At 67.0% G+C, this 57,671-nt stretch carries 43 protein-coding genes, 4 tRNA genes and 4 pseudogenes (1 of these 51 running past the window's edge); 25 read left to right on the forward strand and 26 right to left on the reverse strand.

Annotation, left to right across the window (positions count from 1 at the left end; all coding sequences use genetic code 11):
• Positions 1 to 774 precede the first annotated feature (774 nt).
• Positions 775 to 1,146: an integrase gene (locus AB0I91_RS34705; RefSeq protein WP_499610676.1), complete on the forward strand. Its 372-nt coding sequence runs from the start codon at positions 775 to 777 to the stop codon at positions 1,144 to 1,146.
• Here the strand turns inward: AB0I91_RS34705 and AB0I91_RS34710 are convergent.
• Together AB0I91_RS34710 and AB0I91_RS34715 are read right to left on the reverse strand one after the other, a co-directional pair.
• Positions 1,112 to 1,882 carry an ISAs1 family transposase gene (locus AB0I91_RS34710; RefSeq protein ID WP_499640687.1) on the reverse strand — a complete coding sequence of 257 codons (771 nt, stop codon included), beginning with the start codon at positions 1,880 to 1,882 and terminating at the stop codon, positions 1,112 to 1,114. The genes AB0I91_RS34705 and AB0I91_RS34710 overlap by 35 nt on opposite strands.
• Before the next feature lie 49 nt (positions 1,883 to 1,931).
• Positions 1,932 to 2,291: pseudogene (locus AB0I91_RS34715) on the reverse strand (transposase family protein); the annotation flags it as partial.
• A 701-nt stretch (positions 2,292 to 2,992) separates the two neighbouring features.
• Here AB0I91_RS34715 and AB0I91_RS34720 point away from each other — a divergent pair.
• The 4 genes from AB0I91_RS34720 (at position 2,993) to AB0I91_RS34735 (ending at position 8,544) form a co-directional block, all read left to right on the forward strand.
• On the forward strand, positions 2,993 to 3,283 hold the full coding sequence (locus AB0I91_RS34720; protein ID WP_499640689.1) for a hypothetical protein: 291 nt from the start codon (positions 2,993 to 2,995) through the stop codon (positions 3,281 to 3,283).
• A 546-nt stretch (positions 3,284 to 3,829) separates the two neighbouring features.
• On the forward strand, positions 3,830 to 5,800 hold the full coding sequence (locus AB0I91_RS34725) for an FAD/NAD(P)-binding protein (RefSeq protein ID WP_499640691.1): 1,971 nt from the start codon (positions 3,830 to 3,832) through the stop codon (positions 5,798 to 5,800).
• A gap of 11 nt (positions 5,801 to 5,811) precedes the next feature.
• The gene (gene pcaB, locus AB0I91_RS34730) at positions 5,812 to 7,245 is read left to right on the forward strand and encodes a 3-carboxy-cis,cis-muconate cycloisomerase (protein WP_499640692.1); all 1,434 of its coding nucleotides are present in this window, start codon (positions 5,812 to 5,814) and stop codon (positions 7,243 to 7,245) included.
• 1,134 nt (positions 7,246 to 8,379) lie between these two features.
• Positions 8,380 to 8,544 (forward strand): hypothetical protein, encoded by a 165-nt coding sequence (locus AB0I91_RS34735; RefSeq protein WP_499640762.1) that lies wholly within the window; start codon positions 8,380 to 8,382, stop codon positions 8,542 to 8,544.
• Between the two features lie 224 nt (positions 8,545 to 8,768).
• On the opposite strand, the gene AB0I91_RS34740 is transcribed toward AB0I91_RS34735, so the two are convergent.
• The 3 genes from AB0I91_RS34740 to AB0I91_RS34750 all read right to left on the reverse strand — a co-directional run bounded on the left by AB0I91_RS34740 (position 8,769) and on the right by AB0I91_RS34750 (position 11,268).
• The gene (locus AB0I91_RS34740) at positions 8,769 to 10,043 is read right to left on the reverse strand and encodes an IS256 family transposase (RefSeq protein WP_499640694.1); all 1,275 of its coding nucleotides are present in this window, start codon (positions 10,041 to 10,043) and stop codon (positions 8,769 to 8,771) included.
• 4 nt (positions 10,044 to 10,047) lie between these two features.
• On the reverse strand, positions 10,048 to 10,938 hold the full coding sequence (locus AB0I91_RS34745) for an IS5 family transposase (protein WP_499640695.1): 891 nt from the start codon (positions 10,936 to 10,938) through the stop codon (positions 10,048 to 10,050).
• 66 nt (positions 10,939 to 11,004) lie between these two features.
• Positions 11,005 to 11,268: a hypothetical protein gene (locus tag AB0I91_RS34750; protein WP_499640697.1), complete on the reverse strand. Its 264-nt coding sequence runs from the start codon at positions 11,266 to 11,268 to the stop codon at positions 11,005 to 11,007.
• A 307-nt stretch (positions 11,269 to 11,575) separates the two neighbouring features.
• Between AB0I91_RS34750 and AB0I91_RS34755 the strand changes: the two genes are divergently transcribed.
• The gene (locus AB0I91_RS34755; protein ID WP_309112678.1) at positions 11,576 to 11,800 is read left to right on the forward strand and encodes a hypothetical protein; all 225 of its coding nucleotides are present in this window, start codon (positions 11,576 to 11,578) and stop codon (positions 11,798 to 11,800) included.
• Between the two features lie 180 nt (positions 11,801 to 11,980).
• Positions 11,981 to 13,330 (forward strand): hemolysin family protein, encoded by a 1,350-nt coding sequence (locus AB0I91_RS34760; protein ID WP_499610659.1) that lies wholly within the window; start codon positions 11,981 to 11,983, stop codon positions 13,328 to 13,330.
• Positions 13,331 to 13,635: 305 nt separating this feature from the next.
• On the opposite strand, the gene AB0I91_RS34765 is transcribed toward AB0I91_RS34760, so the two are convergent.
• The 3 genes from AB0I91_RS34765 to AB0I91_RS34775 are packed head-to-tail and all read right to left on the reverse strand — an operon-like array spanning position 13,636 to position 24,615.
• Positions 13,636 to 14,043 carry a hypothetical protein gene (locus AB0I91_RS34765; RefSeq protein WP_499640699.1) on the reverse strand — a complete coding sequence of 136 codons (408 nt, stop codon included), beginning with the start codon at positions 14,041 to 14,043 and terminating at the stop codon, positions 13,636 to 13,638.
• A 5-nt stretch (positions 14,044 to 14,048) separates the two neighbouring features.
• The gene (locus tag AB0I91_RS34770; RefSeq protein ID WP_499640701.1) at positions 14,049 to 20,921 is read right to left on the reverse strand and encodes a polymorphic toxin type 43 domain-containing protein; all 6,873 of its coding nucleotides are present in this window, start codon (positions 20,919 to 20,921) and stop codon (positions 14,049 to 14,051) included.
• A gap of 40 nt (positions 20,922 to 20,961) precedes the next feature.
• Positions 20,962 to 24,615: a LamG domain-containing protein gene (locus AB0I91_RS34775; RefSeq protein ID WP_499640703.1), complete on the reverse strand. Its 3,654-nt coding sequence runs from the start codon at positions 24,613 to 24,615 to the stop codon at positions 20,962 to 20,964.
• A 395-nt stretch (positions 24,616 to 25,010) separates the two neighbouring features.
• On the opposite strand from AB0I91_RS34775, the pseudogene AB0I91_RS34780 reads away from it, so the two are divergent.
• Positions 25,011 to 25,590, forward strand: a pseudogene (locus AB0I91_RS34780) (IS701 family transposase); the annotation flags it as partial.
• Between the two features lie 228 nt (positions 25,591 to 25,818).
• Here AB0I91_RS34780 and AB0I91_RS34785 read toward each other — a convergent pair.
• Both AB0I91_RS34785 and AB0I91_RS34790 read right to left on the reverse strand, forming a co-directional pair.
• On the reverse strand, positions 25,819 to 27,543 hold the full coding sequence (locus AB0I91_RS34785; RefSeq protein ID WP_499640764.1) for an IS4 family transposase: 1,725 nt from the start codon (positions 27,541 to 27,543) through the stop codon (positions 25,819 to 25,821).
• A 278-nt stretch (positions 27,544 to 27,821) separates the two neighbouring features.
• The gene (locus tag AB0I91_RS34790) at positions 27,822 to 27,989 is read right to left on the reverse strand and encodes a hypothetical protein (protein ID WP_499640705.1); all 168 of its coding nucleotides are present in this window, start codon (positions 27,987 to 27,989) and stop codon (positions 27,822 to 27,824) included.
• Between the two features lie 1,083 nt (positions 27,990 to 29,072).
• Between AB0I91_RS34790 and AB0I91_RS34795 the strand changes: the two genes are divergently transcribed.
• On the forward strand, positions 29,073 to 29,615 hold the full coding sequence (locus tag AB0I91_RS34795; RefSeq protein WP_499640707.1) for a hypothetical protein: 543 nt from the start codon (positions 29,073 to 29,075) through the stop codon (positions 29,613 to 29,615).
• A 557-nt stretch (positions 29,616 to 30,172) separates the two neighbouring features.
• Here AB0I91_RS34795 and AB0I91_RS34800 read toward each other — a convergent pair.
• Positions 30,173 to 30,453 (reverse strand): annotated as a pseudogene (locus AB0I91_RS34800) (helix-turn-helix domain-containing protein); the annotation flags it as partial.
• A gap of 379 nt (positions 30,454 to 30,832) precedes the next feature.
• On the opposite strand from AB0I91_RS34800, the gene AB0I91_RS34805 reads away from it, so the two are divergent.
• Positions 30,833 to 30,955: a hypothetical protein gene (locus tag AB0I91_RS34805; protein WP_499640709.1), complete on the forward strand. Its 123-nt coding sequence runs from the start codon at positions 30,833 to 30,835 to the stop codon at positions 30,953 to 30,955.
• The gene (locus AB0I91_RS34810; RefSeq protein WP_499640711.1) at positions 30,942 to 31,334 is read left to right on the forward strand and encodes an integrase core domain-containing protein; all 393 of its coding nucleotides are present in this window, start codon (positions 30,942 to 30,944) and stop codon (positions 31,332 to 31,334) included. Before AB0I91_RS34805 ends, AB0I91_RS34810 begins: the two co-directional genes overlap by 14 nt.
• Positions 31,335 to 31,341: 7 nt before the next feature.
• On the opposite strand, the gene AB0I91_RS34815 is transcribed toward AB0I91_RS34810, so the two are convergent.
• The 3 genes and pseudogenes from AB0I91_RS34815 to AB0I91_RS34825 form a co-directional block, all read right to left on the reverse strand.
• Entirely contained in the window at positions 31,342 to 32,820 is a 1,479-nt protein-coding gene (locus AB0I91_RS34815; RefSeq protein WP_499640713.1) for a sensor histidine kinase, read from the reverse strand.
• Complete coding sequence (locus AB0I91_RS34820) at positions 32,817 to 33,503, reverse strand: response regulator transcription factor (protein ID WP_499640765.1); 687 nt, start codon at positions 33,501 to 33,503, stop codon at positions 32,817 to 32,819. The genes AB0I91_RS34815 and AB0I91_RS34820 overlap by 4 nt, the downstream gene beginning before the upstream one ends.
• A 63-nt stretch (positions 33,504 to 33,566) precedes the next feature.
• Positions 33,567 to 33,950, reverse strand: a pseudogene (locus tag AB0I91_RS34825) (response regulator transcription factor); the annotation flags it as partial.
• Between the two features lie 208 nt (positions 33,951 to 34,158).
• Between AB0I91_RS34825 and AB0I91_RS34830 the strand changes: the two are divergent.
• The 3 genes from AB0I91_RS34830 to AB0I91_RS34840 all read left to right on the forward strand — a co-directional run bounded on the left by AB0I91_RS34830 (position 34,159) and on the right by AB0I91_RS34840 (position 36,283).
• The gene (locus AB0I91_RS34830) at positions 34,159 to 34,455 is read left to right on the forward strand and encodes a hypothetical protein (protein ID WP_499640715.1); all 297 of its coding nucleotides are present in this window, start codon (positions 34,159 to 34,161) and stop codon (positions 34,453 to 34,455) included.
• Between the two features lie 321 nt (positions 34,456 to 34,776).
• Positions 34,777 to 34,959: a transposase family protein gene (locus tag AB0I91_RS34835; protein WP_499640767.1), complete on the forward strand. Its 183-nt coding sequence runs from the start codon at positions 34,777 to 34,779 to the stop codon at positions 34,957 to 34,959.
• Between the two features lie 37 nt (positions 34,960 to 34,996).
• Positions 34,997 to 36,283: an ISL3 family transposase gene (locus tag AB0I91_RS34840; protein WP_499640717.1), complete on the forward strand. Its 1,287-nt coding sequence runs from the start codon at positions 34,997 to 34,999 to the stop codon at positions 36,281 to 36,283.
• 84 nt (positions 36,284 to 36,367) lie between these two features.
• Here the strand turns inward: AB0I91_RS34840 and AB0I91_RS34845 are convergent, their stop codons facing one another.
• Positions 36,368 to 37,591 carry a hypothetical protein gene (locus AB0I91_RS34845; protein WP_499640719.1) on the reverse strand — a complete coding sequence of 408 codons (1,224 nt, stop codon included), beginning with the start codon at positions 37,589 to 37,591 and terminating at the stop codon, positions 36,368 to 36,370.
• Between the two features lie 687 nt (positions 37,592 to 38,278).
• On the opposite strand from AB0I91_RS34845, the gene AB0I91_RS34850 reads away from it, so the two are divergent.
• Positions 38,279 to 38,530: a hypothetical protein gene (locus AB0I91_RS34850; RefSeq protein WP_499640721.1), complete on the forward strand. Its 252-nt coding sequence runs from the start codon at positions 38,279 to 38,281 to the stop codon at positions 38,528 to 38,530.
• 189 nt (positions 38,531 to 38,719) lie between these two features.
• On the forward strand, positions 38,720 to 38,929 hold the full coding sequence (locus tag AB0I91_RS34855) for a hypothetical protein (protein ID WP_499640723.1): 210 nt from the start codon (positions 38,720 to 38,722) through the stop codon (positions 38,927 to 38,929).
• 503 nt (positions 38,930 to 39,432) lie between these two features.
• On the opposite strand, the gene AB0I91_RS34860 is transcribed toward AB0I91_RS34855, so the two are convergent.
• Positions 39,433 to 40,470 (reverse strand): PLL family lectin, encoded by a 1,038-nt coding sequence (locus AB0I91_RS34860; protein ID WP_499640724.1) that lies wholly within the window; start codon positions 40,468 to 40,470, stop codon positions 39,433 to 39,435.
• Between the two features lie 417 nt (positions 40,471 to 40,887).
• Here AB0I91_RS34860 and AB0I91_RS34865 point away from each other — a divergent pair, with 417 nt between their 5' ends.
• Complete coding sequence (locus AB0I91_RS34865) at positions 40,888 to 41,592, forward strand: transposase family protein (protein ID WP_499640726.1); 705 nt, start codon at positions 40,888 to 40,890, stop codon at positions 41,590 to 41,592.
• The gene (locus tag AB0I91_RS34870; RefSeq protein WP_499640728.1) at positions 41,481 to 41,873 is read left to right on the forward strand and encodes an integrase core domain-containing protein; all 393 of its coding nucleotides are present in this window, start codon (positions 41,481 to 41,483) and stop codon (positions 41,871 to 41,873) included. The genes AB0I91_RS34865 and AB0I91_RS34870 overlap by 112 nt, the downstream gene beginning before the upstream one ends.
• 271 nt (positions 41,874 to 42,144) lie before the next feature.
• On the opposite strand, the gene AB0I91_RS34875 is transcribed toward AB0I91_RS34870, so the two are convergent.
• The 4 genes from AB0I91_RS34875 to AB0I91_RS34890 all read right to left on the reverse strand — a co-directional run bounded on the left by AB0I91_RS34875 (position 42,145) and on the right by AB0I91_RS34890 (position 49,753).
• A complete protein-coding gene (locus AB0I91_RS34875) occupies positions 42,145 to 44,271 on the reverse strand; it encodes a hypothetical protein (protein WP_499640730.1) in 2,127 nt (708 codons plus the stop codon).
• A gap of 268 nt (positions 44,272 to 44,539) precedes the next feature.
• Positions 44,540 to 46,714, reverse strand: a complete 2,175-nt coding sequence (locus tag AB0I91_RS34880) for a hypothetical protein (RefSeq protein WP_499640732.1) — start codon at positions 46,712 to 46,714, stop codon at positions 44,540 to 44,542.
• 48 nt (positions 46,715 to 46,762) lie between these two features.
• Complete coding sequence (locus AB0I91_RS34885) at positions 46,763 to 48,601, reverse strand: P-loop NTPase family protein (RefSeq protein WP_499640734.1); 1,839 nt, start codon at positions 48,599 to 48,601, stop codon at positions 46,763 to 46,765.
• Between the two features lie 957 nt (positions 48,602 to 49,558).
• Positions 49,559 to 49,753, reverse strand: a complete 195-nt coding sequence (locus tag AB0I91_RS34890) for a hypothetical protein (protein ID WP_499640736.1) — start codon at positions 49,751 to 49,753, stop codon at positions 49,559 to 49,561.
• Between the two features lie 186 nt (positions 49,754 to 49,939).
• Between AB0I91_RS34890 and AB0I91_RS34895 the strand changes: the two genes are divergently transcribed.
• From AB0I91_RS34895 to AB0I91_RS34905, 3 genes are all read left to right on the forward strand, one after another.
• Positions 49,940 to 50,845 carry a hypothetical protein gene (locus tag AB0I91_RS34895; protein ID WP_499640738.1) on the forward strand — a complete coding sequence of 302 codons (906 nt, stop codon included), beginning with the start codon at positions 49,940 to 49,942 and terminating at the stop codon, positions 50,843 to 50,845.
• Positions 50,846 to 50,950: 105 nt separating this feature from the next.
• Positions 50,951 to 52,021, forward strand: a complete 1,071-nt coding sequence (locus AB0I91_RS34900; RefSeq protein ID WP_499640740.1) for an integrase core domain-containing protein — start codon at positions 50,951 to 50,953, stop codon at positions 52,019 to 52,021.
• A gap of 27 nt (positions 52,022 to 52,048) precedes the next feature.
• Entirely contained in the window at positions 52,049 to 52,927 is an 879-nt protein-coding gene (locus tag AB0I91_RS34905) for a tyrosine-type recombinase/integrase (protein WP_499640742.1), read from the forward strand.
• Positions 52,928 to 53,044: 117 nt separating this feature from the next.
• Here the strand turns inward: AB0I91_RS34905 and AB0I91_RS34910 are convergent.
• From AB0I91_RS34910 to AB0I91_RS34925, 4 genes are all read right to left on the reverse strand, one after another.
• Positions 53,045 to 53,116, reverse strand: a tRNA-Val gene (locus tag AB0I91_RS34910).
• Between the two features lie 49 nt (positions 53,117 to 53,165).
• Positions 53,166 to 53,594: a TIGR02611 family protein gene (locus AB0I91_RS34915; protein ID WP_499610547.1), complete on the reverse strand. Its 429-nt coding sequence runs from the start codon at positions 53,592 to 53,594 to the stop codon at positions 53,166 to 53,168.
• A gap of 25 nt (positions 53,595 to 53,619) precedes the next feature.
• Positions 53,620 to 54,456: an anti-sigma factor gene (locus tag AB0I91_RS34920; protein ID WP_499640744.1), complete on the reverse strand. Its 837-nt coding sequence runs from the start codon at positions 54,454 to 54,456 to the stop codon at positions 53,620 to 53,622.
• Positions 54,399 to 55,046, reverse strand: coding sequence for an RNA polymerase sigma factor (locus AB0I91_RS34925; RefSeq protein WP_498781450.1), 648 nt, complete (start codon positions 55,044 to 55,046; stop codon positions 54,399 to 54,401). Before AB0I91_RS34925 ends, AB0I91_RS34920 begins: the two co-directional genes overlap by 58 nt.
• A 242-nt stretch (positions 55,047 to 55,288) precedes the next feature.
• Here AB0I91_RS34925 and AB0I91_RS34930 point away from each other — a divergent pair, with 242 nt between their 5' ends.
• From AB0I91_RS34930 to AB0I91_RS34945, 4 genes are all read left to right on the forward strand, one after another.
• Positions 55,289 to 55,714, forward strand: coding sequence for an SsgA family sporulation/cell division regulator (locus AB0I91_RS34930; protein WP_073893954.1), 426 nt, complete (start codon positions 55,289 to 55,291; stop codon positions 55,712 to 55,714).
• 145 nt (positions 55,715 to 55,859) lie between these two features.
• Positions 55,860 to 55,932: transfer RNA gene (locus tag AB0I91_RS34935), tRNA-Gly, on the forward strand.
• Positions 55,933 to 55,990: 58 nt separating this feature from the next.
• Positions 55,991 to 56,062, forward strand: a tRNA-Cys gene (locus AB0I91_RS34940).
• A 1-nt stretch (position 56,063) separates the two neighbouring features.
• Positions 56,064 to 56,138 (forward strand) — tRNA-Val (locus AB0I91_RS34945).
• An 893-nt stretch (positions 56,139 to 57,031) separates the two neighbouring features.
• Here the strand turns inward: AB0I91_RS34945 and AB0I91_RS34950 are convergent.
• Both AB0I91_RS34950 and AB0I91_RS34955 read right to left on the reverse strand, forming a co-directional pair.
• Positions 57,032 to 57,265 carry a DUF1918 domain-containing protein gene (locus AB0I91_RS34950; RefSeq protein WP_498781093.1) on the reverse strand — a complete coding sequence of 78 codons (234 nt, stop codon included), beginning with the start codon at positions 57,263 to 57,265 and terminating at the stop codon, positions 57,032 to 57,034.
• Positions 57,262 to 57,671 carry the 3' portion of a universal stress protein gene (locus AB0I91_RS34955; protein WP_498781094.1) on the reverse strand. 55 nt of this gene lie beyond the right edge of the window, so the window shows 410 of its 465 coding nt (coding positions 56–465); the start codon falls outside the window, past its right edge — the gene reads right to left on this strand; it ends in the stop codon at positions 57,262 to 57,264. Before AB0I91_RS34955 ends, AB0I91_RS34950 begins: the two co-directional genes overlap by 4 nt.

Here is a 57,671-nt window from a genome sequence, read left to right on the forward strand (position 1 = left end):
CTCCCTCTGTGGTCGCCGGTCGCCCCCCCCCCCCCCGGCCACGTCACCCTGTGCCTGGCGAAAACCTATCCACGCAGGTTGATGGCGTGCCCGGCACAAGTGCTCGAGAGGATGATCGATGTGGTCGTGGTCTGCGGCGACATCGATCGGCACGGCATGATGGACGGTCGTGCTGCTACGACTGGCATATCTGGGCGTGACCAACGCGTTCGCGCTACTGCGCCTGCTGCCCATGAGTGACCGGGACAAGGACGTGGAAATCCTGGCACTGCGGCACAAGATCACCGTCCTGGAACGGCAACTGGGCAGCGTCCGTCCACGGTTCTCCCCAGGTGACCGGGCCTTCCTTGCAGCACTGCTGCACAGAGTCCCGATCGACGCCCTCCGTGGATTCCGACCGCTGGTGCGCCCGGAGACGGTCCTGCGCTGGCACCGGAACCTTCCTCGCCCACCGCCAGGCAGTCGAGTCCCGCCCCAAGCGGCGGGGCCGTCCGCAGACCGTCCGCTCGATCCGGCTTTTGGTGCTGCGCATGGCGTGGGAGAATTTCACCTTGGGCTACCGCCGCATCCACGGCGAACTCCTCGTGCTCGGCATCAAGGTCGCCGCATCCACGGTGTGGCAGATCCTCCAGGACGCCGGAATCGACCCAGCACCTGAGCGGGCCTCGACCACCTGGTCGACCTTCCTCCGCTCCCAGGCTAACGCTCTGCTGGCCTGCGACTTTCTTCGAGACCTCCACTTTGAACGGCACCCGTCTCTATGTACTCGCGGTCATGGAGCACACCAGCCGCCGGATCCGCGTCCTCGGCGCGACCGTGCATCCGACCGCATCCTGGGTCACCCAGGCCGCGAAGAACCTCGTCATGGACCTCGAAGATGTAGGCAGCACCGCACGGTTCCTGATCCGCGACCGCGACGGGAAGTACCCCGCCCTGTTCGACGCGGTTCTGGCCGACACCGACGTCCAGGTCCTCCTTAGCTGTGTTCGAATCCTGCGGATGAACGCGACCACGGAACGCTGGATCCGGACCTGCCGCCGTGAACTCCTCGACCGCACCCTCATCTGGAACCAACAGCACCTACTCCACAGGGCAACGTCAAAGTCGTGTTTCAGCATGTCAGGAGCAGTTCGACGGGTCGGTTGAAGTCGTGGGCGTGATGTCGCAAGGCGGTGGCGATGTTGGTGTGACCGGCCAGCCGGAGCAGGCCGATGGCGGTGTTGCGCAGGGTGGCCATGAGTTGCGGGCCCGAGCCGGTGCGGATCTGGCTGCGGTCTTCGTCGAAGTCGACGTCGCGGACCCAGTGCAGCCGGTTCTCGATCACCCAGTGTCCGCGTAACCACGCGGCGATCTGCTCGGGTCCGGCGTCGATGACGGTCAGGCTGGTGATCGCGTACACGGTCTCCCGCGTGCGCTTGCCGGTCTTGCGGATCGTGCGGGTACGAGTGAGCCGCAACACCTGCACAGCGCCGGGAAACCCGATCCCGCTGGACAGTTCGGTCGCCTTCAACGTACGGGTGTCCTGACGGCCGTGACCGTGTTCCCGGGAGACCGTCAAGGAGGGAATGTCCTTCCACGGCAACGATTTCACCCGCTTGCGCAGGTTCGGCTGATTGCCCTTCACCGTGAGGATGTAGTGACCGCCGCGGTCGCGGACGGTCTGGGCGGCCTCGCGCTGGCAGTGCATCGCGTCGGCGGTGACGACGGCATCCTCGATGTCCAGGATCTTGAGCAGGCCTGACAGCATCGGGATCTCGTTCGTCCTCACGCCGACCGCGACCTGGCCGACAACGACACCGGTGCGCTGACACAACCCGGCCAGCAGATGCACCGGGTTCCCCGTCGCGTCGCGCCCCGCGCAGGGTCTTGCCGTCAAAAGCAATCACCCGGCGCCCGCCGATCGTGCTGGTGCGCAACCACATCCATGCCCCGACCACCGCGTCGAACGTGTCGGCCGGGAGCCTGGTCAGCAGCCGACGGATGGTCGCCTCCGACGGCGGTCGGCGTCGCACCCCCACACGCGTCAGTGTCTCGGTCGGGGCATCGGTGGCCCACTCGGCGATCGCCGCGAACGACCGCGCGCCGGCCAGGGTCGCGGCCAGCGCGACCGCGACCACCGAGGTCACCGTATGCCGGACACCGCGCCGTTTGCGCGGGTCAGCCACCTGCGCCAGCAGGCTGAGCAACCCGGCGGGAACCAGCGATCGCTCGTCACGATCACCGATGGCCGCTCGGGACGAGGCCGATTGGTCGTGGACGGATACGACAGGAGATGATGACAACGCGGGCACGGTACCGGCTTTCGGGACGATCAGGTGTGGTAACCAAGATCATCACCGTGGGATCGCGCCCGCCCACAACGACGCACCGAAACCGCAGGTCACACCGTCATATCACGACTTTGACGACGCCCTGACCTACTCCACGCCCTGCACGAGTACGAGGACTTGGCGGCGGATATCGAGCCGGGTGACAGCTGCTTGATCGGTGGTCGGCTGTGGAAGTGGGTGTAGTGGTCGGACGTTGGCGGGGCCGGCGGGTGTTGTAGACGGCAACGGTTGGGCGGCATCCTCAGTGAGTACCACCACGACGACATTTGATCAAACTTCATGATCAACCTTCCGGCGGACACGCCCTAGTTGAGGACAGTTCGATGCAGGCGGAACCCGTTGCAGCACAACGAGTTCTCGCCCGCCCGCTCCTCCTCGCCCGCTCCCTGACACGAATCAAGTGGCGAAGTTTCGTTGGAGCTATACAGCCGTAGTCACAGGGTGGACACCCGTCGCGTGGAGTTCGACTTCGGCATCGAGGGTTACCGGCCGTGTTGGCCGCGTGGACGACTGCCCTGCGCGGGGCGGTCGGACTCGTAGTCGATTGACGTTGGAATATTCCGCATTGTCACCGGGAACAGCCCGCTCTCGATAGAATCGATCGCTCATTCACGGGGCATGTGCGACGTCACCGTACTTCAGCGGAGAATCGGAGGGGCCACGTGACAAATACGACTCGTGCGCGATTAGCGCTGTTGCCCGGTGCGCTGCTCTGCGTCCTCGCGGCGGGGTGCGTCTCGGGCGCCGCGATGGACCAGCTCGGATCCCGCGTCGAAGAATCGGGCTACACCCAGGTCGGGGTCGGACACGCCGTCAGCACGTTCAGGTACGACACGGTGCAGATCACGGCGTACAACCCCTCGACCACCGACGACGACACCGACATCGCCCGCCTCGTCTGGCACACCTACCCGGAAGAAGTGGACGAGGTCCTGGTAACCTCAACGGCATAACGGGGTCCGCCACGAGGGACCAGATGCTGGAGGCGTTCGGCCCCGCCAACTCGACCCGAACCCCGACGAGGACACCGACCTGGGCGACGTGCTGGGGTGGGTGTTCGGCGTCATCGCGGTCCTCATCGTCCTGATCAAGGTGCTGGGTTCAATCGGACGTCTCGGCCGCCGGTCGGGGCCTGGGATGCTGTGAGTGATGCCTCCGAGACTGAAGTCGACGGCGGTCCGTCGACCAGCGGGCCGGGCTGGTTCCGTCATGTGAAGCGCTGATCACCCGGATGCCTCTCATGCCCGCACAATTGCGGTTCCTCCACCTCGGAGGTGTGATCTCCTGAGCCGCCGAAGTCGGGTACCCGCGCTCGCCTGCGGGCGGTGAGGTCCAGAACCAGGCCCGCGCCGCCGCCGAGGGACTGGAGTTACGCGACCACCGCGCCGCCGGGGCGTTCGAGTTCCGCCGACCGGCAGACGGACCCGACGCGGCAGGCGTCGGCTGTCGCTTCGTGATTCCGTGCTCCGCGGTCCACGACCGCCCAGGACACTTCTGCGATGAGCGGTCACCTCACCGTCACGCGTCCGAGCGAACCCGGCGATCCCCGGGACGCTCGGGACATCTGCCTCGTGGGAGTCGGCCCGCGCGGTTTGTCAGTGCTCGAACGGCTCTGCGCCAACGCCCGCGAGATCCCGCACCGCACCGCGCGCGTGCGCTTGGTCGACCCCCGGTTGGGCGTCGGTGGCCAGGTGTGGCGATCCGACCAGTCCCGGCACCTGCTGATGAACACCGTGGCGTCCCAGGTCACCGTGTTCGTCGACGACAGCGTCGACTGCGCGGGCCCGGTGGTGCCCGGCCCCAGCCTGCACGAGTGGGCGCGCTTCGTCGCCCTGCTCGACCCGTTCCCGGACCTCCCCGCCTGGGTACGGCACGAGGCGCTCACCCTCGGTCCCGACTCGTACCCGACCCGGGCTCTCTACGGCCACTATCTGGACTGGACGTTGCGGCACCTGGTCGAGCACGCCCCCGCCAACCTCGTCATCACGCGGCACCCCGAGCGGGTGGTCGACCTCGTCGACGAGGACGACGGCCTGCAGGCGGTGGTCCTGTCCAACGGCGAGCAGCTCACGGGGCTGCACTCCGTCGTGCTCGCCCTCGGCCACCTCGACACCGCGGCGACCCCCGCGCAGCAGCGGTTTCAGGACCTCGCCGTCCGCGACGGGCTGCGCTACGTGCCCCCGCGCAACCCGGCCGACGTCGACCTGAGCGCGGTAACCGGCGGCGAACCCGTCATCCTGCGCGGTCTGGGCCTGAGCTTCTTCGACCACCTGGCGCTGCTGACCTCGGGCCGCGGCGGGGTGTTCCACCGCGACCGGGACGGGCGGTTGCGCTACGAGCCCTCCCACGGGGAACCCCACCTGATCGCCGGCTCCCGGCGCGGGGTGCCCTACCACGCGCGAGGCGAGAACCAGAAGGGCGTCGCGGGCCGGCACGTCCCGCTGTTCCTGACCCCGCAACGCATCGCGGCCCTGCGCGCGTCCGGTCCGGTGGACTTCCGCGCCGACATCTGGCCCTGGGTCGACCGGGAGGTGCGCGCCGTCTACTACGCCACCATCGTGGTCAACCGGTCGGGTGAAGCCGAGGGAGCGCGCTTCCTGCGCGAGTTCCGCGACCTGGCGGAGTCGGCACCCGCGACCGGTGCCGAGGACGGACTGCTGAGCCGGTACGGGTTCGGTCCGACGCCGCGGTGGGACTGGGAGCCCGTCGCCACGCCCTGCCGCACGCGGTTCTCCGGACCGGCCGCGTTCCGCGACTGGCTGTTGTCCTACCTCGACGCCGATGTCCGCGAAGCGCGCCTGGGCAACGTCCGCGGCCCGCTCAAGGCCGCCTTGGACGTCCTGCGCGACCTGCGCAACGAGATCCGGCTCCTGGTCGACCACGGCGGCCTCACCGGCACCTCCTACCGCGACGACCTCGACAACTGGTACACGCCGCTCAACGCCTTCCTGTCCATCGGCCCGCCCGTCGAGCGCGTCGAACAGGCCGCGGCGTTGATCGAGGCCGGCATCCTCACCGTCGTCGGGCCGGGGATGGTCGTGGAGCACCTCGACGACGGCCAGGGCTTCCTGGCCCGCAGCCCGCTCGTCCCGGGGTCCCACTACCGGGCTCGCACGCTCGTCGAGGCGCAACTGCCCGAGGTCGACGCCCGTCGCACCACCGATCCCCTGCTCGCCCGCCTGCTCGCTCGCGGCGCGTGCGCCCTCAACCGCATACCGAACCGCACGACCGGGTGGTACGAGACCGGAGGCATCGCCGTGACGGCGCGCCCCTACGCGTTGCTCGACGCACAACGACGGCCGCACCCCCGGCGCTTCGCGTTCGGCGTGCCCACGGAGACCGTGCACTGGGCCACCGCCGCCGGAGTGCGACCCGGCGTCAACTCGGTCATCCTCGGCGACGCCGACGCGCTGGCCCGCGAGTGCCTGAACCTGACCGCCCACGCGGTCAACGAACCAGCCAGCGCCTGAAGGGAACCGACATGTTCGCAGACAGCGGTCTGCTCTCACCCGGGTGGGCCGGCACGGGGATCGACGACCTGCTCGACGACCGAGCCTGGCTGACCGCCATGATCCGGGTCGAGGAGTCGCTGGCCCGCGCCCAGGCCCGCGTCGGGATGGTCCCGCCCGCCACGGCCTCCGCGCTCGTCGGCGTCGACGCCGACGCGTTCGACTGGGCCGACCTCGGCGCGAAGGTCCGCGAGACCGGCAACCCGACCGTCGGCTTCGTTGCGCAACTGACCGACATCGTCGGCCGGATCGACCCGGAGGCGGCGGACTTCGTCCACCGCGGCAGCACGAGCCAGGACATCCTCGACACCGCCACCATGCTCATCTGCCACGAGGTGCTCGGCCGGGTGCTCGGGGACCTGCGGCGGACCGCCGACGCGTTGGCCGGCCTGGCCCGTGAGCACCGCGAGACCCCCATGGCCGGCCGCACCCTGACCCAGCACGCCGTCCCGATCACCTTCGGCCTCAAGGCGGCGGGCTGGCTCAACGCCGTGCTCGACGTCGTCGACCGCCTCGACCACCTGCGCTCGCACGGGCTGCCCGTGTCGCTGGGCGGCGCCGCCGGCACCCTGGCCGCCTACCAGGAGTTCACCGAGGCCGACAGCCTCGACCTCGTCGAGCACCTCGCCACCGACCTCGGCCTGACCGCACCGCTGATCCCTTGGCACGGCGCCCGGCTGCCGGTCGTCGACGTCGCCAACGCGCTCAGCCTGGTCACGGGCACGCTCGGCAAGCTCGCCGCCGACGTCGAGGTCCTCACCCGCACCGAGATCGGCGAGCTGGCCGAACCGGCGGCGCCGGGCCGCGGCGCCTCCTCCGCCATGCCGCAGAAGCGCAACCCCGTCTACGCCACCGCCATCCTCACCGCCGCCCGTCAAGTGCCGGCCCTGGTCTCCGTCCTGCACCAGTGCATGGTCGTGCCCGACGAGCGCTCGGCAGGCGGCTGGCACGCCGAGTGGCAGCCGCTGCGCGAGGCACTGCGCCTCGCCGCCGGCGCGGCGCGCAACGCCTCGGACCTCGCCTCCGGCCTGACCGTGTTCCCCGACCGGATGAGGGAGAACCTCGCCCTCACCGGTGGCGCCATCGTCTCGGAACGCCTCAGCGCCGCGCTGACCCCGCTGCTCGGCAGGGTCGCGGCGAAGAAGATCATGACGGACGTCACCGCCACCACCGGCGACACCGCCGAGGTCTTGGTGCGACAACTCCACGCTCAGGGCCACTCCAGCGACCCGGCCCGGTGGCGGGCCCTGTGCGATCCGACCGGCTACCTGGGCGCATCGTCCCGGCTGGTCGACCGCGTCCTCGACCGCCACCTCGCCGGTCGGCGCCCGTCGGACCCGGATCGCGGCGACGGCGGAGCCGACCCTGCCCGGCCAGGCCGCCCGCCGACTCCTGGACGTGCCTGAACCCAGGTCCACGCCCGGCGGCGCTTCGGTTCGATCCGCACCCCTGTCGGTACGGCCTCGCAGGCGGCTGCGTCCGCACGTACCGCCGACACGAAGGATCCGCCGGCCACCACTGAAGTGAGGAATGCTCACGCTGTCCAAGTCCTGCGGGGTGCCAGAACTCTGCACTGGGGCGCTGAGCTGCGGCAATCGCGCACCATGTGCTGCAGGAGCATGATCGTGAGGCATGGCGCTACGACTGCTTTACCTGATCTTCGTCCGACTCAGTGACTGGCTGGTCCTGCTCGGCCGGTCCTCCGCGGCCAAGGACGTCGAGTTGCTGGTACTGCGGCACGAAGTCGCCGTGCTGCGCCGGACCAACCCTCGCCCGCGACTGGATTGGGCCGATCGTGCGGTGCTCGCCGCGTTGGTGCGACGCCTACCCGGCTGGTTACGACTCCACCGGTTGGTGACGCCGGGCACCGTCCTGCGGTGGCACCGACGCCTGGTCGCACAGAAGTGGACCTACCCGAACCGCACCCGGCCGACCACCGATCGACGACAGGGTCGTGGCGTTGATCGAACGGATGGCGCGGGAGAACGCCAGCTGGGGCTACCGCCGGATCCAGGGCGAGCTGCTCAAACTCGGCCACCGGGTAGCCGCCTCGACCATCCGCCGCGTGCTCAAGCGCCTACGCATCCCGCCCGCACCCGAGCGCGACACCGACACGTCGTGGCGACGATTCCTGCGCGCCCAGACCGCGAGCATGTTGGCCTGCGACTTCTTCCACGTCGACTGCGCAGTCACCCTCAAGCGGGTCCACGTGTTCTTCGTGATAGAGGTCGCCACCCGCTACGTCCACATCCTCGGCACCACCACCAACCCCGACGGAGCATGGACCACCCAACAAGCCCGCAACCTGCTCATGGACATCAGAGACCCGGCAGACGACCTCCGGTTCCTCATCCGGGACCGGGCCGGCCAATTCACCGCCTCGTTCGACGCGGTCTTCTCCGGCGCAGGCATCAGGGTCGTGAAGATCCCACCACGGTGTCCACGAGCCAACTGCTACGCCGAGCGGTTCGTCGGCACCCGTCCCACGCGAAGTCACCGACCGACTGCTCATCCTCAACGAACACCACCTGCGAGCGGTCCTGGACCGCTACGCGACCCACTACAACCACCGACGACCCCACCGAGCACTGCAACTCGCACCACCGCGACCAGACCCACCGACCGCAGAGCAGGGCTACACCTCGATACGCCGCCGACCAGTCCTCGGTGGCCTGATCAACGAGTACGAACCCACCGCAGCCTAACCGCAGGTCAGACCATGCGGCCGACTTCTGACACCCCACAGGACACAATGCCGATCGATGCACCGGTGCGGTGCACAGCAGGCCCCCACCCAGACTGCACACCTCGGCGGAGGCTGCGGCATGGACCACCGCCAGGCGCGACGGCAAGTGCCACAACCGCACCGGTTCACCGAGCAGCACGAAAGCCGGGTCCATCCCGTAATCGGTGTGTTCGGCGTTGTTGATCAGTAGGTTTCGGCGTTCGGCCAACGGTCACCGAACGTGATGGCGAAGGCGTTGAGCACGGGCTTCCAGCGCATCGTCCACCTGGCGCGTCCCGTCCCGGTCGGGTCGAGGCTGCGGGTGACAAGGTACCGGCACTTCATCGCGGACTGCTCGGTCGGGAAATGCCCGCGGGCGCGGATCGCCCGACGGTAGCGGGCGTTGAGCGACTCGATCGCGTTGGTGGAACAGATCATCCGCCGGATCTCGACGTCGTAGTCGAGGAAGGGCACGAACTCGTCCCAGGCGTTGCGCCACAACCGGATCATCGCCCCGTACTTGCGCCCCCATTTCTCCGCCAGGTCCTCCAACGCGGCGGCCGCGGCGTCGGGGGTGGGTGCGGTGTAGATCGGGGTGATGCCCCGTTTCACCGCGTCCCAGTCCTGCCGGGCCACCAGCCGGACGGTGTTGCGGATCAGGTGCACCACACAGGTCTGCACGACAGTCTGCGGCCACACGTTCGTCACCACCTCGGGCAGTCCCTTGAGACCGTCACAGACCAGGAAGAACACATCCTGCACGCCGCGGTTCTTCAAATCGACCAGCACGCTCATCCAGAACTTGGCGCCCTCGCCGCCGGTGCCCATCCACAGCCCGAGCACGTCCTTGCGCCCGTCCACGGTCACCCCGATGGCGGCGTAGACCGGCCGGTTGGCGACCTGGCCGTCACGGACCTTGACCACGATCGCGTCCAGGAACACCGCCGCGTAGACGGCATCGAGCGGGCGGGCGGCCCAGTCGTTCATCTCCGCGACCACCTTGTCGGTGATGCGGGAGACCGTCTCGCGCGACACCGAGGCGCCGTAGATCTCGGCGAAGTGCGCCGAAATCTCCCCGGTGGTCAATCCCTTGGCATACAAGGACAACACGATCTCGTCGACGTCGGTGAGACGACGCTGCCGCTTCTTGACGATCTGTGGCTCGAAGGTGCCCTCCCGGTTCCGGGGCACCTCGATCTCCACCTCGCCGGCCGCGTCCGAGATCACGGTCTTGGTCCGGCTGCCGTTGCGCACGTTGGTCGACTCACGTCCGGGTTCCGCGCGGTTCTTCTCGTGCCCGAGGTGCTCGGTCATCTCCTCGGCCAAGGCGGTCTCCAGCACGCTCTTGGTGAACAGCTTGAGCAGCCCGTCCGGCCCAGTCAGCGCCAGCCCTCGCGCCTTGGCCTCGGCCACCATCGCCGCCGCGGCGGCCTGCTCCGGCGACAGCTGCCGCCCGGTTTCACTCTTCCGTGCGCTCATAAGCTCAGATGTCATCACTCACAGTGCCCATCCCGCCGGACCCCAGGCCCGGCGTGTCGGGCCGAACACACCGATCTTGAAACAGTCCCCGAAAGCCGCCTAACCTGCACGGATGACATTTCGGCAAGCACAGGGTCATCGTGCGTGAGCGTTGCGGCAGGGTCTCGTAGTCGCGCACGAGTCGGCGATGCTGCATCAGCCAGCCCAGGGTCCGTTCGACCACCCACCTCTTGGGCAGCACGTGGAACCCTTGTGCGGCAATGCGTTTGACGACCTCGACGCGGATTCCCCTTCGAGCGCCGTGGCGGACGACCTCGTCGTTGTAGCCGCCGTCCGCCCAGGCGATCGACACGTCCGGTTGCGTGACGGCCAAGTGGTCCAGAAGCTGCCGACCGGCGGTCGAGTCCGAGGCCGAGGCCGCGGTCACGATCACGATCACCGCGAGCATCAGGCCGAGTACGTCGGTGGCGATGTGCCGCTTCCGGCCCTTGATCTTCTTGTTCGCATCGATGCCCTGATCGGATTCGTTGACATTGCAGGAAGTCTTCACACTCTGCGAGTCGAGGATCGCTGCCGTCGGGGAGGTCGCGCGTCCACTCGCGACACGGACCCGTTCTCGGAGTAGGTCGTGTAACGCCTCGGCGGTGCCGTCGGTCTCCCACTTGGCGTAGTAGTCGTAGACCGTCTTGTGCGGCGGGAAGTCGTGCGGCAGGTAGGCCCATGCGATCCCGGTTCGGCACACGTAGAGGATCGCGTTGACGATCTCCCGTAAGTCGTGCACCCGTGCCGCGGTTCCCGGCCCGCGCCGGGCGGCCCGCCAGGCCGTCAGCACCGGTTCGATCAACGCCCACCGGGCATCGGACAGGTCACTGGGGTACGCACGCCGAGAGCTCACGGGTGATCAACTTTAGAGCGGTCGGCAAACCGGACAGACCGCCCCAAACCAAGATCAGATGCCCTCTTAGCCCAATCCGCGTACGCGCGGCGGATGACCGCGTTGCCGTAGTCCCGACACAAGCCGGGTGATCGCCGCGTACGGCACCGGGTTGGCCCGACCCGGCAGCCCTCGGCCCGCGCCGCAGACCAGGTTTTCGAAGTCCACGTACACCCCAACCGAGGCGTTGACGAACTGCTCGGTCAGACCGTCCGCCACGGGCATATTCATAGTGTCGTCATCGACAAGCTCGACCCCGCCCTTGAGGACGCGACCGATCGGCGTACCCATCCCGCCAGCAGCCCACGCCGACGGGAACACGATCGGGTTCTATTTGACTTCATCCCAGCCTGGCCACCTGTGGCGCAAGACGGGCGGACGGTCCTAGTGGCGAGGCCACAGGGCCATAAGGGTCTGTCCTCGGTTATCGCCGTGGACTCTTGTGGGACGTGGTGCCGTGGGGTCGATGGCCAGCGTGGGGCCGGTGCTCCATCCCGGTGGTCGTGCATGTTGATCCGGTCATAGGCGGCGAAGCGGACGTCGGGCCCGATAGGGTGGTGTGGTCATGATCGATTACGAACGTGAGGGGAAGTCACCAGTGGCTGTTTCCGTGGACTTGGCCAAGCAGTTGGACAAGGCGTACGAGGGGCTGACCGTGGCCGAGGTCCTCGACGCGCCGGTCGCGGCGTTGGCCGGGGTCAGCGAGGGTGACGCGGAGAAGTTGGCCGCGGCCTTCGGGATCAAGACCGTGCGGGACCTGGGGACGAGCAAGTACTTCAAGCTCGCCGCGGCGCTGGTGGACCTGGACCAGGCCGCCAAGTAGCGTCACGCGGTCGCTGATTACGACGGGGTGCGGACCTTGGGGCCCGCACCCCGTCGGTTTTCCGCACGACCTGCGGCGTACCGCCTTATACGAGGGTGACGGACGAGGCGTGGCTTCGCCCGGTGGGCGGGGCATGTCCGCAGTAGCGTGTCGCCACTCGGTTGGGGATGCGGAGTGGGTGTGGACGGCTACGGTTTCACCGTCGCGCTGGTCGCGGTGTTGGTGCTGCTCAACGCGGTGTTCGCGGGCAGCGAAATGGCGTTGATCTCGCTGCGCGAGGGTCAGCTGCGCGCGTTGGAGCGCGACGGCCGCGCCGGGGCGCGCACGCTGGTGCGGTTGGCTCGTGACCCGAACCGGTTCCTGGCCACGATCCAGATCGGGATCACCCTGGCGGGGTTTCTGGCCTCGGCGACGGCGGCGGTGTCGCTGGCCGAGCCGCTGGTGCCGCTACTGGGCTTCCTCGGCGGTGCGGCGGGCGCGGTGGCCATCGCGTTGGTGACCGTGGTGTTGACGTTCCTGACGCTGGTGTTCGGCGAGCTGGCGCCCAAGCGGCTGGCCATGCAGAACGCGCTGCGGTGGGCGCTGCTGGTGGCCCGACCGCTGGACCTGCTCTCGACGATCTCTCGGCCGGCGGTGTGGGCGCTCAGCGCCTCGACCAACCTGGTCGTGCGACTGTTCGGAGGGAAGCCGGACGCGGAGTCGGAGGAGATGTCGCCGGAGGAGCTGCGGGAGTTGGTGGCGGCGCAGCGCGGGTTGAACGTCGAGCAGCGGATGATCATTTCGGGGGCGTTGGAGATCCACGAGCGCCGTCTGCGGGAGGTGCTGGTGCCGCGCCGGTCGGTGGTGACCCTGGCCGCGGAGCTGGACGTGGCCTCGGCGCGGGCACAGCTGGCCGGCTCGGGGCACTCCCGGGCCCCGGTGGCCCGCGGCGGGCATCTGGACGACCTGGTCGGCGTGGTGCACCTGCGGGACCTGCTGGTTGATGAGGTGCCGTTGGCGCGGGTGACCCGTGAGGCGCTGGTGTTCCCGGACACGGTGCGGGTGTCGGACGCGTTGCGCCGGTTCAAGGCCGAGCGGGAACAGATGGCGCTGGTGGTCGACGAGCACGGCGCGGTGGCGGGCATGGTCACTCTGGAGGACCTGCTGGAGGAGATCGTCGGGGAGATCTACGACGAGACCGACCGCGACGTGATGGCCGTCCACGCCGCCGAGGACGGCTCACTGGTGCTGCCCGGCACGTTCCCGGCGCACGATCTGGTCGACCTCGGGGTGGAGTTGCCCGACGCGCCCGAGGGCGACTACGCCACCATCGCCGGCCTGGTCCTGGTCGTCCTGGGCAGAATCCCTGAGGCGCCGGGTGACCGGGTGACGGTGTCGGGGTGGACGATCGAGGTGCTGGGGGTCGAGCACCATGCGATCACCGAGGTGCGGCTGCGTCCGCGACCGGCGACGGACGGTACGGGTCGGGCGGAGCCGGGGTCAGGGCAGGAGCAGGTCCGGGGGGATCTGCAGGGCGACGGTGATCAGTGAGTGGACCCTGGTGGCGATGGCGGCCAGCAGGCCCTGCAGTTCGGGCGAGGCGGTCTCCGAGGCGGCCTGGAGTGCACGCAGGTCGACGTCGATGCGGTCCAGGATCGAGCACTTCTACAACACCCACCGACCCCACCAAGGGCATCGTTAACGCCTGACCACTGCGCGCACTGCCACCAGCCGTCACAAATCAAACAGGCCTCACCCAACTCGACATCTGCGGACGGCAACGACTAGGCGGCATCCTCAACGGGTACCACCACCCCACCTGACCTGCACGGACGGCATTCTCGGCAAGCACAAGGTCACTTGGACAGTCGCCTCCATCGGTTACGCAACACTTGCGACAACGCCCCCGTGTCTACCTCGGGAATACTTCCCCGCTCCAATGATGGCGCCTGGTCTCGAGACAGCATTTTTTCCAGCCAGTCCATCGCGAGCGACGCCCAATAGTCACGTCCGCTAGCGATCGCCGAGGTCGCGATCAATCTGATCGCATCTGTCGGCGTCAAGTCAAGCCCGAATCGCGGCCAGTATGCATCGAACCGCTCGTACACCTCCACCACGTCATGCTCGAGCATCGGCCACAGGAAGACCGGGTATTCCAGCCGTGCCAGTTTCGGTTCGCCGTCGTTGCGACCTACCCAGATCCCAGGCTCAGTTCTACAACCGACAAACACACCGTCACCCCGGGCGAAGAGTGGTTCCCACATCCGGCTCACCCCGACCATGGAGTGTAGGCGCTCGCGATTCGGTGACGGTCGAGAAAATCCTGGAACTGTCCCACCAAGGCAGGCGTCCACCGATCTCCGTAGTGCCCGCTGTGCTCGTTAAAAGAGGCCAAACCCGTGGAGTCGCGGGAGAACATACCACCCAGAACCGTGCTCTCGTCAATCCCGCCCGCCCGCGCAAGCTGTTGGTGCGGGCTGCCCTGCAGGCCGAGGTAGGACTTCGGCGCCCCGACCAGAAGTCGCTCGTTGATGGGATCGAAGACGTACTCAATCCCACTTCTCCCACTGGGCTTGTACTTCTGGAAAGCTCTGGTCGAACTCACGCTGTCACTCACCTCCAGCACTCCTGCGGCCGGACCACTACCACAGTTGTGGACCAGGAAATCGATACCATGCGTCACCACATAGTAGGTGTGAACGCCCTCAACAGTCAGGTCGTGCACTGGTTCGTAGTGAGCGTAGCGTCGAACCGAGCTGACCACTGGCGAGCTGCCGTCGGCTGAGGTGAGCCGATCGTCGAGCTTGAGGTCGCCGATGTTGACGAAGCGGTTCTCGGAGTCGACCCAGACTGGGTGCCAGGAGGTGGCGTCGATGGTGCCGGTGGTGCCGTCCTCGCCCGCCACGGTGAGGCGGGTCATGTCGTCTTCGTCGTTGTGGACGATGGTGGCGACGACGTTGCGGTCGGTGGTGTGGCCGGTGGTGGGGTCGGTGGCTTTGACCTTGTCGCCGATCTCGACGTCGTTGATCGGTTTGGTTGAGCCGTCGGCCATCAGGACCAGGGTGGTGGCGACGAAGCTGTGCTTGGTCACGCAGCCCTCGCTGCCCCTGGACAGCAGCTTTTGGAACTTCTCGGCGGCGATCCGGGTGACGTCGTCGGTGATGGCCTGGACTCGGCGGAGGACGCCCTTGGCCTTGTCGACGATGCCGGCCAGGCGGCTGACGGCCTTGACGGCGTTGTAGCCGGCTTCGAGGATCTTGGCGGCCTTACCCCACGGGACGAGGCCGGCGACCAGGCCGCCGCAGGCCCAGATGTCGCCCTTGGTGAAGCAGTCGACGATGTCGTTCCAGCCGGAGATGTCCTTGATGACCTCCCAGGCGACCTCTTTGATCACATCCCACTTGGTCTTGTGCGCGTCGGACAGCGCCCGCTGGTAGTCCTCCCAGGAGATGCCCTCCTCGGCCACACGGGACCGGACACCCTCCTCGTTGCCCGCGTTGGCCTGCTGCAACGCACGATCACGAGCACCGAAGGTCGTCTTCTCGTCCTCCCAGTTCGGGCCCTGGATACCCCTATCCGGGCCATTGCACAGCACGCCGTCGGGGCCGCAGTCCTTGATCAGGCCTGTCGGGTCGCTGTAGGTGACCGGGCTGTTGTTGGCGTAGGCGTAGCCGTTGAGCTGCTGCGGATCGTTGTTGTCGATCACCGGGTCCGCGGAGAGGAACCTGCCCGCGGACTGGTCGTAGAGGCGGGCGCCGACCTGGGTCAGGCCCGACTCGTCGTTGCGGCCGCCGACGAAGCCCAGGCGGTCCGGCCATTCCGGTGGTGCGGTGCCGCGGGTGGCGCCGTAGGGGGTTTGGCGGCGTTGGGTGACGGTCTGCGCGGCGTCGTTGGCGACGGAGAGTTGGTTGGTGCCCTGGTGGTCGGGAATGAGCCACTTCAGGCCGGTGATGCTGTTGCGGACCGCGACGGTCTGGCCGCCGTGGCTGTACCAGCGGGTCCAGGACGGGGTGGTCGTGCCTTTTTCCAGGCGGATTTCCTGGCCGAAGACGTACAGGGTGGTGGCGGAGGGTTCGCGGCTGATCAGGCGGTTGCCGTCGGCGTCGTAGACGTAGGTCGACGCGTTGGAGCCGTCGGCGTCGGCGATGCGGGAGACGCGGCCTTCGGCGTCGTAGTCGAGGACCTGGGTGTCGCCGCCGATGGTGCGCGACTTCGTGCGTCCGGTCTTGTCGTAGGCGAACGTGTCTTGCGCTTTACCGTTGGGGCCTTCGGTGAGGACCGACAGGGCGGTGTGCGGTTGCGGCGCGCCGAGGGGCGGGTAGCCGGTGGTGCGGGTGATGTCGCCGGTGGTGGCGTGCTGGGTTTCGGTGCGGCGGTTGCCGGTCTTGTCGAAGCTCCAGGAGTGCCAGTACGGGGCGGCGCCGCCCAGGGCGGTGGTGGATCTGGTGGCGGTGCAGTCGCCGGTGGACGGGGTCCAGGCGTCGGTCATGCGGCGCAGGTGGTCGTAGGCGAAGCACTGGGTGTCGGCGGCACGCCCTTCGGGTGTGTCGGCGATCTTGGTGATGTTGCCGGCCGGGTCGTAGGTGTAGGCGCGGTCGGCGAGTTCGGGTTCGGTGGTGGTTTCGCGTTCGACGACGGTGCGTTCCGGGCGTCGGCTGCCGACTTCGTAGAAGTTGGTGACCGCGAGGTTCTTGGCGGTGTCGGCGCTGCTGCCGTACTGCAGGCGCAGCACTTCGCCGAAGCTGGAGTAGCCCGTGGCGGAGACGTAGACCTCTTGGCCGGACAGGGTGGACTCGAGCGCGCCGTTAGCGGTGTTGTAGAACGACCCGACCGACTCCGACGGGACGATCACCTTCCCACCCGAGCTGACCGCGGAGTAGGTGATCGAGCTCGGCTTGCCGTTGTAGGTGTAGTCCTGCTTCAGCTCGTACGTCGCCGGCAGCACGTCGGGTGAGGCGGGCACGACGAGCTTCTGGCCCTTGGGGCGTCCGGCGGCGTCGTAGCCGGTGATGTACTTGTGGTAGACGAGGTTGCCCTCATAGCGGCGTGCCGACTTGAGCATGCCGATGCCGCCGCCGGCGGCGGTGTCGTACTCCCAGGAGGCGAGCTTGGGACCGGCCAGGGAGTCCTTGTGCTTGGCGATCAGTCGGCCGAGGTCGTCGTAGGCGTTGGCGACGGTGCGGTTCTCGGCGTCGGTGGACGACAGGACCTGGCCCGCGGCGTCGTAGGTGACGGTGCTGCGGCCGGTGTCGGGGTCGTCGGTCTCGACCAGGCGGCCACGCAGGTCGTAGGTGTAGGACCAGGTGTTGCCGTCGGGGTCGGTGAGGGTTTCGAGCAGGCCGGCGGCGTTGTAGCTGTACTTGGTGGCGTCGTGAGGGCTGTCGATGCCGCCGGTGTGCTGCCACTTCTCGACGGTGCGGCCCTGGGCGTCGTTGATCAGGGTGGTGACGGTCCCGCCGGGCGGTGGGGTGGTTGTCACCCGGTCGCCGCCGTAGGTGGTCGTGGTGTGCCACTGCTCTTGGAGGAACTTGCGGTAGGTCGCCTTGGTCGGCCGTCCCAGGCCGTCGTAGGTGGTGATGGTCTGGTTGGGCACCTCGTTGTCGAAGACGCCGGCGAGGGTGCCGCCGGCTGGGGCGGTGTTGTTCCAGTAGACGCCGTTGGTCTTGAACGGCAGGCCGCGGGAGTCGTAGAACGTGTCGGTGATCTGACGCCCGCCGTCCGGGCCGGGTGCCGGGATCTGGGTCTGCCGCTCGCGCAGCAGTCCGTCGTAGAGGGTGTAGACCGACAGGTACTGGCCGTTGTCCTGCAACTGCTTGGAGACCACGACGCTGGTCTTGTCGTTGTTGTACTGGTACTCGAACCTCGCGTTCGCCGGCGCCGTGGCCTTGTCGAAGCCCGGGGTCCAGGCGGCGGTCAGGCGGCCCAGCGCGTCGTAGGCCAGGTCCGCCCGGCGGTTGTTGGCGTCGACCGAGGCGACCGAGAGTCCCCAGGCGGGCTCCAGGTACTCGTGGCTGACGTGACCGAGCGGGTTGGTGCTGGTCAGCTGCTTGAGCGGGCCGGTGGCCGGGGTGTAGGCGGTGGTGGTCTTCTTGCCGCGGGCGTCGTAGACGTCCAGCGGCCGGCCGTAGCCGTCGTAGGTGGCCTGCGACGCCGTCACCCACTGCTGGGCGGAGCCTTCCTCCCACTTGTCGAGGGCTTCGACCTTGGTGATCAGGCCGCGGGTCGGTGCCACGTTGTGGGCTTGGCCGTCGTAGTACGAGCGGACCAGGGACTGGATGGTGGTCGCTGACGCCGTCACCGCGCACGTGCCCACCACGGTCTCCACCTGGGAGGCGAGGGTGAGCAGCCATGCGTTCTCGTTGCGGGCGAACGTGCTGCGCGTGCAGGTCTCGTCGCCGGTCACGGCCTCGTCACCGTGGTCTTCGGTGACCTCGACGATGCCTTCCGGGGTGAAGTCGAGCTTGTCGACCTTGGTGCGCCGCCAGGAGCCGTTCTCCAGCAGGGTGCGGCCGCGGACGGAGGAGGTGCCGGTGACGAACGCCTTGTTGCCCGCGGCGTCGGTGGCGGTCGGGGTATCGGGCAGGTACGGGTCGTTGACCGACGCCGACACCAGCACACCGTCGTTGTACTGGCGGGTCTCCCGGACGAAACCGCGCAGCCGCGGCACGTCCCGGATCGGCTGGCCCTCGCTGGCGGATATCCACGCTTCGCGGACGCCGTCGGGCAACCCGTCGCCATTGGTGTCACCGGGCAGCTTGTCACCGTCCATGCCGCGGCCGTAGACGACCTCGGTCACCGACTGTTTCTCTTGGGGATTGCCCTTGATCGTGCGGACCGTCTCGTAGCCACGCCACTGCGACCACGTGCGGCGGGCGGGCTCGGCGAACTCGGCCTCGTCGAAGTGCCACGCGGCCTTCTCGCCGTTGCCGTCGCCGTACTGGTAGGCCGTGTGGATCGGCGGGGAGGCGCCGGTGCGGTCGTGGTCGATGACGGAGACGACCACGTACTTGTGGAACCAGTGCAGCTGCGGCTCCAGCGCGCCCTCCGGCGTCCACCACGACGGGTAGCAGCGCAGCGTGTTCGCCTCGGGCGAGACCGGCATGCGGGTGCCTGTTGCGCAGTCCTTAGGGCTGTACGTGACGGCGGTGTAGCCGCCCGCCTCATTGGTGATCAACGAGAGCCGATAGCGGTTCAGCGGCAGGTAGTTGTCGCCGCTGGTGTCGACCCGGTTGTCCATCGTCTGGTGCCCGAAGACCGTCGGCGGGGTCGCTACGCTGCCGCCCACCAGGCCGGTGTGGGTCACGGACGTGAGGTTCATTGCGGGCGCGGTGCGGTCACCGGTGGTGAGGAACTTGTGCTCCATCGACCACGCGTCGACGTCCTGGAACGTCGACGCGCCGTTCGCGACCCGGGTCACGACCTTCGTCAAACGCTTGCGGGTGAAGAACGACGGGGTCAACCGGTGGGTGCAGGACTCCCCCGCCGCGCACACCTGGTCGAACGGCACGTCCGGCCAGTGCGCGGCGGTCGAGGCGTTCAACTGCCCTGGATCGCAGGTGATCGCCCCGCTGGGCAGGCAGCGTTCGGCGGTCTCGAAGCTCACCTTGGCGCCCGGGTGCGCGAACATGTTGTCGCTGCGCAGACCGTATTCCACGCGGTCCAGCCATCCGCCGCGCACGTAGTCGGTGCCCTTGTTGGCGTCACCGTTGCGCCCGTAGCGGTTGAACTCGCGGTTGTAGTAGTAGGTGGTGACGTTGCCGTGCACGTCGACCGAGTAGTCCAGGTTCCACCGGTACGCCTGCTGGCACCACGACGCGTCGAACGTCGTGGTGTTGCACTCCTCGTTGCCGTGGTTGCCGAACACCGGCACGGTCCACGCCGACTGCGTCTCCGGCTTGCCGTCCGCCCAGCCCGGCAGGCGGTTCAAGCCCAGGAAGTACTGCGTGCCGTCGGTCGTCGTGACCTTCCAGTGCTCACCGTTGTTGTCACCGTTGGTCGCGCCGAACAGGCGCTCGATCTTCGCGCCGTCGTCCGACTCGGCCCGCCACTGGTCGGTGCCCGGGATGTTGATCAGCTTCCCCGACACGCCGACCAGGCTGATGGTCGCGTTGTGGGTGGCCCAGCACTGGTCACCGGTCTTGGTCTGACCGTTGTTACCGCCCAGGTCCAGGCTGCACGGCTTGTACTGGCGCTCGATGAACCCGGCCGGCGCCAGGTCCCAACCGTCGCCGGCCCACGACGCCTGGTTGTTCGTCGACGACGTCCGCCCGTCCAGGCTCTGCGCCGAGTACCCCAACGACAGCTTCGGCGCCGCGCCACCGATCGCCGGCGGCACCCGCATCGGATAGCCGTAGGTGAAGTCACCCGACGCGCCGCCCGCGGTCCACGACCCCGCCGGAGCCAACGACGTCGCACCGTACGTGCCCGCCGCACTTCCCGTGGCGGCGACCGCCGCGAACACTGCGGGCTCCGAGGACGTCAACGTCGCCGCGCCGGACAGCACACCGGCCGCCGTGTTGTTGGTCGCGCCGTCCACCGGGGTGGCCACCTGGCAGTCGGCTTTGTCCGGTGTCGTCGCCGCACAAGCGGGCAGGCTCACCAGCCGGAGTCGGGCGGCATAGTCACCACCGAACGCGGGTGCGAACGAGGAGTAGTCGAACGTCACCGCAAGCGGCTTGTCCTTCACCCCACTGGCATCCGCCAGGCTGAACACCACCGCGCTCGACCCGGGCTTGCGGTCGTGGACGTGGACGCGCACCTTGCCCGTGGCGGACTGCCGCGCGTTCACCTCCTGCGGAAGCCCCACCGCGACCGGTGTGCCCACGGCCCGGATCGGCCTGCCCGTGGCGCGGGCCGCGGCCTGCGCCGGCGTGCCGCCCTCACTCGCGAAGTCCACCTCGGCCGTCGTGGCAGCGGGCCAGGAAGCCTGCGCCGGCGCGGTCACCACATCGTCTTTCGCCGGGTCGTCCGGCACGGCTTGGACCGCGACCGCTCTGGTCGGGACGGATCGCTCGAACTGGAGCGACACCCTCCACGCCTGCTCCGCGGCCATCGCCACGGCATGTCCGGTCGACGCGGTCAACACCAGCACGACACCGAACGCGACGGCCTTCCTGGCCAGCTTCCGCACGGCAGCACTCACAACAGGGCCTCTCGTGACGTCTTCGGATCGAACCGGTGGCTCAGAAATGCCTGGTGGACGCGTAAAGGACGCCGATCTGCTCGCTCGTGAGCACGCCGGAGTACACGCGGGCGTCGTCCACACCGCCGTGCCACGCGTCCGCCTTCTGCGAAGCCCACAGACCGCGGCCGACCCAGAGCGGCCCCGAGCCGTTCCAGCCCTTGACGCCACTGCCGTCGGTCGTGCCGACGAAGTTGACGGTCTGCCTGTTCCCGTTCACGTACAACGCGATCCGGCCGCTCACCGCGTCGTACGTGCCGGTCAGGTGCACCCACTGGCCGGTGCCGACGATCGACGTGTCCGACAGCGCGATCCACCACGACGAGGTCGCCGGACCGCGGGTCATCATGAAGGCCCAACGTCGGCTCTCCGGCCGGTACTGCAGCATGAACGGCGAGTACTGCGAATCACCCAGGCTCACCGCCGTGCGCGCCAGGTTGTCGCTGTCCAGGCGCACCCACGCCGACACCGTGAACGAACGGTCCGTGCGCAGGTTCACCGGCCGCGACGCGGCGACCTGCCCGGTCTCGGAGACGTCGAAGTCCAGCCACTCGTCCTCGCCCACGCGCGGCCGGTCCGGGTCGTCCGGGTCCACCGGCGTGCCCGCCCACGTCACCCCACCCGAGAGGGCCGCCTGCTGACCGGACACCGACTCCACCGTCGTGGTCCCCGTCCGCTCGTCCAGCGCCAGCCGCGCCCGCCGCACCGCCACGTTGGCGTCCTGCGCCGCGTCCTCGGCGCTCAGCACCCGGTCCCACACGCGCACGGCGTCAATCGCACCCGGGAAGTGGTTCGACGGCTCACCACCGGACCTGGCCCGACCGACCACGAGGCTGCCACCGGCCTCCCACAACACCACCGTCGCCGTGCCCTGCGCCTTCCCGTCCACGTACAACGTCAACGCCTTGCTGTTGGGCTCGTAGGTGGCGAGCAAGTGCGTCCACACACCGAGTTGAGGTGAAGCCGTCGACGTCACCCTCACGTACGACACCGGAGAGTCGGCGTCGTTGCTCGGCGTGGTGATCGCCCACCGATCCGCGTTGACGGCGTACTGCAGGTAGAACGAACTGGCCCGGTTCCCGTCCTGGCTGACCAACGTGGCGTAGGAGTCCTTGCGGTCCAGCTTCGCCCACGCGGCCACGGAGAACGCCCTCGACGTGTCCACCACCTTCGATGCCGACGCGGCGAAACCACCGTTGAGCGTCAACGCGTTGCCGTCGTAACCCGGAGTGAACGAGGCGGCGCCGGACACCGTGAGCGGACGGTTGCCGCCACTGCTGTCCGCGGCGACCGTGCCCGACGTCTCGTCGAACGCCCACACGGCCTTCGGCTGAGCCTTCCCGGCGACGTGGAAGGTGTACGTCGCGTTCTGCGCCGACGGGTTGTTCGCCCGGTCGAACGCCCGCACGTGCAACACGTTCGTACCGACCAGGGTCGGCGTGATCGGCACCGTCACCGACCCGTCAGCCGACGTGACCTCCACGATGTTCGTCGTCGCCGTGTCGTTGTTCAACGACCACCCATACTTGCGGATGTCCATCCGCCCGCTTGTCGGGAGGACAGGCGTGAAAGTGAACGTGCCGGTCATGCCCACGCTTCCGTGGTTGAAGCCGGAAGCCGGGTAGTCGACGGAGGAGACAGCCGGCGTGTTCGGCGCCGTGGTGTCCACTTCGAACTCGCAAGGGCTCGACAACGGACTTGTCAGCTGACCGTCGTGGCTCACCACCTGCCACGTGTACAGGCCGCCGTCCTTGGTGAAGTCCGCGGGTACCGTCCACTCGCTGTAGGCGCCCGAGCCGACCTCCGTACCCCCGAACAACCGCCCATCCCACGACGCACCGGAACCCACCCCGGTGAGCAGCCGGTACTCGCCGTACACGTTGCTGTTGTCGGGGTCGCTCACCCGCGCGCGCAGACGGGGAGTCCTGGTGAACACCGCCGGTCGATCAGCACCCGTCCGACACGGCAACGCATGGTCCGGCGTCGACCCCTCCATGCCCATGTCCGTCGGCGTACTCGGGTAGCTGTTGTAGTACACCACCAAGGAAGGATTGAGGTCGAACCGCCGCCACGACGTGTTCAGCTCGTCCTCCTTCTCCGCCTTGAGCACGAACGTCGTCCAGAACCACGAGCCAGACGCCGCCGCCCTGATCGCGTTGAGCGCCTCGAATTCCGCGTTGCCGTCGGTCGGGCAGTGGCCAGGGTTGTTGCGCACGTAGGTCCTCGACTCCACCGCGCCCCAACTGGTCTGGTTGTGCCACGTCGTGTTGGCGTCGATCCCTCCGGCCAACCGAAGCTCGGTCGCCGAAGGCTCGCACGAGTAGGTGTTGATCACCTTCATGTGCAGGCTCGCACTGCGGATGAACTTGCCGATGAGCGGCTCGGTGTTCATCTGCAGGTACGACCGGGACCTCGCGTCGTACTTGGCCCCATTGCCCAGGGAGTTGGCGTTGAGGAAGCCGGCCTTCAGATCGCTCAGGTTGCCGGTGGTCGCATCGAAGTTCCGGTCGTCCGGCCACGCTTCCTGCACTACGACGTGGTGCACCTTGCCACAGTTGCCACAGCGGTACTCCGGGTCCAACACCACCGGGTAGGTCGTCGTCGGATCGTCGAGGAAACCCCGGTCCGGAACGATCGCCACGGCCTCGGGGGTGACCTCGACCTCCATCGTGGCCTGCCGGTCGCCGAGAACCGGCTCGCCCACGCGCTCACGCGGCCCGTCACCGGATGAGTCCCACATGTGCGAGGCGTCACCGACGAACACCGGCTCGCCCGCCGCGTCCTTGACCACCAAGTCGCCCGAACCAGGCGCTGGACCGTGCTCCACCCGCACGCCCTCGGCGTGGGTCGGGAACGTGACCGTGTCCAAAGCCGAATTCCGCGCCGCCTCCGGTGTCTTGATCACCAGCAGCTCGCTGAAACCCTCCAGGTTCGCCTCGACCCGCAGGTCCACGTCAGGCAACACGTTCGGGTAGGTCAACGTCGCCCCATCCACGACCGGCTCGGGCAACTCACCGTCCCACCGCAGACCGACCTCGTGACCACCCTGCACCACCTTCGCCAACGGATGAGCGTCCGCCGCCGTGCCGCCCGGCGAGAACGCCACCTCCACCGTGGACGCCTTCGGCGCGAACGAACCATCCGACTTGCGCTCCAATGACAGGTCAACCGGCACCCACCCGTCACCACGCCGCACCCGCACCGGCTGCACGTGCTGGGTGAACGTCATCGTGCCGTCCGGATTCGCCCGCACCTCGTCGGTCTCCGTGGTCGCCGACTCCACCACCACCGACTCACCACTCAGCGCCGCGTAACGGGCAGCCGTCGCCTCATCCGGCGCCGACCTCGGCACCTCGATCTGCGGTTGCGCCACCGCACCAGGCGGCACCGCCACCACACCGGCCACGACAGAGGCGACGAGCGCCACAACGAAAGCGCGCAGGGTCGAACCCCGCGCATGCACGCGCGAACCCATAGAAAAGATGCCCCCCGGCTCGCGCAGAACACGCGATTCGTGCTGAGTCCCCCGACCCGAGGAGGAATCATGACGGTTCAACCAACCCCGGCACAGCAGCCGAACGGCCCAACGACCGCCCACCGGGCACGTGATCAGCACCTCACTCGAATGGTGCCACCCACCAGCAACGATCGTCACCGCGCGTGCCGTTACCGTCCCCGCCCTATCCGAATCGGGGGATCATGCTCACGGTCGCCCTGCTGGCCGGGTGCTCGACCGCACCCGTCGCCACACCACCGTGGAGCACCACGATCACCTCCAGCACGCCGGCGGCATCGGACCACGCGCTCACCGAGGTACGACTCGAAGGTCCAACTCCTCGACGCGAGGGTGGTGCGACGTTCCTCGAGGCGGATCGGGTTTGGACGTGTGGAGAACCCGGACCGCGGCCGGATAGAGGCAGCTGTGCTTGCTCTGGCCCGGGACAGCGTGCTGGTCCTGTCAGCGGAACGGGACGACGCCTACATCCAGGTGTGGCAGCGCCCGGATGGCATCTTCAGCTCCGCTCGCAGGCCGAGGCGCTCCTCGCCTGCGACTTCTTCGAGACCACCACCCTGAACGACGCCCGCTTCTACATGCTCGCGGTGATCGAGCACGCCAGCCGCCGGATCCGCGTCCTCGGTGGCGCCACCCGCGCCGATCACCTGACCGCCGACGTCCCGCTCGCGGCGTGGAAGCGCCGCAGCTGCGGCCAGGGAGCCAAGGGGCCCGCCGTTCGACTGGGCGGTGGCCTCGTTGCCCATCTACGACGACACCACCCCCGGCGCGTGGCGGCGGTGGCTGTTGATCCGTCGTTCCCTGACGCCCAATCGTCGTGGCGAGCGCGAACTGGCCTACCACTTGTGTCGCGCACCAACGGGAACCGTCGATGACGACCTGATCCGGGTGGCCGGCATGACGTGGGCGGTCGACGACTGCTTTCAAACCGCCAAGACCGAGGTCGGCCTGGACCAGTACCAGGTCCGCCGCTACGACGCCTGGTACCGCCACATCACCCTCGCGATGCTCGCCCACACCTACCTCGCCGTCACCGCCGCCATCGCCCCAAAAGCCCTGGCGGCGGCCTCATCCCGGTCACCCTCGGCGAGGTCAGGCGTCTTGTGGCACACCTGATCACCACCATCCCGAACCGTGCTGTCACCTGGGCCTGGTCCCACTGGCGCAGACGCCACCAATACCGCGCCAAACAAGCCCACTACCAGCGAAGACACGCCATATACAACGAAGTGCGGCTGGAGTACTAGGCAATACCATTAGGGCTGGTGCGGTCGAGGTCGTCGAGTTGCCGCTGGACACGGTCGGCGTCGACCCTGCGACGGGACTTGACCCAAGGCGGGGTAGTTAAGGAGTTCCGCGCTCCTGCAAGGAAGTCGGTGACCATGTCGTGGCGGCGTAGGGGCCGGGGCCGATCTTGTGGATGAGTCCGCTGTCGGCCCATCTGGAAAGCTGTCTGTACATGGTGTCGAGGGTGATGTCGCCGAAGTGGAGCGCGATGTCGCGGGGTCGCCAGAGACGGGTGGAATCTTCCTGTAACAGGACCAGAATCCGATGCCTTCGACGCTCTGTTGGGGTGATGTTCCGGCCGTCCCGAGAGGCGGTGGGCAGCGCGGGCTGCGGCTCCGGGGGTTCCAGGACGCTGATGTCGAGGGCGGTGACGGTGCGGCTTCGGTCTGGTCTGCCGTCGTCGCGGCGTTCGTTGTAGCGGGAGGTCGGGGATCTCACCTTGCGGGTGCTCACCCGTGGGCGTCGGGGCGGAAGGAGTGCGGCCAGGATGCGACGCGCGATGACCCCGGATTCTTCATTGCTGTCGACGATGATTCCTGTCGCCTGGACGACCTGGTCGCGGGCGGCGTGCAGGGCGATGGTGAATCCGCAGCGGTCGGGATCGGTGCCGGGCCGGGACTCCGCGGCGTCGACCATGACGGTGCGCAGGAGTTGGTAGAGCGTGAGCAGGCACCACATCTCCTGCTCGAGTCCGGCCGGGTCGCCCGAGCGTAGGACGCGTCCGCCGGTGATCGTGTGGCGCAGGGCGTAGTACGCCGATTCGTGTTCCCACCGCTGGTGGTAGAGGGCGATCAGGGCGGCGGCGGGGTGGCGGCGGGCGTCGATCAGGGTCGTGACCAGCCGGTAGATTCCGGTGAAGGTGGTCCCGCCCGCCAGGGTCACGGTGATCCGCGCGTCGACGACCCGCACCCGGAGGGTGCCGATCGTCGAGAGGTAGGAGCCGTCGACGAGACGGACCAGGACGGGGATGCGCCGGTTGTTGCGCAACCGGCCCAGGATCCGCGCGCCGGTGGCGTGCACCTCGGTGAGGAAGGCGTTGCTGTCGAAACCTTTGTCCCACAACACAAGCATGTCCGGCTTCAGAAGGTGCAGCAGCCGCCTGGCGTAGTCGGTCTCGCCCTCGAGGGTGGGGCCGAACACCGCGCCGATCAGGGCCCTCGTGCCGGTCTCGACCAGGGTCATCAGCTCCACCAGGGGATAGCCACCGTTGCCCGGGGAGTCGAGCCAGGCCCGGTTGCGGGCGGTGTCGGGAACCTTGATCGAGCTGCAGCCCTCGAACGAAACCATGCGATAGGGCCCGAACCGGACACCGGGCGTGCGGGGTTGGGCCACTGGCCCGGACAGCACCTCGAACAGTCGGCGCATCGGCGCGCCGAGTCTGCGACGCAGGTCGCGTAAGGCTTTCGCGGACGGCTCGGCCACCGCAAGACCGGCCAGTCCTCCGGTCGGTTTCTGCCAGACCAGTCGGTAGCCGACCTCGGGGAACAGGCACATCGCGAGCAGGAAGTAGACCCCGATCCGTGACGGGAGGTCACGCAGCCGCCGCTGGACCGTCCTGGTCTCCGCGAGGACCGCGTCCACGAGATCGAACGGCACGACGGCGGTCAGTTCCCCAGGTGCCCGGGAGCGAACCGGCCCGCGGCCACGGTGACCGTGCGGGTGATAGCCGTCAGCGCAGGCGGCAGGACACGATGAAAGGGCAACGGAGCTCCTTGGGACACGCTGTCTTGGTCGACTGCCTGTACCAACGAGCTCCGTTGTCCTGCGTCGTGACTCCTGCAGCTCGGTTGCGTGACCAGCGAAAACGCTAACTACCCGGCCTTGGGTGAAGCCCCACCTGCTACGGGCGCGTGCTGGACGAAAATCTCAGTGCGGGTGCCGCTCGACGATTGAGGTGACCCCCTCCTCGGCACGTGCCCTGTCGTGCGCCATCTGCTCACGGGTCCATGCGATCACCTGGCTCACGTCGGATGCGGCTCGCGGTGGCGCAGCGGCCGGGCGGGCACGGCGCGCCCGTTCCGGGTGGCGCCGTCGAGGCCGGGCCGGAACCGCCACGGCCCTCAGGCGGTGGCGGCGATGTCCGCGGCGGTGGGCGCGCCCGAGGTGACCGGCGCGCGGTCGGGCCGGTCGTCGCGGATCGCCGCGGCGACCCTGTCGAGGACGGGCGGCCCGTCCAGCACGACGACCAGGCGGGCGGTGGAGCCCGGCCGTCCCGGTCCGCTGTGCACGGTGAAGGTGCAGCGCAGTTCGGGGCGCAGCTGGCGGTGTTCGCGGTCGCTCTCGATCCGGGCGGCCTCGGCGGCGCTGTCGGCCGCGCCGCGCGGCCCGCGCGGACTTCAGGCCGACGCCCAACGCCGCGATCCCGGTCACCGTGCCCACGCACCCGGTGACCGCGCCGACGACCACCCACGCATCGACCACGACGTCCTCCTCGCCCGCGCCGCGCGTCCGTGCCCCAGTGTGCGGGCCGGGGCGCCCGGCGGTCGCACTCCCGCGCCGTCGACGGACACAGCTCCCGTCGGGCGTCGACCTGTCCGGTGTCGGCCATTCTCCTCAGCACCGTCACGTTGCCCGCCTTGGCCGACCGCCGCGGGATCCACTCCTTGGCCCAGGACTTGCCGCGTGCCAGATCGAGCGCCTCCTGCCGGCGACCTTCGTCGGCCAGCAGGTCTGCCACCGGCATCCGGTGCTCCACGTGCACGGGCCGCAGCCGGGGCTTGGTGGCGACGTCGTGGTGGAACCGGATAGCCCTGGCCTGCCTGTTTCTCGAGACCAACATGCGCACCATCGGTCGGACTGCGAAGGCCTGGCCGGCCAGTTCGATCGCCAACTCGACCTTGCCCCGGTCGAGCAGGACGCCGAGCAGGCGTTCGGTCGGTGTGTGTCCGGACGCCACCAGTGCCGCCACGACCGCCTCGGCGCGGTCGCTGGCGATGGTGTGAGCGGCGAGGTTGCAGACGGCTTCGGGCATCCCGCTCGCCGCGAGCTCGCGCAACTGCTCGATGTCGCCCACGTCCGCACACCGCTCCGCCAGCCAGCCGTCGACCCACTCGTCCGAGCGTCGCCTGCTGTCGCGAACGACCTCCAGCGCTTCGTCCCACCGCTCGGCTGCGCACAGCACCTCGGCCAAGCGTTGCCGGACTCGTCCCTCCTCGGGCATCCGGCGCAGCGTCTCGTCTACGATCGCTCCCTTCGTCTGCTTGGGGGTTTCTGTGAGGTTCGTGGTGTTCTGCGCTGCCGTCGTGATGCTGGTCGGTGGCTGTTCGGGTGGGGCGCAGACGCCTCCGCCCTCCAGTGCCGCGCCGGACCCGATGACGCTGGTGCGTCCGTTGGTGTTGCCGGAGGACGTCACCGCCGCCAAGGGTCTGGTGTCCGGCGGCGCGCCGGTGGAGGGTGTGACCGCGCTGGTCGAGTGCCCGGAGCTGGCCTCGGCCGGTCAGGCGCTCGCCGGGATCACCGCGACCTGGACCCGCTCCACGCCCACCCAGCAGGTCACGGTCACCCAGTACAGCGTTGTGTACCAGGGCATTTCCGGCAGGGACGTGATCAAGCAGGCCCGCGCCGTCTCCACGTGCCACCGCGACATCGAGGTCGCGTACCAGCCCGGACAGCAGGCGACCGACGAGTTCTTCCACAGCGGCCAGGACCTGGGGCCCACCAAGCCGTTCGTGGACGACCGCTACGGCTACTGCCTGATCCGCCCCGCGAGCGATCACCACGTGTGCACCGCGCTGCTGGCCGACGGCGACAAGGTCATCCGGCTCAGGCTCGACATGACCAGTCACAAGGGCACCCTCGACAACCTGGGGCTCAGCGACTTCTCCCAGGACCTCACCGACCGCCTGGTCGCCTGACCACCCGGGCCGCGGACGCGGGCGGGGATCCGGTCGGCGTGCCGTCGGCCGAGCTCGTGGTCGAGGTCGGTCCTCGCTGCGGACGGGACGTGTCGACGAACGGTGCGGTCGGACGGGGTAGGGCCAGCCAGTCTGGTCGAAGGGCGTCGGCGTCTTGCTGTTCACAAGAAGTCGATCGGAGATCCGCTGAACGCGGAGCAGCGGGACATCGAGCTGAACGCGGAGAGGCTCTGAACGCCAGGATCCGGGCGATCGCCTGGATCCTGGCCGGGTGCACGGTCAACGCCATCTGACCGACGCTTGCGGTGCCGTACACGGCGGAGACCACCATGCCGGAGGTACCGCCGCGCAACTGCACGTCCAGTCCGTCAGCTCGGGCTCGCGCCCAGGTCAGGTTGCCGGTCGCCAACGGCAGTTGCCGTGCCTGTCTCACGGATCGGCCGTGGCGATGTGCACACGGCAGCGGTCACCCGACTCGACATCCGCCGTCGGCAACGACTGGGCGGCATCCGCAACGAGCATTACCATGCTTCCTGACCTGCACGGATGACATTTCCAGCAAGCACAGGGCCGACGGTGTCGATGACCCGATGCGTCGCAGCGTGGAAGATGCCGAACAACGGTCCGAGTTGGCGCATGGTGAGGTTGATACGCAAGTAGATGACCACCAGCAGTACCCGCTCGGCCAGGTCCAGCCGCCACTGCCGTCCGGGACGGCCGTCGACAATGGCGTCGCCACCACGTTCGGCCACGCCCTTCACCAGCTTGCGGAACTGCCTTGGCTGCAGACCGGCGAAGGGCCCGATCCACTCGACCTGGACGCCGAGATCACCTGCATCCGCGCATCATCCCAGCCGACCAGTCACCTGGTTACGTGGCGACCTTTATTATCCGCAATTCGGCGGTCTCAGTGATGGGTCACGGCGGCACGGGTGTCAACGTTGAGCCGTAGACCTACTCCACGCCCTTCGCGAGTACGAGAAGTACTACAACACCCACCGACCCCACCAAGGCATCCACAACGCACGACCACTCCGCGCCCTGCCACCAGCCGTCACCGACCAAGCAACGATCACCAGACTCGACGTCCGCCGACAGCAACGACCGCGCCCCGGCGCGACACCGACACCTCCTGGCGACCGTTCCTACGGGCGCAGGCCGCGAGCATGTTGGCCTGCGATTTCTTTCACGTCGACTGCGCCGTCACCCTCAAGCGCGTGTACGTGTTCTTCGTGATGGAAGTCTCCACCCGCTACGTCCACATCCTCGGCGCCACCACCAACCCCGATGGTCCTTGGACTACCCAGCAGGCCCCGCAACCTGCTGATGGACCTGACTGATCGGGCCGACGACTTCCGGCTCCTCATCCGGGACCGGGCCGGCCAGTTCACCACCTCATTCGACGCCGTCCTCGCCAGCGCAGGCATCCAGGTCGTGAAGATCCCACCACGGTGCCCACGCGCCAACGCTCACGCCGAACGGTTCGTCGGCACCGTCAGACGCGAAGTCACCGATCGCCTGCTCATCACCAACGAACACCACCTGAGAACAGTGCTGCAGCACTACGCGGCCCACTACAACCACCGCCGATCACACCAAGCCCTACAACTCGCCCCACCACAACCAGACCACCCGCCCGCAAAGCCGGACCACACCTCGATACGCCGCCGACCAGTCCTCGGCGGCCTCATCAACGAGTACGAACCCACAGCCGCCTAACCGCAGGTCAGGCCATGTAGCTGACTTTTGGAACCCCACAGGTGTCGAGTGGGATTGCGGTTGTGAGGCGGGCACCGGTGGGGTGATCCGACGCGTGGAGTGTGCCGTGGTGGGTGGTGGCGATGCGGCGGGCGATGGGCAAGCCGAGTCCGGTGCCGCCGGTGTCGCGGGTGCGGGCGTGGTCGAGGCGGGTGAAGCGGTCGAAGATGCGTTCGTGATCGTCGGTTGGGATGCCAGGACCGTCGTCGGTCACTTCCAGCACTGCTTCGTCGTCGGTGGTGGTCAGGCGGACGGTGATGGTGCTGGTCGCGTGGCGTTCGGCGTTGTCGAGCAGGTTGCCCAGCAGTCGGTCGAGTAGCGGCAGGCTGCCGCGCACGAGTGCCGGGTGGCGGGGCAGGTCGGTGGTCAGAGTGTGCTGGCTGCGACGGCGGGAGGTGTGCTCGCTTACCAGGTTGGTGAGATCAACGGTGGTTTCGTAGCCCGTCGCGACGGGGGTGTGGTCAAGGCGCGCGAGGAGAAGCAGATCGGTGGCCAAGTGTTGCAGGCGTTCTGTGTCGGCCAGGGCGGCGTCGACGACTGCGGGCCAGTCGGCAAGGTCTGGGTGGGTGGTGGCGATCTCCAGTTCGGCGCGTAACGCGGCGATCGGGCTGCGGAGCTCGTGGGAAGCGTCGGCGACGAACCGTCGGTTGTCCTCCGCTGCGGCTTCCAGCCGGTCCAGGGTGGCGTTCACTGTGGCGGCGAGATCGGCAATCTCGTTGCGGGCAAGGGGAACGGGGACCCGTCGCGCCAGGTCATGCTCGGTGATATCGGCCATCTCGCGTCGGATCGCCTCCACGGGCCGTAGTACCCATCCCATCGCCAGCCACACGACACCGCCGAACAGGCTGATCAACGCTATCGCTCCGAGTGCCAAAAGTAGGATCTGCTTATTGAGCGTCCGTTGACTCTCCGACAGGCGGGCACGAAGCTCGGCCGGCACCCAGTCTTGGGAAAGACCGCCGAGCTCGGTCTGCCCCTTTGCGTCGATCCCTTTGAAGTCAATCTGCTGAGGATTGGTCAGAGGCCATGACGAAAATTCAGGGACAAATGTAATGGAATAATACTCCGCGACACAATTTATCCTTGTGTCGTGCCCCTCGACGCCTTCAGGTGGAATGTCGCCCAGGTCTATGGATTTGGACAGGACTCCGACTGTGGAGTAATCGGTATCCGGGAAGTCCGTACTGCCAAATATGCAGACTTGCGAAGGTGGTGAGACGACCCAGGGCATCATGTTGGGGCTACGTTTTTCAGGTGGTAACTCCCACCCTCCGGAGCTGCAAAGTGCGCGATCCCCTTCCGATGTGGCTTCGAGCCGGATCGCCTCGTCGCGCAGAGAGGTGGCCGCCAGTGCCACTATGGCAGCGATAGGTATGGAGAGCGCCGTTACCGCCGCTATCAGAACCGGCAGGCGCAACGAGCGTCGTGGTGGCCTGTGTCCGGTCATCCGACCTCCTCTTTGTCCTCGACGAGTCGGTAGCCGAACCCGCGGACGGTCGTTATAGTGCGCCGTTGAAACGGTATGTCGATCTTGCGTCGTAGGGTGCTGATGTAGACCTCGACCAGATTCGGGTCTGGCTCGCGTGCCTCGTCCCATACCCCGGCGATGATCTCGGTCTTGGACACCACCCGATCCCGGTGGCGCAGCAGGAACTCCAACACCACAAACTCCTTGGCGGTCAGCCTGATCGGCGTGCGACCGCGCCAGCACGTCCGCGCGGTCGGATCCAACTGCAGGTCCCCGGCTTGCAGTACTGCCGGTCGCGGCGTGGCCCCTCTGCGCGCCAGTGCCCGTAGACGGGCGACCAGTACCAGGTAGGAGAACGGCTTGGTCAAGTAGTCGTCGGCGCCGGTGTCCAGTCCTTCGGCCTCGTCCAGTTCACCGTCCTTCGCGGTCAGCATCAGTATGGGTGTCCACACCTGCGCTGCACGCAGCCGCGCGCAGACCTTGTAGCCGTTTAGCCCAGGCAGCATCACGTCCAGGACGATCACATCGTAGGTATGCTCACTCGCCCGCCATAGTCCGTCCAGACCGTCGTATTCCACATCGGCGACGAAACCCTCTGCTGCAAGTCCGCGGACGAGCAGTCCTGCCAGTCGACGATCATCCTCCACCACAAGCACTCGCATACCTTCATCATGCCGCACACAGGAATCGAAACCTGAAGAACACTTCAGCTGGGCACAGGAAGCGTCAAGGACGATGCGACACGTTGGCGCGCCCCGGCGTGCCAACGCCCGCAGGCGGGCGACCAGCACAAGGTAAGAGAACGGCTTGGTCAGGTAGTCGTCCGCTCCTGTGTCCAGCCCTTCAGTTTCGCCGAGTTCGCCGTCCTTGGCGGTGAGCATCAGGATTCGGTGTCCACACCTCCGCCGCCCGCAATCGCGTGCATACGCGGTAGCCGTTGAGGCCGGGCAGCATCACGTCCAGCACGATGGCGTCGTAGGCATGTTCAGTCGCACGCCACAGTCGTCTAGGCCGTCATATTCCACATCGGCAACGAAATTCTCCGCCGCGAGGCCGCGCACGAGCAGTCCGGCCAACCGACGGTCGTCCTCTGCCACCAATACCCGCATGCCGCCACTATGCCGCATCCCGGACCGGGAACCTGAAGAACACTTCAGCCTGGTTCAGGGAGCGCTAAGGGTGATGCTGCACAGTGGCAATCGTGAATCCACCCGGGTTCTTCCGAAAGGCTCGCGAGGAGGGTTCGGTCGGCCGATTGCCTACCGACCTCAGCCCCGGGCCGATTCAACGGACGGTTCGACAAAGAGGAGTGACATCGTGTCACGTTTGAAGAGTATTTTGGTCGCCGCGGGCATGGCGGTCGCGGCGCTGGGTGCGGTTGCGGGGACCGCGACGGCCGCCCCGGCCGCCCAGTCCGTCGTCGCGAACCAGCAAATCGCGGTCGACAACATCGCCGAGGCGGGGTGGGTCAACACCGGCGAGACGTTCAACCGACTGGCCCCATGCGACAGCCGGGGCTACTGGTACTACGCCAACTACGCCGACGTCTACGACTGGGACTGCCGGTGGAGCAGTTCCACCAAGACCTACCGCCTGTGGATCTACGTGATCTGATCCACCCGGCGCCAGAAGGCGGCTCAACCTGGAGGCCCTTGGATCCTGATGTGACCGGAACCGGGTCGGTCTGGTGGTGTGGTTTCGCCTTTGACCGCACCACCAGACCACTGATGGCGCTCTGCGGAAAAGGGTCCTGTCGCTGGTTGCGTGATCAACTTCGTTGGGTCCGTACGAGCGTCGGTTCGCGGTCTGTGATCATGATCCAGGTGTGATCATGGTGGGTTAGCAGGCCTGCTGCCGCACTTGGCCGGCGTGGTGGTCGAGAAGGTCGAGCAGGCTCCCGGCGGGGTGCGGATCTGGGGGTGTGCCGAGGCGGGTGTGCGTACCTGTTCATCGTGCGGGGTCGGGTCGCGCCGGGTTCACAGCCGCTACGACCGTCGGGTGGCCGACGTGCCGGTGGCGGGATCGCCGGTGGTGCTGTGGCTGCGGGTGTGCGTCGGTTCTTCTGTGACAACGGGACCTGTCCGGTCAGGACGTTTGCCGAGCAGGTGGACGGTGTGACCAGTGCGTACGCACGGCGGAGCCTGGGCTGCGGGGGATGTTGGAGTCGATCGGTCTGGCGGTGGCGGCTCGTGCCGGAGCCCGGTTGGCCGGTCGCCTCGGCCTGGTGACCGGGCGGGACACGTTGTTGCGCCTGGTCCGCGCCGTCCCCGGCCCTCCGACAGGGCCGGTCACGGTGCTGGGTGTCGACGACTTCGCGTTCAAGCGCCGCCGCAGCTACGGGACCATCCTGCTGGACATGGCCACCCACCGGCCGATCGACCTGCTCGCGGACCGTTCCGCGGGCAGCCTCGCCGAGTGGCTCCGCGTGCACCCCGGCGTGGCCGTCGTGTGTCGTGATCGTGCCGGCGCGTACGCCCAAGGTGCACGCCTGGGCGCACCCGACGCCCGGCAAGTGGCCGACCGCTGGCATCTCTGGCACGGCCTGGCCGACTATGTCGAGAAAACGATCAGGCAGCACCGCCATGACCTGCGCGACCCCGATCACGACATCCCCGAGCCCGACTCGGATCCCGTTGCCCCACAGGCCGCGGAACAGATCGCGATCGCCGCGGACCTCGGCCGCCTCGAGGCGCGCGCCGTGGTTGTCCGGATCCGTGAGCATCACCGGGCAGTGCAGCAGCAGTTGGCCCGAGGAGAATCGATCAGCGGGATCTCCCGGTCGCTGCGGCTGGATCGCAAGACCGTACGGCGGTTCGCCCAGACCGTGAACGTCGAAGACTTGCTGATCAAGCAGCGGGACGGTCGCCCCGGACCGCTGGAGCGGTTCAAGCCCTACCTACACGAGCGATGGAACCAGGGGTGCACGACAGCGACGGTCCTACTGGCCGAGATCCGTGAACAGGGCTACACCGGCAGCTATCCGGCCCTGACCCGCTATGTCCGTCTCTTTAGGACAGTACGTGCCGCTCCACCCGCCACCCCGGCCCCGCCGAAGGTCCGAGACGTGACCCGGTGGATGCTGCAACACCCGGACGACCTCGACGACCGGGAGCGCGGTCGACTGAACGAGATACTGGCCCGCAGCTCGGCACTGGAGAGGCTCTCCTACCACGTCGGGTCCTTCGCGGAGATGATGACGGGCCTGCACGGCGAACGCCTCGATGCATGGATCGCCTCGGTCGAAGCGGACGACCTTCCGCAGTTGCACTCGTTCACCGCCGGGCTCACACGCGACTACGCCGCGGTTGTCAACGGGCTCACGATGGAGCACAACTCCGGCGCGGTCGAAGGCGCCGTGTCACGGTTGAAATCGATCAAGAGAAGCATGTACGGGCGAGTGAAGTTCGACCTACTCCGCAAGAAGGTCCTCTGCCGGGTCTGACCCCACCCACATGTTGATCACGCAATCAGCGACAGGACCCCCGATGGTCTGGATGGTTGGTCGCGCGATGGCGTGACTCTGGTGTCACGGGTTCTTGGGGCGCACCACCAGGTCCAGTCCACGGAGGAGGGCGTCGAGCGCATCCGGCATGGTGCCGAGCGCGGAGAGGTCGAACGACGGGTACTTGCGCACCACTTCGTCGTCGTCAGGCGGGATGAGCGCGGCCAGTCCCGGGTGGCTGCGGAGCTCGGCGAGGACGTCAAGGGCCAGTGCCTGGTCCGTGTCCCAGATGGACCTCAGGTTGACGCTCAGCTCTGGGCGTTCGGGCGAGATGTACAACGACACCAACGAGCGTCGTTTGCCTCCGAACGAGTAGTAGACGCCGGAGGAGGGGTAGCCGCCGCTACCGCCCTTGAGCTGTGCACCGCACTCATCGGCGTGGGCGAGCAGGCGGCGGGCCGCGGCGCGGGTGTCGGGATCGGCGATCGCGTCGACGGCGCCAGCGATCTCCTGCCTGGTCCACGTGTGCTTCACCTGCGCCGGTCGGACGGGCGCCGGACCGACGACGCGCGAGATTGCGACCGCCACCCGCTCCAGCCAGTCGATGGCCTCGGTGGCCTCGTGGTGTTGGATCGGTGTGCGCTTCCCGGTCTCGGGGTCGCGGTCGGCGGCGTGTGCGATGAGGTTGCGCCGATTCATGATCTGGCTGATCCGCTCGCGCACCGACTGGTGCGTCCACGCCGTGCCGTCCTGGCTGAGGTGCTTAGCGACGTTGTCCCACAGCTGGACGTCGCTGACGTACCCGAACGCCTCTTTGATCTTCTCCGGGTTCTGGTACGAGGTGTAACCGAAGCGGGACTTCAGGTGGTCCCGGAACTTCTCCTCCAGCGAGCCGGAGTGGTGCAGCACGTCCTCCAGCAGGCTCATCGGCACCTCGATGCGCAGAAACCGCGCGGGCCTCTGCTCGGACACCTGCAGCGCAAGCCCCAGCGCCCGGTCGTACAACTCGCTGTGTACCCAGTGGTCCAGCGCCGATACCGCCTGCACCCAGGCCGACCGGTACAGGTCCGCGACGTCGAACGCCCCGACCCTCAACCGTTCCAAGTGCTGTCCACCCCGGACCAGTCCCCGCGCGTAATCCATGTTGGCGCGCAACTCGCGCAGGGCCTCGGTCTCCACCGCATTCTCAGGCACGGGCGTCGAGTATGCCGTGCCGCGCACGTCCCGCGGGCCCGATCGCACGCGGCCGATCGGGTGATGGACCACGCCGGTGCCAGCGTGGCAGTCGAGCCTCGTGGTCGCCTCCACGTCAGCTGAGCGGCAGGCCGCCTCACGACGCGACGAAACCTGTGGGGTGAACTCTTCACTGGCATGCTGGCTGCGACGATCACGCACGCCGGACCGCCAGGGCATGATCGTGAGGTGTGGCGTTACGACTGCTACACCTGATCTTCGTCCAAGTCGGTAATTGGCTGGTTCTACACTCAGCCGGTCCTCAGCGGCCAAGGACGTGGAGCTGCTGGTGCTGCGGCACGAGGTCGCCGTGCTGCGCCGGACCGACCCTCGCCCGCGCCTGGAGTGGGCTGACCGTGCTGTACTCGCCGAATTGGTGCACCGACTCCCCCGACGGCTGCGCGAGCACAGGTTGGTGACACCGGGAACCATCCTGCGATGGCATCGACGCCTGGTCGCGAGGAAGTGGACCTACCCGAACCGCACCGGCCGACCGCCGGTCGACGACACCGTCGTGGCGTTGATCGAACGCATGGAGCGGGAGAATACCGGCTGGGGCTACCGCAGGATCCAGGGCGAACTGCTCAAGTCCGGCCACCGGACAGCCGCCTCAACGGTTCGCCGCGTGCTCAAACGCCTGCTTATCCCGCCCGCACCCCGGCGCGACACCGACACCTCCTGGCCGCGATTCCTTCGCGCCCAGGCCGCGAGCATGTTGACCTGCGACCACTTCGACGTCGGCTGCGCCGTCCCCTCAAACGCGTGTACGTGTTCTTCGTGGTGCAGGTCGCCACCCGCTACGTCCACATTCTCGGCACCGTCAGACGCGAAGCTACCAACCGACTGCTCATCCTCAACGAACACCACCTCGGGTCGTGCTGGACCGCTACACGACCCACTACGACCACCGCCGACCACACCAAGCCCTCCAGCTCGCACCACCACGACCGGACAAGCCAGCAGTGGAGCCGAGCTGCACGTCGATACGTCGCCGACCAGTCCTCGGCGGCCTGATCAACGAGTACGAACCCACAGCAGCCTAACCACCGGTCAGAGCACCTGGCCGACTTTTGGCACCCCACAGGGCCTGCCGACAGGCTCACCCATGCAGGTTGAACCCGTGTGTTGCGTGAGGGGGCGAGGTGCTTGTGGTGCGGCCGCCGGTCCGCAGCGCCGTCGGCTGACGCGGCATGATGATCAGCTGTGCTGCTTCGACTGGCCGACCTGGGCGTGAGCAACGCGTTCGCGTTGCTGTATCTACTTTTCATGAGCGACGGGGTCAAGGACGTAGAGAATCTGGCGCGGACCGATCACACAGCGATCGGCATCAATCCCGGCTGCTGTTCGATCACCGGGCACCCTCCCGCGACGGCACCAGCCCAGGTCATCCGGAAGCGGATCAGTACGCAGTGACAGCCGATCCGACCCGGCAAGACGTCGCACAAGTTGCCCAACCGACTCGAACGGCAATCAACCGCACCCTGCGATCTCTTCGGTGCGCACGAAGTGGTCACCACGACACTCCGGATGTCGATCAAGGCCGTGGATGCGCGACCAGCAGTTTTATCACCGGAGACAGACGAATCCGACCACAAATGCGATGCCCCAGAAAGGGGGTCTGCTCCCAAACTGCTCCCCGGAACGATCACTGGCCCGCAGACGATGATCCGTCTGCGGGCCAGTGACCTGCACAAACACGCTGTGGGCGATACTGGGATCGAACCAGTGACCTCTTCGGTGTGAATGAAGCTAGAACAATGTCTCTACCAGCAGGAATGTCGTTACCGCAGGAAAAATGCAGCTATTGGGTGCCGTCGGATGCGGTTCAATGCCGTTGAACGTGTCCGGCGGCTCCCATTCTGCTCCCAGTATCCGCTCCCACGCCCTCCTCCGCTCGCCGACGATCCACGGACCACTCAACCGATCGAAACTCGACACCAGTCCAGCCACCGATTTCCAGTGCCGTCATACGGTCGGAGCCATAGCGCCCCCTCGCTATCTACGATCAGACAGCGCAGACTGTTCGGGCTTGTGGTACTTCCTGCGACGTCGATCACGCCAGCTGGGGTATCCATCACCAGCCAGTCGGACCACGCGTGTCCGCGCTGGTGGTGACGATGACCGAGGTCACCCGCATCACCGACTACAAATAGCTCCTGGTATTCGGTGAGCTTGCGGAACGCCGAGACGGCGCGGGCCGGAGAACCCGGCCTACCCCACCGTTCCCACTCAGTCCACCGCTCCCAAAACCAACGGTGCCAGACTTCCCCATCGGCATCGACAGCGAAGTTCTCGAACAATCCGTCGTGCGGTGCGCACACCGTGACGTCGCGGGCTCCTGCGAGTCCCGAATCATGCCACTGTGACCAACCTTGTCCGTCCGTTCGCCATGCGTGCAGCAGCCGACCAGAATCGGTGATTACCATCAGCTCGCGATGCCCCGGAGCGAGACTGCTTGATGCAACGCACATAGCTCGCCCGTGTGTATCACCGAGGATTCTCACGACCTGCCACGTCGACAAGTGGCCGCGATCGCGGGTGCGCATGCGGATAGTGCCGTCGCGATCAAGCGCGTAGTACTCGACGATCCCCTGTCGAGGAACGACGGCGGCTACGTCCCACGCGAACCCTGTCTCCAGGATCACACGCCAAGGCGACCATAAGCTCTTACCCGTACACGTAGCAGTGATCACCTTGCCATTTTTCGTAACCGCCAGAACGTCCATCCCGCCTTCGCCATTGTCGACGGCGGCCACACGGCACAGCTTCCTGACGGGCGCGTTTGCACTCCCTAAACGGTGCTTCCAAAAAACCGGCAGGACGAACGCTAGCAAGACGACCGCAGTGAGCGGCCACCGCCAACGATGCACGGCCTCCTTGTCGGCAAGCGAAGTCAACAGGTTGACACCCGCAGCGCCTACGATGCCGAGCAGCACGAGCAGGACGTCACGCACCGCCCCTTGGGCACGCTTCGTCGCCGACTCAATCCACATGCACATGCTTCGCGCCAGCTGGTAGAGCCGTTACGAAGCGGCCGACGGACGCGAATGTGCTCAGGCGTCTACGAACCAAGCCAGCCGGGCGCCACCAGTCCCAGCACGACGGCCATGCGCAACCGGAGCCGATCAGTGTAGAGCTCGTTCTCCTCACTCGGCCGCGCGCACCGACGGCGAGTCCACGATCGCCGCCGACGGTGCCGCCTCCCGTGTGGGGTTCCAGAACTCTGCATCTGAGCGCTGAGCTGCGGCGATCGCGCACCATGAGCCGTAGAGGCATGATCACGAGGCATAGCGCTACGACTGCTGTACCTGCTCTTCGTCCGTGTCGTCGACTGGCTGGCCCTGCTCGGCCGGTCATCGACGGCCAAGGACGTGGAGCTGCTGGTGCTGCGGCACCAAATCGCCGTACTACGCCGCGCCAACCCCCGCCCACGGCTGGAGTGGGCCGATCGCGCTGTACTCGCCGCGCTGGTACGCCGACTACCGCAGATACTGCGCGAGCACCGAGTGGTGACACCGGGCACCACCCTGCGATGGCACCGGCGCCTGGTCACGAAGAAGCGGACCTCTCCCCACCACACCGGCCGCCCACAGGTCGACGACACCATCACGGTGTTGATCGAGCGGATGGCCCAGGAGAACGCCGGCTGGGGCTACCGCAGGATCCAAGGCGAGCTGCTCAAGCTCGGCCACCGGGTAGCCGCCTCAACGGTTCGCCGCGTGCTCAAGCGCCTGCAAATACCGCCCGCACCCCGGCGCGACACCGACATGTCATGGCGACGGTTCCTACGCGCGCAGGCCACGAGCCTGCTGGCCTGCGACTTCTTCCACGTCGACTGCGCGTTCCCCCTCAAGCGGGTTTACGTGTTCTTCGTGATCGAGGTCGCCACCCGCTACGTCCACATCCTCGGCGCCACCACCATCCCGATGGCCCCTGGACGACCCAACAGGCCCGCAACCTGCTCATGGATCTGGGTGACCGGGCAGACGACTTCCGGTTCCTCATCTGCGACCGGGCCGGCCAGTTCACCACTTCGTTCGACGCGGTCCTCTCCGGCGAAGGCATCAAGGTCGTGAAGATCCCGCCACGGTGTCCACGAGCCAACTGCTACGCCGAGAGGTTCATCGGAACCGTCAGGCGAGAAGTCACCGAACGCCTGCTCATCATCAACGAACACCACCTCCGGACCGTGCTGAACCGCTACGCGGCCCACTACAACCACCGCAGACCACACAGAGCACTGCAACTCTTGCCACCACGACCGAACCAGCCGATCCCAGAACCGGGCCACACCTCGATACGCCGCCGACCAGTCCTCGGCGGCCTGATCAACGAGTACGAACACGCAGCCGCCTAACCACAGGTCAGACCGTGTGGCCGACTATTGGCACCCCACAGGTACGGCCAGGAAGCGACGTGCCCGCCGAGCGGCTTCAGCGGTGACCGCGGAAATCTCCACCGCCTCGGCGAGCCGTCGGGCGAGCGCCGCGTGCTGCCTCCGCTGCTCGTAGAATGAGCCGTGCCCCGCCGCCTGCCTGTTCGCATGCGCGATCCACGCAACTCCGCATGCCATTCTCTGGTGGCAACTAGACCCCCTCGGCGCAGCACTGTGACGTGATGGGTTGAAGTCAACTCAGATGCTGAGCTATCTCCTCCGCCACTGGGCGCCAGACATCCCATACATCGTCGATTGTTCTCTGTCCCGGAGTGAATTTTCCACTGAAGCGGTAGCGTTCATACTCCTCGCGGACGTAAATCATGTCACTCGCAACGCGTACGACACCTCGGCGAACCAGTACTTTCAAGGCGGCTTGGAACTCGGTTCCTTTCACCGATTGGCGTCCTTGCAGCTTCATAGTGAATGTGGCACGTTCGCCGGTGTGTCCGTGATTTCGAGTCAAGTTCATGAGCATTCTAAGTAGGCGAACCGCCCGGTCATTCGGATCTGCTTTCTCTGTGAGGATCAGCGTCTGGCGATAGTTGACCCAGGGGTAAGGTAGTGTTGTGCTATCCGGAACATGAAGTTCGAAGTCTCCGGGCCACGGATCCCGGGCAATTGCTCCTGGAAGTTCAACACGGGAATCAACCTCAAATATGACGACACCATTAGGCGCATCGTGACTCGTTGCAGGTGCGGCACGGTGCGCGAATTCGACAGAGTAACCTTCGATTGCCAATGACCCGCAGCGCAGAAAAAGGTCTGGCCCCAAGACCGTCGGAGTATCCCTCGCGGGGATCCTGACCTCGCAGGAAGTCGAGAAGGTAAGTCCTTCGAGTGGCCCGAAAAGTCGAACCACTTGTGGCGATTCCGAAATCAGCGTAAGGGCGGTTTGGGAGGGGATGCCCGCGCGGAGTACGCTCATCGCTCCTGTGAATTCTCCTCCGTCGACCTCTGAAGCAGTGACGGTGGCCAGAGCTCCGCTAAACTCACCTGCCGTAATTGAGGCATGCAGGGCGGCAAATTGCCATTCGTCGATCAACAATTCTTCGGATTGGAGTGCGAGAAGGTCGAACAGCAAGCTCGAATCGTTGCCTATATCGATCAACCGTTGGCCATCGATTGTAGTGCCGAAGCGTTGCGATGCTGTATAAGCCGTGAAGACCGTGCTGGCCCACTTTGCGTCATTGCGAAACGGATGGTCATTTAGAAATGGGCGGACATTGTCAATATAGTCTGCCCGTACTCTGGGATCGGCAATGTGACGCAACTCTGGTTCCGGTCCGCCTTCAAGATCATGGCACAGCCAATCAATCTGTTCCTCTGGTGTGTACACCGATGACGGTGCGAGGCCAAGTTGAGTTGCGACAGGCGCCATCTTGAGTTGATCGCGGATAAGCAGGTCATCGAGAACATGTTTAAGTTCTCCTAGATGCCGTGCTAGTCCATTTGATTCGCCGAAGCTTCTAGAAACAGCGAAGTGGTTCTCCTCTCGCAGCAATACTGCTGCGACAGCGTCAAGTACAGGCGCATAGCCAGCGAAGGTATCGGCTGCTCCACCGGGAACGGAACTTACGATAGATGTGAGTACTGCATCGCGGGCGGCCTGATAGTAGGGACCGTTGAGAGGGGTCCCGCTCCTACTCCGGAGACTGACCATGCCGTCGACATATTCAAGTCGCTCATTCGGGCCGAAATGTGAAATTTCGAGCCATGCTGTAGACACACTTGCATCGTCGAGGCCTACCCATACCTCTTCCAGGGTCCTCTCGCGTCCAAACAAAATAAATCGACAGCCGAAGTGAATAGCTTCAACGAGTGACTGGAGAAACTCGGACCAAGACGTTCCCGAGACTCGAGCACGTGCCTCATCGAGCGAGTCAATAAGTATTGTGGGCGAATTAAAACTGGCGAGGGCGGACTCTATACTGGTTGAATCGAGATACTTTCCCAGAACGAATGACAGTGATGTCCCGCCAACAGCTTTGTCTTGCTCCAGTTTCCAGAGCGGTGCGCCGAGTTGTCGTGACAGTTCCTCTGCTGCTCGACTTTTGCCTGCAGCTCCTCGCGCTGAAATTAGGACGACCGACGACTCCAGATCGCCCAAGGCTTCCTCGACGAGCAATTGTGGGTTCACGAAGAACCGCTTATTGTTTTCGACTTTGAAGCTGCCCAGCGGCGTGCCCGCGAAGTCGCTTCCGCTAAGTGCTGAGACTAACTGCGGAAAATCGATGTGGGGGTTCATCTGTTGATTGAACCGCAGCAGGGCTTTCAAAGCAAGCGGTCGCACGGAATTTGATGAAAGTCGCCAGACCACGTGGCCGACTATTGACACCCCACACCCACCATGCCGAGGCCCTTGACCACGCGGAGGTGACCAAGGCGGCCGAACTGCTCGTGTTGTGACGCGAGAACGGACAAATACGGATCCACAGCCCAATCGCAGGTCGGACTATGTGGCCGACTTCCGGTACGACAAACGTTGCTGTCCCGCGCGGGCGAACTTATGACGAATACAGGGCACGCCGCTCGACCGGCAGTGATGATCCTTCGAGCGGCACAGTACCAAGACCGACCCGCCCGCATCACCGGGGCGACGGATTCCGCCCGTCGCCCATGGTCGTCGACGGGGCCCACCACCGGCGGACCGCCTCGGTCGCCGCGAGGATCTGCTCGACAGCTTCGGTCCCGCCGACCCGGTGCACGAGGGGAATCGCCTCGGCCAACGCGGCTTGGCAGGCGCGCAGGTCTCCGTCGAGCATGCGGCGGACTATCGCCCAATCCTCGCCCCGGACACCGCCGGTCCACAACTCCTTGGCCTGCCTCAGCACGGCGCGCTTCGCGTCACCGGTCCACCGGGCGGTATTGACGACCTCGGCCAGTACCTCGTCCCAAACGGGCTGCGGTAGGTGGAGTGCCACGTGCCCCCACATCCTCGTCATGTCGTGGCGAGCCGGCAACGCCCTGGTCGCGGCCAGCGCGTGCCGTACGAGGGCCTGCGGCACGCGTCCCACGTGACCGGTCAGGGCGGCCACGTCGTGGTCGGATGTTCCCCACACGTCATCGGCTGCGAGCACCGCTCGCACTGTGGTGAGGAAACCGGCCAGCACCCGCTGCGGCGCGTATCTGGCCAGCACACCCAGCGATCGGGCCAGCGGTGTGCCACCACTGTCGAGGTCACGGGCAGTAGACAGCGCCTCCTTCAGCACATCGAGTCCCTCACGCGAGGACATCTCGGCCGCGATCACCACCATCAGCGCGACTCGGTATGAGGGCGTCTCCAGGCTGTGCGCGCCCTGTAGTGCCAACGCCAGCACCTCGGAGCGCAGCGGGTCGGGCAGTCGGGCAGCGATCCTGGACAGCAGCCACGGGCGGACTTCGTCGTCGTCGACGTCCGCCGCCGCCCTCACCGCTTCACGCATGACCTCGTGGTGCTGCGGAGCAGGCAGCGCGGCGGCGACCGCAGCCAACGCCCATACTCGGTTGGTCGGTTCTCGAGTGGCACGGGCGGCTCCCAATGCCTCCTCCAGCAGGACCGACCGCCATCCCACATCCACGCATACGGCCAGGTTCTTCAGGGCGAACGCTCGCGATCGTTCGACGAGCACCGCCCGGGCTGCGGCCGACGCCCGTTCGAGCAGCGGTTCACGGACCCGAAGCGGGAGGTGGCGCGCGATCTCGCCGATCAACCAGGCATAGCTGTCATCGGCCCAGATGCTCCGGGTCATGTTCAGCGCCTCTGCCAACAACGCCTGCGGCAGCATCGGCGCGAGGGCTCCGATGATGCCCATCCGCAGGTCGTCCCGCTCGATGACGGACGCGACTGCGACTGCCTTCTCCAGATCCTCCTCGGCGAGGTGCGGCACCAGGATGAGGAGGGCATCGGCGCGGAGATAGTCCTCCGACATCGCGATGACGTCGTCGATGGATCGTCGTACCGCTTCCCGCTGCTGCGCAGAAGGCCAGCGCGGAGCGAGTGCGGCAGTGAGCCGAACGCGCTCGAAAGGACTGCCGAACTCGTGGACACGGTCAGCCAACCGTCTCGTCTGTTCCGCCGTCAGCCAGTGCCGCATCGAGCACAGCAACGCACACCGTTCCGTCTCGTCCTCGACCTCCAGGACAGCGGCCAGTGTCTCGTCCAACAAGTGCGACCGATCCCCTTCGGACAGGTAGTGCATGATCAGGTGCAGGAGCTTCGGCCGGTCGTCCGCATCCTGTTCCCGTGCGGTGCCCAATGCCTCCGAGATGGCGACGTGCCGGTTGGCCCCAGTGAGCTGCTCGCTCGCCGCAATCAGTCCCCATACCCGGTTGAGAGGTGCCGAAGCCGATCGCGCCGTGTCGAGAACCTCGTCCTCGAGCACGTAGCGCTCCGCCGCAGGAAGTCGGGTGGCCAGCTTTGACAACAACCACGCCCGATCGTCCGGTGCCGCGATCCCGCGCACGATGGCGGGCAACTCGCCGTCCAGACTGGCCGGAACGCGCTGGACCAGCGCGTCGAGGAGCAAGGTCCGCGCGAACGTGTCAGCCATCGAGGTAGTCGCGTCCAGCACTTCGGCCAAGTCGTCAGCAGATAGTCGTGGAACGAGACACGTCAGCGCCTCTTGCCTGTGCTCCTCGTGCTCGATCTCCATCGCGATGGCGGCTGCCTGTGCCACCAGGTGGTCTGGCAGCTCAGGGGGGAACGCGCCGAGCACCTGCGCGCGGTCCTCCTCGTCGACGATGGCGGCCGTGGTATCCAGCGCCTCCACCAGCGCGCGCACCCGTTCGTGTTCCGGAAGGTGATCGGCCAGGCGTAGCAGAGCCTTCGCCTAGGAGCTGTGATCGGGAATCCGGCGAGCCGCGGTGAGGGCTTGCGCGAGTACGTCCGCAGCGGAGGAACCGGACAAATGCGGCAGCAGCGCGGCGAGAGCGAACACCTTCTCACCCGGTGTTTGCAGCTGTCGCACGCAGGCCAGCGCACGCGCGGTCGTCCAACTCCCTGCCTTCACCAATGCGACCAGCAAGGGGATCGGGATGTTCGCGACGAACGAGGTGACACCCGCGGTGATCAACGCGTAACGGAGCTCCAGTCCGATGGACGGGACCACGCGCCCGGCCGCCAGTCCGCGGTCGGTCTCGGCTTCTGCGTGCCTACGGGCGCGGCTCACGTCGGCGAGGTAGCGGTCGACCGTCCCCATGTGATCGTGGGCGTCGAACCACACATTGCGGACACCCCGCTCACTAGTTCGTTCGCAGCTCACGAGGTCGTGCAGCTCCGCGACCCGTCCGGCGGACGCAAGGTGGTAGGCGAGGTTCCGCAACGCGTACCCGCCGTCCCGGGTGGCGAGGTCCGGTCGTGTGACCAAGCGGTCAAACCCGGTGTCGAGGCCGCCGAACTCCACCAGGTAGTGGTCCGTGATGCGATGGTGGGCCTCGGCCGTGGCGGCGGCCAGCTCCTCCGCGTGCGCGGTGACGCCATGGGCACCATCGAGCGCGGTGTCAGTGAGGAACTCCCGCAAACTGGCGTGGTAGATGCCGTAGCGCCGATTGCGGTTATCGCCCTCGTGGTCGGCAAGGAAAGGACGCAGTCGACCGGAACACAGCCGGCGCACCTCACCGTCAGCGATCCCGGCCAACCTGCTCAGGCTGTCGACAGTAAGGGGCTCGACCGCCGCGGCCAGCACTCCGAGCAGAGGCAGGCAGACCTCGCCCCACCGCCAATCTTGCCGCAGCACCCCCAAGCTCTCGGCGTAGTAGTGCGCCAAGTCGCCGGGCAGCCGGTCCAGATCCGAGGGAGCGCGTAGCCCATAGCGCACCTCGTCGAGCACATAGCGGGCGTACACCCACACACCCCGACAGCGATCGACAAGCTGGCGCACCAACATCTCGGTCGACACCTGGGCGTGGGCCAGCGACGACGCGAGCGGCTCCGCAGCGGTCACCGCGGTCAGGAACTGTCGCAGGTCTGCGGTGTTGCGTTCATCCCCGGCCGCGATGGCCAGCACCTCCCACGGCCGGCGCAACGCGGCCAGGTCGGTCCCGGTACGACAGGTGGCCACAATGAACACCCCCTGTGGCAACGCGACTGGCAGCCCCAGCGGCAGATCACCGTCCACGTGCTCGGCTTCGTCCAATCCGTCCACCACAAGCACCAACCGCCGACCCTCCTCCCTCGCGACAGCCGCGGCGGCCCGGAGCACCTGCTCGAACCAGCCGCGCTCGCCGGCCGTCTCCGGGACCACTCCCCGTGGGGCGAACTGCTCCACCAGGCCGTACTGGCTGATGAGCTGGGCCGCGAGGTTCCGCAGGGCGACCACGGTCGCCCTGCCGTTACGGCGGCGGGTGAAGTGGCACGGCCAGCCGCGATCCCGGGCCAGCCACGCGGCGAAAGTCGATTTGCCCAGGCCTGCCGCCGCCTGCACCACCACGTACCCGCGGTCGTGGAAGCGCAAGAAGCGGTCCACCTTCGCAACCAACCACTCCCTGCCCACGAACCCGTCCACACCGACCTCGTCGAACACCGGTGCGGGATCAAGCCACACATCCCGCAACCGGGCCGTTCCACCGACGAACACCTCACCGGTGATGACGTCACGGCCCGCCTGCACCACCATCGCCCCGACTCCGGCGGCGGCGACCTGATGCAGCACCCGATCGGCATCCGCCACGCGTCCACCACCTCCGACCGTTCCCTCGTCCACCCATCACCAGAATGGCCGAGCGAGGCGACCGCGCCAACCACGACATGAGCCCGACGACGCAACCTATGGGTGTCAGAACTCTGCACTGGGTTGTTGATCTGCGGTGATCGTGCATCATCGGCTGTGGGGCACGCTCTGAAGGTGGGCGCTACGACCGCTGTACCTGATCTTCGCCCGGCTCGGCGGCTGGTCGGTCCTACTCGGCCAACCATCGACAGCGAAGGACATCGAGCTGCTGGTGTTGCGACACGAAGTCGCCGTGCTGCGCCGGGCCAATTCGTGCCCTCGCCTGGATTGGGCAGACCGCGCGCTGCTCGCCGTACTGGAACGCCGACTCCCCGACTGCAACGCGTTGTTCCTGCCGCGCTGGAGGCTCGGCGGCGGCGGGCTCGCGATCGCGGTCATCGCCGCTACGGGCGTGGTCCTCGCCGTCCTCACCTTTGGTGGGGTGCGAGGGTCGCACGATGGTCGTGTGGAATGTGGATCAGCCTGCGCACTCGGACATCGATGAGGTGGTGAGCGTGGACGTGAGCAGCACGCTGTTCGTGATTCCGTGCGGAGCGGCGAAGCTTGCCCGGCCGAGCCTCGCGGAGCCTCTACACCGGGGCGATGTTCCGATACAGCCTCGCCGTGGTGAAGGAGGAAGCCGAGCTGGCAGGCGCCGCAGGCCGCAGGGTGGCGGTGCGAATCCTGTCGGCGCGGCATGGCCCGCTCGACCCGGACACGCTCATTGACGCTTACGACCAGAGGATGACCAACCGGGACGCGATCCCGACGACGGCCTCGGCCGATCAGCTCACGAGTCCAGTCCGCTACGAGCCCGCGGACCGGCTCTGGTTCGCCGCCCTATCCGACTTGGCGGATCGTCGACGACGGCTGCTCACATCTCTCGCATCCACGCCGAATCCCTGGGCTGCGCCACCCTCACCCCACCAGCCGTGGAGCCGACGGCCGCCATGGTTCTCCGACCGACAGGCCCACCGCCACGACGAGCCGCTCAGCTGTCGACCAGCTGTCAGCCAGGCCGTTCAAGGCTGTCTCAAGCTCGGCGTCCTCGGCGTTCTCCACGCCGCACATCGTCTCAGCCCTCAGGTGCGCGTCCTTGATCAGGAGATACACCGCTCGTTTCTGCAGTCCCGCGTGACGCAGCGCTAGCGGGCGCCACGGGCATGATCAGATGGAGGAATTCTTCGAAGTTTCGGCCACTGTCGCCCCTGCTCGGGCTGCCGGCAAAGGTAACGCCAGCAGCCCGACTGCGATAGGTGGATGAAGGGCGATCGACGGTCACCTATGGAGTGCAACGGTATGACGGCAACTGTGGAGCAGCCTGAGGATGGCCGGTCCGAACCTCGCGAACCTGCCGGTGGATCGGGACAGATCCTCGCAGATCTGAATACAGCCACCATTGCGACGATTCCGACGCTTGTTCTGATGGTCCTACTGGTGGCAGCCAACGACCGGGTCCTACTTCGCGTGGTCGCGGCGCGCGGTGACCTCATCGGCTTACTCATGGTGCTCATTAGCCCATTACTGCCGCTTATCGTTGCCGGGTTTATCTTTCTTCTCCTGCTGCGATGGATCGGCGGATACCGTCCGCGCGCCCTTCTAGGGGCCGGCGCCATCGGCGGGTTGTTGTTGTTCGTAGCCGCGCCGGTATCGATTGTTCTCGGGCTCGCCGTACTGGCCGTCCTTACGTGGATCTACATCAGGGTGCGAGGTCAATCTGGGAGCAAATTGAAACTTCTGGTCCCGCCGACACCTTCGCGACCTCTCAAAGGCGCTGCCAAGGGTGTGTGGTCCGGGCGTGGTCGGCTCAGCCTGTCGGTCACGGTGGTAATCCAAGCCTTCGCCACGGTGGCCCCGTTGCTCGACAGGACGGACTTCGGCGGCGGGGTGGCGGAGGCGTCGCGATCCATAGTGCTGGGAGGGCTGCCAGTTGAGGTGATTGCATACGGCAGCGGGCCTGAATACCGGCTAGATACTTTCCGCGTAGTTCAGGCCGGAGATCAGGTGACGACCGTTGTCACAGAAAGCGGTGCAGTGTCCAACTTGTGGAACTCCGACATCTCGCACAGAGTTCCGTGTAATGACGGTATGAGTTATTGGGATAAACCGCTCATCTTTCTCGGTTCGGATACTGTCAGTCCGACTCCGGAGTGCTCCGACATCCGCGAAACGGGATTGACGAAGCGGAGGAGCGAAGGCTCGTAGTCGAACCAGCGAGTGGGATAAGCCTGTGGGGTTCCAGAACTCTGCACTGAGGCACCGACCTGCGGCGATCGCGCACCATAGGCTGTAGGAGCATGATCGCGAGCCGTGGCGCTACGACTGCTGTACCTGATCTTCGTCCGGGTCGTTGGCTGGTTGGTTCTGCTCGGCCGGTCATCGGCGGCCAAAGACGTGGAGCTGCTGGTACTGCGGCACGAAGTCGCCGTACTGCGCCGCACCAATCCCCGCCCGCGGCTGGAGTGGGCCGATCGCGCGGTGCTCGCCGCGCTGGTGCGCCGACTCCCCCAGATGCTGCGCGAGCACCGTTTAGTGACACCGGGCACCATCCTTCGATGGCACCGGCGCCTGGTCACGAAGAAGTGGACCTACCCCCACCGCACCGGCCGCGCACCGGTCGACGACGCCGTCGTGGCGTTGATCGAGCAGATGGCCCGGGGGAACGCTGGCTGGGGCTACCGCAGGATCCAAGGTGAGCGGCTCAAGCTCGGCCACCGGGTAGCCGCCTCAACGGTTCGCCGCGTGCTCAAGCGCCTGCGAATACCACCCGCGCCCCAGCGCGACACCGACACCTCCTGGCGACAGTTCCTCCGCGCACAGGCCGCGAGCATGTTGGCCTGCGACTTCTTCCACGTCGACTGCGCCGTCACCCTCAAACGCGTGTACGTCTTCTTCGTGATCGAAGTCGCCACCCGCTACGTCCACATCCTCCGCACCACCACCAACCCCGATGGTCCCTGGACCACCCAGCAGGCCCGCAACCTGCTGATGGACCTGACCGATCGGGCCGACGACTTCCGGTTCCTCATCCGGGACCGGGCCGGCCAGTTCACCACCTCATTCGACGCCGTCCTCGCTGGCGCAGGCATCAAGGTCGTGAAAATCCCACCACGCTGCCCGAGAGCCAACGCCCACGCCGAACGGTTCGTCGGCACCATCCGACGCGAAGCCACCGACCGACTACTCATCCTCAACGAACACCACCTGCGAACGGTCCTGGACCGCTACGCGGCCCACTACAACCACCGCCGACCCCACCAGGCGCTACAGCTCGCACCACCGCGACCGGACCAGCCGATCACCCAGCCGCGCTGCACCTCGATACGTCGCCGACCAGTCCTCGGCGGCCTCATCAACGAGTACGAACCCACAGCCGCCTAACCGCAGATCAGGCCATGTGGCTGACTTTTGGCACCCCACAGGGCCACCTACGACTCGCACCTGCGCAACCACATCCTGCCCCGCTTCGCCGACACCGAACTGGGCGACATGACCCGGATGACGGTCAAGGTCTGGGCCAAGCAGCTGCGCCGCAGGCTCAGCGAACGCAGCGTCGGCGACGTGGTCAACCTGCTGTCACGGATCATGGGCGAGGCCGTCGACGAGGAACTGATCGGCGCAAATCCCTGCCGCAAACTCCGCCTCGCCACCGGTGATCAACCCGAACGGCCCCACGCCACCGCCGCCCAGATCGCCGGCCTGGCCGCCCGCGTGTCCCCCGACAACGCCGCCCTGATCGTCACAGCCGCCTACACCGGCCTGCGCTGGGGTGAACTGATCGGCCTGCAATGGACACGCGTCGACACGGGCATCGGCGAGATTCGCGTCGACGGCAAGGACGGCGCCCTGCACGAGGTCGGCGGCAAACTCACCCTCGGACCGCCCAAGACCCCCGCCAGCGTCCGCACCGTACACCTACCCGAATTCCTGGCCGGCCTGCTCGACGACCACCACGACCGCCACCCCACCGCCCGGTTCGTGTTCACCGGTGCCGACGGGGGCTTCCACCGCCGCTCCAACTTCCGCCGCCGCGTCTGGCTACCAGCCCTACGCGGCGACACCGGCCGGCCGCGCATCAACTCCGAGATGCACTTCCACGACCTGCGCCACACCCACAAGACCTGGCTCATCGAACACGGCGTCCCCGAAGTACTCCAGCACAAAAGGATCGGCCACAAGTTCCACGGCGTCATGGGCGTCTACTCCCACGTCACCCAACCCATGATCGACACCATGCTCGCCGGACTCCAACACCGCTGGGAGCAAACGGGGAGCACGAACCCATGACCTCCTTCGCAAATACGGGAGTGGTCAAGATCATCCGCTCCCAATTTGCTCCCCGCAACGATCAACGGCCTGCAGACGAAGATCGTCTGCAGGCCGTTGACCCGGCAAAACACACTGTGGGCGATACTGGGATCGAACCAGTGACCTCTTCGGTGTGAACGAAGCGCTCTCCCGCTGAGCTAAACGCCCGTATTCAGTTCTCACACCCGCTCTCGCGGTGTGGCCATAGCTTACAACATCATCCCCGCGAACCAAAAATCGGGCTCTCCAACCAGGCCCACTCGAGCCCGAACCAGCCACCTACCAGCGCAAACACCCCGAGCAGCCAGCACGTCACGACCACCACGAGGCCGGTGCCGGCCAGCACGAGGCCCTTCACCAACAGGTTCTGCCGCCGCAACCACGCGACCCACGCGTCGTAGTAGCGCTTGGCGAACCTCAGCACCCGGCCCGCCCACTCGAACTCGGTGGCCAGGATCGCCAGCCCGGCGAAGACGACCAACCAGCCCGGCCCCGGGTACGGGATCATCAGCACGCCCGCGACCAGCACCAAGCCACCCACCACGCCGACACCGATGCGGTAGGTCATGTTCAGCGCGGGGTTGCGACGGAACCAGCGGAGGTGCTGAGCGCCGTTGTCGGTGTCTTCGCGCTGTTCTGTGCTCATGCCCACATCATCGCTCATTCGTCGCTCACGCGGGGCCTACCTGGCCCGATGCCAATACGCTCGACGGCCGCGCGGGCGCCGTGCGGCCTTCTTCCAACGAGATCCCGAAGCCGTTGTGCCGGTGCGCGTCCGGCGACCAAGCCAGAAGTCGCACGTCGGCATCGCTCACCGTGACGTCGAATGTGGCCAACGCCACAGGCTCCGGCGCGCTGGTCCCCCACACCACGTAGATCTGCCGCGTCACGTCGTTGGCCGGCAGATCCGTCGGCACGATCGCGGCGGCGTCGTCGGCGGACAGCAGCACGGCCACCGCGTCACCCGACTCGTCCTGCAGCACGGCCCGGCTCGCATCCGGGTCGGCCACGATCCGCAGCGCGCGCTCCAACTGCCCGGCCCGCACGTCCTGCTGGGCGACCTGGTCGTTCAGCTGGACGAACCGGACGCCCGCGACACCGATCCCGGCCACCACGACCAACGCCGCCGCGGCCAGGAGCAGCTTGCGCCCCGACCCGCCGGACCGGTCAGGTCGCCGTGATCCGAGCGGAACCGGCTCCTCCGCCACGCGCACCTGAGGTGTGTTCTCGATCGCATCCATCAGACGCGTCCGCAGGCGCTCCGGCGGGTCGTACTGGCGGACCGACCCGCCCAACGCGGCCGTCACCTCCTGTGTGGCGCGAATCGTCTCCTGACACCGCGCGCATCCCGGCACGTGGGCCCGAATCAACGCTTCCTCGCCCGGCTCGAGCGCGTGCATCGCGTAGCCGACCGCGAGCTCCTCCTCAGGGCACCGGTCGTCGTCCCGGTTCACCGTTGTGCTCCCGTCGTCCTGCCCGGCGCGTCGCCGCCGGTCTCGCCCGCCCACACCGAGCGCAGTGCCGTGCGCAGCCCGCGGATGGCGGCGAACGTGCGCGATTTCACCGTGCCGAGGGGTATGCCGGTCAACGCCGCGACCTCGATCTGCGTGTAGCCGCCCAGGTAGGCCAGCGCGAGCACCTGCCTCTGGTCTTCGGGAAGCCGTTGCAGCGCCTCACGCACCTCGGCGCCCACCACAGCGGTCAACGCGGCCTGGTCCGCGCCTTCCGCCGGTGTGACGTTGAGCTCAGAGGTCTCGTCGGCCAAGGGGACACTTCGTCTACGCTGGGTGTTCTCGCGACGGACCGCGTCAACCGCGCGGTGGTGCACGACGGTCATCAGCCACGTGCCGAACCCGCCGCGTGAGCGGTCGTAGGCCGCGGGGTTGCGCCAGAGGGCCAGGAACGCCTCTTGGACGACGTCCTCGGCCAGGCCCGGATCGACACAGATCCGCCGGGCGAGCGAATACGCCGGTTTCCCGTACCGGTCGTAGAGTTCACCGAACGCCGTGCGGTCACCCACCGTCACCCGCGCGGCGAGTTCCACGTCGGTGGGACGTCGCAGGTCCGGGTCGCGTCGCGGCGGGGGTGAGTCAGCCACCAGAGAGGTCCTCACGTCCAACATTCGCGCAACAGCCGGTACCGGGTTCAGGTTAAACCCAGCAAGATGGGAGCAGCCTGGCCCAGTGGACACGGAACGCATCGAGGTGGTAGCCCAGTGGAGTTGCATGGCCCCAATCGGGTGATAAACCATCGAGAGTCGAGCGTTCCTCGCCACATATACGTCACAAGTAGAGAACTCGGTCGTTCCATTGGCCGGGAAGGGAGAAGAGGGTAACGACGATGCGCAACGACCACGTGACACTCCGCTCAACAGCGGTCTTCGACCTGCTGGCGCCGAGGACCCCGGCCGTCCCGGTGCAGGTGGAGCTTCGCTATGACACGAAAGACCCGTACGCGGTAGTCGCCGCGTTCCGAACCGGCCGTGCCGGCTGGGTGGAGTGGGTCTTCGCCCGCGACCTGCTCGCCGACGGCCTGATCGCCGACGCGGGGGACGGCGACGTCCGAATCCGCCCGGCCGCCGACGACCCCGAGGTCGTGGTGATCGAACTGAGCTCGCCGTCCGGCCACGCCATGTTCGAGGCCTCGGCCCAGGAACTGGCCGACTTCCTCGACCGGACCTACGACGTCGTCGTGCCCGGGAACGAGCACCTGTGGGTCGACGTCGACGAGGCCCTGACCCACCTGATCTCCAACGACCTGACGTAAAAGCGCAGGTAGCGGGCCCGCGAGGCGGTCAAGGACCCCCCGATTTGATCCCGCTGCGGTGCATGTAATAAAGTTCCTCTCGCACCGAGGAAGACCGGAACGACAAGCCCCAAAAGGGAAAAGTTCCAAGTAATCCACGGGGCATGCGGATGTAGCGCAGTTGGTAGCGCATCACCTTGCCAAGGTGAGGGTCGCGAGTTCGAGTCTCGTCATCCGCTCGGCAGAGGGCCCCTTGGGCTCAGGCCTGACTCCTGGGTGCTAGCCTTCAGGAATCACGGCGGAGTGGCCGAGTGGCTTAGGCAAGGGCCTGCAAAGCCCTGTACACGGGTTCGATTCCCGTCTCCGCCTCGGACGATTAGCTCAGCGGGAGAGCACTACCTTGACACGGTAGGGGTCACTGGTTCAATCCCAGTATCGTCCACCATCTATAAACGCAGGTCAGAAGCCCGGTCCTCGATCTTGAGGCCGGGCTTCTTGCATGCCAGGCAAGATCAATGGAGCGAATCCGGAGCCGACCGTCGAAACTCCGCCCGACCTCAGCCCCGCCACCACGGCTCCCAGGTGTGGGAACCATCCGAACGCCGAACTCCCGCTGCGGACGGCCTTCGACTTCGGCACGACCAGGAAAGCCGAATCGACCGGGTCCTGGGACCCGATCTCGGAAGCGGCATCGATGACCGGCGCCGCGGACGCGGGCGACGCGACGGAGTTCAGGGCCGGAAGGGCCCGGTGCGAGGGACTTAGGTCAGGGCGGCCGGCGACGGCGGACATCCGGTGCGCTTCACCGGCCGGAGGTCATCGGTGGTGGCTTCCCACGCCGTGCCGGGTTCCCGGCGCGCCCCTCGTGGCCGACCTGGTGGAGCCGGTGAGCAGGCCTGATCGCCGGGCACGGCCACCCTCGACCGGGCCACGATCCGGGGCGTCGCCGATTCCGGTGGTCCGGGTCCGTGCAGCGTCAGGGGCTATCGCCGCCGCCAGGAGCAGGTACTGACTCCCGTTCGCGTCCAACAGCAGACACCCCGCCTCGCCCTGGCCCTCACCGTGCCGGACACCACCGTGAGCGGACGCGACACCGGAGCGGACGTCGGAGCGGACGAGGTGGTGCCGGCAGGCGGTCCACCGGACGGTCCGCACCCCGCCAGCACCAACGAACAGCACGCACGACGTGAACGACGCACACCCGTACCGGCGGACCGGCCCGCGACCGGATCGGCGCGGTGGACCGGGGAGGCGGCAGTCCGATCCGGCCACCACAGCACCCCGCTCACGCTGGCGGCGGCAAGACCACGACAGGGAAGACGAGCCCGGACAGGCTTCTCACGGCACGAACGCCTCCGTCGCCGCAGCGACACGCCGCGCCTCCTCCTCGGCGGTCACGACACGGCCGTCCGGCCCTGGGAACACCAGTGTCCGCTTGCCCGTGTCGAGCCAGTGCACGAGGTACGGCGGCGACCCGTCGGGATGGCGCAGTTCCACCACCTGTCCACGCCGAGTCGGCACGCCCAGCGTGACGCCTTCGATCACCACCCAGTCCCCGACCTCGGCTTTCACCGCTCCGCCTCCGTCCGCCACACCACGGCGAGCGGGCAGCGCGCGTGCTGGACCCGCGCCTGGCTGGTGGAGTCGGGCAGCATTCCGGCGGAGCCGCCGTACCCACGACTGCCCAGGACGAGCAGCCGGTGCCGCGCCACGTCTGGCAATGCCCGCGTCGGACGCCCCCGCCCCGCTTCACGCTCGACGGCGACATCCGGGTGCGTCTCCCGCCACCCGACCGGCCGCTCCGCAGGCGCCGGACGCCCCTCCGCCTGGCCCCCGCCCCAGCCCGCCACGAGTCGAAGTGAGCCGTCAGCAGTGTCCTGCACGAATTCATCGCGAGGGATCACGGTGGTCAGTGGTGCGGACTCCTCGAACGCGGAAGCGGTGGCGCGGTGACCGACCGGAGAACCATCGATTCCCA

The sequence above is a fragment of the Actinosynnema sp. NPDC049800 genome (genome assembly GCF_040656635.1).
Lineage (GTDB): Bacteria > Actinomycetota > Actinomycetes > Mycobacteriales > Pseudonocardiaceae > Actinosynnema.

Bases quoted from the DNA above. Each gene is read 5' to 3' on its own strand.
- AB0I91_RS34930 (WP_073893954.1), top strand. From the start codon at position 55,289: ATGCGCAACGACCACGTGACACTCCGCTCAACAGCGGTCTTCGACCTG.
- AB0I91_RS34815 (WP_499640713.1), bottom strand. From the start codon at position 32,820: ATGACCGGACACAGGCCACCACGACGCTCGTTGCGCCTGCCGGTTCTG.
- AB0I91_RS34870 (WP_499640728.1), top strand. From the start codon at position 41,481: ATGGATCTGGGTGACCGGGCAGACGACTTCCGGTTCCTCATCTGCGAC.
- AB0I91_RS34705 (WP_499610676.1), top strand. From the start codon at position 775: ATGGAGCACACCAGCCGCCGGATCCGCGTCCTCGGCGCGACCGTGCAT.
- AB0I91_RS34895 (WP_499640738.1), top strand. From the start codon at position 49,940: ATGACGGCAACTGTGGAGCAGCCTGAGGATGGCCGGTCCGAACCTCGC.
- AB0I91_RS34740 (WP_499640694.1), bottom strand. From the start codon at position 10,043: ATGAGCGCACGGAAGAGTGAAACCGGGCGGCAGCTGTCGCCGGAGCAG.
- AB0I91_RS34915 (WP_499610547.1), bottom strand. From the start codon at position 53,594: ATGAGCACAGAACAGCGCGAAGACACCGACAACGGCGCTCAGCACCTC.
- pcaB (WP_499640692.1), top strand. From the start codon at position 5,812: ATGTTCGCAGACAGCGGTCTGCTCTCACCCGGGTGGGCCGGCACGGGG.
- AB0I91_RS34810 (WP_499640711.1), top strand. From the start codon at position 30,942: ATGGACCTGACTGATCGGGCCGACGACTTCCGGCTCCTCATCCGGGAC.
- AB0I91_RS34725 (WP_499640691.1), top strand. From the start codon at position 3,830: ATGAGCGGTCACCTCACCGTCACGCGTCCGAGCGAACCCGGCGATCCC.
- AB0I91_RS34750 (WP_499640697.1), bottom strand. From the start codon at position 11,268: ATGGGTACGCCGATCGGTCGCGTCCTCAAGGGCGGGGTCGAGCTTGTC.
- AB0I91_RS34820 (WP_499640765.1), bottom strand. From the start codon at position 33,503: ATGCGAGTGCTTGTGGTGGAGGATGATCGTCGACTGGCAGGACTGCTC.
- AB0I91_RS34765 (WP_499640699.1), bottom strand. From the start codon at position 14,043: ATGTGGGAACCACTCTTCGCCCGGGGTGACGGTGTGTTTGTCGGTTGT.
- AB0I91_RS34840 (WP_499640717.1), top strand. From the start codon at position 34,997: ATGTTGGAGTCGATCGGTCTGGCGGTGGCGGCTCGTGCCGGAGCCCGG.
- AB0I91_RS34795 (WP_499640707.1), top strand. From the start codon at position 29,073: ATGACGCTGGTGCGTCCGTTGGTGTTGCCGGAGGACGTCACCGCCGCC.